Origin of the sequence: Acinetobacter sp. COS3 (assembly GCF_000475335.1) — a bacterium.
Classification (GTDB): domain Bacteria; phylum Pseudomonadota; class Gammaproteobacteria; order Pseudomonadales; family Moraxellaceae; genus Acinetobacter; species Acinetobacter venetianus.
The window spans coordinates 1-57671 of record NZ_AXCD01000006.1; the positions used below are offsets into that span (position 1 = coordinate 1).

The 57671-nt window shown below is 39.7% G+C and carries 52 protein-coding genes (1 of these 52 running past the window's edge); 27 read left to right on the top strand and 25 right to left on the bottom strand.

What is annotated here, in order from left to right; translation table 11 throughout:
• Positions 1 to 162: 162 nt before the first annotated feature.
• Positions 163 to 1395, bottom strand: a complete 1233-nt coding sequence (gene tyrS, locus IO68_RS20535) for a tyrosine--tRNA ligase (protein WP_007482103.1) — start codon at positions 1393 to 1395, stop codon at positions 163 to 165.
• 61 nt (positions 1396 to 1456) lie between these two features.
• Between tyrS and IO68_RS20540 the strand changes: the two genes are divergently transcribed.
• Entirely contained in the window at positions 1457 to 2590 is a 1134-nt protein-coding gene (locus tag IO68_RS20540) for an anhydro-N-acetylmuramic acid kinase (RefSeq protein WP_004882266.1), read from the top strand.
• 52 nt (positions 2591 to 2642) lie between these two features.
• Here IO68_RS20540 and erpA read toward each other — a convergent pair whose 3' ends face one another.
• The 6 genes from erpA to IO68_RS20570 form a co-directional block, all read right to left on the bottom strand.
• Complete coding sequence (erpA, locus tag IO68_RS20545; RefSeq protein ID WP_004882264.1) at positions 2643 to 2978, bottom strand: iron-sulfur cluster insertion protein ErpA; 336 nt, start codon at positions 2976 to 2978, stop codon at positions 2643 to 2645.
• Between the two features lie 120 nt (positions 2979 to 3098).
• Complete coding sequence (locus IO68_RS20550) at positions 3099 to 4103, bottom strand: putative solute-binding protein (protein ID WP_004882262.1); 1005 nt, start codon at positions 4101 to 4103, stop codon at positions 3099 to 3101.
• Positions 4104 to 4386: 283 nt separating this feature from the next.
• On the bottom strand, positions 4387 to 5394 hold the full coding sequence (locus IO68_RS20555) for a putative solute-binding protein (protein WP_004882261.1): 1008 nt from the start codon (positions 5392 to 5394) through the stop codon (positions 4387 to 4389).
• A gap of 217 nt (positions 5395 to 5611) precedes the next feature.
• Positions 5612 to 6613, bottom strand: a complete 1002-nt coding sequence (locus tag IO68_RS20560; RefSeq protein WP_023012761.1) for a putative solute-binding protein — start codon at positions 6611 to 6613, stop codon at positions 5612 to 5614.
• Between the two features lie 500 nt (positions 6614 to 7113).
• Positions 7114 to 8121, bottom strand: a complete 1008-nt coding sequence (locus tag IO68_RS20565; protein ID WP_023012762.1) for a putative solute-binding protein — start codon at positions 8119 to 8121, stop codon at positions 7114 to 7116.
• Positions 8122 to 8169: 48 nt separating this feature from the next.
• The gene (locus IO68_RS20570) at positions 8170 to 9174 is read right to left on the bottom strand and encodes a putative solute-binding protein (RefSeq protein WP_031234699.1); all 1005 of its coding nucleotides are present in this window, start codon (positions 9172 to 9174) and stop codon (positions 8170 to 8172) included.
• A 211-nt stretch (positions 9175 to 9385) separates the two neighbouring features.
• On the opposite strand from IO68_RS20570, the gene IO68_RS20575 reads away from it, so the two are divergent.
• The gene (locus tag IO68_RS20575; RefSeq protein ID WP_023012764.1) at positions 9386 to 11314 is read left to right on the top strand and encodes an ATP-binding cassette domain-containing protein; all 1929 of its coding nucleotides are present in this window, start codon (positions 9386 to 9388) and stop codon (positions 11312 to 11314) included.
• Between the two features lie 306 nt (positions 11315 to 11620).
• Positions 11621 to 12178 (top strand): VTT domain-containing protein, encoded by a 558-nt coding sequence (locus tag IO68_RS20580; RefSeq protein ID WP_004882253.1) that lies wholly within the window; start codon positions 11621 to 11623, stop codon positions 12176 to 12178.
• A gap of 116 nt (positions 12179 to 12294) precedes the next feature.
• On the opposite strand, the gene cybC is transcribed toward IO68_RS20580, so the two are convergent.
• From cybC to dnaA, 5 genes are all read right to left on the bottom strand, one after another.
• The gene (gene cybC / locus IO68_RS20585) at positions 12295 to 12684 is read right to left on the bottom strand and encodes a cytochrome b562 (protein ID WP_023012765.1); all 390 of its coding nucleotides are present in this window, start codon (positions 12682 to 12684) and stop codon (positions 12295 to 12297) included.
• Between the two features lie 29 nt (positions 12685 to 12713).
• On the bottom strand, positions 12714 to 15182 hold the full coding sequence (gene gyrB, locus IO68_RS20590) for a DNA topoisomerase (ATP-hydrolyzing) subunit B (RefSeq protein ID WP_023012766.1): 2469 nt from the start codon (positions 15180 to 15182) through the stop codon (positions 12714 to 12716).
• A gap of 49 nt (positions 15183 to 15231) precedes the next feature.
• Complete coding sequence (recF, locus tag IO68_RS20595; RefSeq protein ID WP_023012767.1) at positions 15232 to 16314, bottom strand: DNA replication/repair protein RecF; 1083 nt, start codon at positions 16312 to 16314, stop codon at positions 15232 to 15234.
• Between the two features lie 27 nt (positions 16315 to 16341).
• The gene (gene dnaN, locus IO68_RS20600) at positions 16342 to 17490 is read right to left on the bottom strand and encodes a DNA polymerase III subunit beta (RefSeq protein WP_023012768.1); all 1149 of its coding nucleotides are present in this window, start codon (positions 17488 to 17490) and stop codon (positions 16342 to 16344) included.
• A 90-nt stretch (positions 17491 to 17580) separates the two neighbouring features.
• Positions 17581 to 18981, bottom strand: a complete 1401-nt coding sequence (gene dnaA, locus IO68_RS20605; protein WP_004882244.1) for a chromosomal replication initiator protein DnaA — start codon at positions 18979 to 18981, stop codon at positions 17581 to 17583.
• Between the two features lie 671 nt (positions 18982 to 19652).
• On the opposite strand from dnaA, the gene rpmH reads away from it, so the two are divergent.
• The 13 genes from rpmH (at position 19653) to IO68_RS20665 (ending at position 31266) form a co-directional block, all read left to right on the top strand.
• The gene (gene rpmH / locus IO68_RS20610) at positions 19653 to 19787 is read left to right on the top strand and encodes a 50S ribosomal protein L34 (protein ID WP_000831329.1); all 135 of its coding nucleotides are present in this window, start codon (positions 19653 to 19655) and stop codon (positions 19785 to 19787) included.
• Positions 19788 to 19815: 28 nt separating this feature from the next.
• The gene (gene rnpA / locus IO68_RS20615; protein ID WP_019385918.1) at positions 19816 to 20211 is read left to right on the top strand and encodes a ribonuclease P protein component; all 396 of its coding nucleotides are present in this window, start codon (positions 19816 to 19818) and stop codon (positions 20209 to 20211) included.
• Between the two features lie 10 nt (positions 20212 to 20221).
• The gene (yidD, locus tag IO68_RS20620; protein WP_004882239.1) at positions 20222 to 20542 is read left to right on the top strand and encodes a membrane protein insertion efficiency factor YidD; all 321 of its coding nucleotides are present in this window, start codon (positions 20222 to 20224) and stop codon (positions 20540 to 20542) included.
• Between the two features lie 5 nt (positions 20543 to 20547).
• Positions 20548 to 22305 (top strand): membrane protein insertase YidC, encoded by a 1758-nt coding sequence (yidC, locus tag IO68_RS20625; RefSeq protein ID WP_004882236.1) that lies wholly within the window; start codon positions 20548 to 20550, stop codon positions 22303 to 22305.
• 115 nt (positions 22306 to 22420) lie between these two features.
• Positions 22421 to 23776 (top strand): tRNA uridine-5-carboxymethylaminomethyl(34) synthesis GTPase MnmE, encoded by a 1356-nt coding sequence (gene mnmE, locus IO68_RS20630; protein WP_023012769.1) that lies wholly within the window; start codon positions 22421 to 22423, stop codon positions 23774 to 23776.
• 206 nt (positions 23777 to 23982) lie between these two features.
• On the top strand, positions 23983 to 25239 hold the full coding sequence (locus IO68_RS20635; protein WP_023012770.1) for a tyrosine-type recombinase/integrase: 1257 nt from the start codon (positions 23983 to 23985) through the stop codon (positions 25237 to 25239).
• Between the two features lie 71 nt (positions 25240 to 25310).
• On the top strand, positions 25311 to 26165 hold the full coding sequence (locus tag IO68_RS20640; RefSeq protein ID WP_023012771.1) for a KilA-N domain-containing protein: 855 nt from the start codon (positions 25311 to 25313) through the stop codon (positions 26163 to 26165).
• A 929-nt stretch (positions 26166 to 27094) separates the two neighbouring features.
• Positions 27095 to 27331, top strand: a complete 237-nt coding sequence (locus tag IO68_RS20645; RefSeq protein WP_023012772.1) for a helix-turn-helix transcriptional regulator — start codon at positions 27095 to 27097, stop codon at positions 27329 to 27331.
• A gap of 2 nt (positions 27332 to 27333) precedes the next feature.
• Complete coding sequence (locus tag IO68_RS20650) at positions 27334 to 27546, top strand: helix-turn-helix domain-containing protein (protein ID WP_023012773.1); 213 nt, start codon at positions 27334 to 27336, stop codon at positions 27544 to 27546.
• Entirely contained in the window at positions 27543 to 28097 is a 555-nt protein-coding gene (locus IO68_RS20655) for a Bro-N domain-containing protein (RefSeq protein WP_023012774.1), read from the top strand. The genes IO68_RS20650 and IO68_RS20655 overlap by 4 nt, the downstream gene beginning before the upstream one ends.
• A 136-nt stretch (positions 28098 to 28233) precedes the next feature.
• Positions 28234 to 28512 (top strand): hypothetical protein, encoded by a 279-nt coding sequence (locus IO68_RS34105; RefSeq protein ID WP_075316548.1) that lies wholly within the window; start codon positions 28234 to 28236, stop codon positions 28510 to 28512.
• The gene (locus tag IO68_RS20660; protein WP_023012775.1) at positions 28505 to 28816 is read left to right on the top strand and encodes a hypothetical protein; all 312 of its coding nucleotides are present in this window, start codon (positions 28505 to 28507) and stop codon (positions 28814 to 28816) included. The genes IO68_RS34105 and IO68_RS20660 overlap by 8 nt, the downstream gene beginning before the upstream one ends.
• Positions 28813 to 31266 (top strand): DUF927 domain-containing protein, encoded by a 2454-nt coding sequence (locus IO68_RS20665; RefSeq protein ID WP_023012776.1) that lies wholly within the window; start codon positions 28813 to 28815, stop codon positions 31264 to 31266. Before IO68_RS20660 ends, IO68_RS20665 begins: the two co-directional genes overlap by 4 nt.
• A 1288-nt stretch (positions 31267 to 32554) precedes the next feature.
• On the opposite strand, the gene IO68_RS20670 is transcribed toward IO68_RS20665, so the two are convergent.
• Positions 32555 to 33733 carry a PilT/PilU family type 4a pilus ATPase gene (locus tag IO68_RS20670; RefSeq protein WP_004882232.1) on the bottom strand — a complete coding sequence of 393 codons (1179 nt, stop codon included), beginning with the start codon at positions 33731 to 33733 and terminating at the stop codon, positions 32555 to 32557.
• A gap of 439 nt (positions 33734 to 34172) precedes the next feature.
• Between IO68_RS20670 and IO68_RS20675 the strand changes: the two genes are divergently transcribed.
• Positions 34173 to 34871 carry a DsbC family protein gene (locus IO68_RS20675; protein ID WP_004882231.1) on the top strand — a complete coding sequence of 233 codons (699 nt, stop codon included), beginning with the start codon at positions 34173 to 34175 and terminating at the stop codon, positions 34869 to 34871.
• Between the two features lie 51 nt (positions 34872 to 34922).
• Here the strand turns inward: IO68_RS20675 and IO68_RS20680 are convergent, their stop codons facing one another.
• The 5 genes from IO68_RS20680 to IO68_RS20695 form a co-directional block, all read right to left on the bottom strand.
• The gene (locus tag IO68_RS20680) at positions 34923 to 35174 is read right to left on the bottom strand and encodes a GlsB/YeaQ/YmgE family stress response membrane protein (protein WP_023012777.1); all 252 of its coding nucleotides are present in this window, start codon (positions 35172 to 35174) and stop codon (positions 34923 to 34925) included.
• Between the two features lie 238 nt (positions 35175 to 35412).
• The gene (gene hpt, locus IO68_RS20685) at positions 35413 to 35943 is read right to left on the bottom strand and encodes a hypoxanthine phosphoribosyltransferase (RefSeq protein ID WP_023012778.1); all 531 of its coding nucleotides are present in this window, start codon (positions 35941 to 35943) and stop codon (positions 35413 to 35415) included.
• A 104-nt stretch (positions 35944 to 36047) separates the two neighbouring features.
• Complete coding sequence (locus tag IO68_RS34275) at positions 36048 to 36179, bottom strand: hypothetical protein (RefSeq protein WP_023012779.1); 132 nt, start codon at positions 36177 to 36179, stop codon at positions 36048 to 36050.
• Complete coding sequence (guaD, locus tag IO68_RS20690; protein ID WP_023012780.1) at positions 36169 to 37485, bottom strand: guanine deaminase; 1317 nt, start codon at positions 37483 to 37485, stop codon at positions 36169 to 36171. Before guaD ends, IO68_RS34275 begins: the two co-directional genes overlap by 11 nt.
• A gap of 205 nt (positions 37486 to 37690) precedes the next feature.
• Positions 37691 to 38644, bottom strand: a complete 954-nt coding sequence (locus tag IO68_RS20695) for a TerC family protein (protein WP_007482166.1) — start codon at positions 38642 to 38644, stop codon at positions 37691 to 37693.
• Between the two features lie 391 nt (positions 38645 to 39035).
• On the opposite strand from IO68_RS20695, the gene IO68_RS20700 reads away from it, so the two are divergent.
• Entirely contained in the window at positions 39036 to 40232 is a 1197-nt protein-coding gene (locus tag IO68_RS20700) for a low temperature requirement protein A (RefSeq protein ID WP_023012781.1), read from the top strand.
• Between the two features lie 38 nt (positions 40233 to 40270).
• Here IO68_RS20700 and IO68_RS20705 read toward each other — a convergent pair whose 3' ends face one another.
• Positions 40271 to 41206: a LysR family transcriptional regulator gene (locus IO68_RS20705; RefSeq protein WP_023012782.1), complete on the bottom strand. Its 936-nt coding sequence runs from the start codon at positions 41204 to 41206 to the stop codon at positions 40271 to 40273.
• A 105-nt stretch (positions 41207 to 41311) separates the two neighbouring features.
• Here IO68_RS20705 and IO68_RS20710 point away from each other — a divergent pair, with 105 nt between their 5' ends.
• From IO68_RS20710 to IO68_RS20725, 4 genes are read left to right on the top strand one after another with little or no spacing between them, the layout of a single operon-like run.
• A complete protein-coding gene (locus IO68_RS20710; RefSeq protein WP_031234701.1) occupies positions 41312 to 42544 on the top strand; it encodes an acyl-CoA dehydrogenase family protein in 1233 nt (410 codons plus the stop codon).
• A gap of 12 nt (positions 42545 to 42556) precedes the next feature.
• Complete coding sequence (locus IO68_RS20715) at positions 42557 to 43678, top strand: phosphotransferase family protein (RefSeq protein ID WP_023012784.1); 1122 nt, start codon at positions 42557 to 42559, stop codon at positions 43676 to 43678.
• Positions 43675 to 44373, top strand: a complete 699-nt coding sequence (locus tag IO68_RS20720; RefSeq protein ID WP_023012785.1) for a histidine phosphatase family protein — start codon at positions 43675 to 43677, stop codon at positions 44371 to 44373. The genes IO68_RS20715 and IO68_RS20720 overlap by 4 nt, the downstream gene beginning before the upstream one ends.
• Positions 44374 to 44392: 19 nt before the next feature.
• Positions 44393 to 45136, top strand: coding sequence for an SDR family oxidoreductase (locus IO68_RS20725; RefSeq protein WP_023012786.1), 744 nt, complete (start codon positions 44393 to 44395; stop codon positions 45134 to 45136).
• 246 nt (positions 45137 to 45382) lie between these two features.
• Here IO68_RS20725 and mpl read toward each other — a convergent pair whose 3' ends face one another.
• On the bottom strand, positions 45383 to 46744 hold the full coding sequence (gene mpl, locus IO68_RS20730) for a UDP-N-acetylmuramate:L-alanyl-gamma-D-glutamyl-meso-diaminopimelate ligase (protein WP_023012787.1): 1362 nt from the start codon (positions 46742 to 46744) through the stop codon (positions 45383 to 45385).
• Positions 46745 to 46980: 236 nt separating this feature from the next.
• Here mpl and IO68_RS20735 point away from each other — a divergent pair, with 236 nt between their 5' ends.
• From IO68_RS20735 to IO68_RS20750, 4 genes are all read left to right on the top strand, one after another.
• Positions 46981 to 47331 (top strand): DMT family protein, encoded by a 351-nt coding sequence (locus IO68_RS20735; RefSeq protein ID WP_031234702.1) that lies wholly within the window; start codon positions 46981 to 46983, stop codon positions 47329 to 47331.
• Between the two features lie 136 nt (positions 47332 to 47467).
• Positions 47468 to 47980: a 5-(carboxyamino)imidazole ribonucleotide mutase gene (purE, locus tag IO68_RS20740; protein WP_004882201.1), complete on the top strand. Its 513-nt coding sequence runs from the start codon at positions 47468 to 47470 to the stop codon at positions 47978 to 47980.
• An 11-nt stretch (positions 47981 to 47991) separates the two neighbouring features.
• Positions 47992 to 49113, top strand: a complete 1122-nt coding sequence (locus IO68_RS20745; protein ID WP_023012788.1) for a 5-(carboxyamino)imidazole ribonucleotide synthase — start codon at positions 47992 to 47994, stop codon at positions 49111 to 49113.
• Positions 49114 to 49737: 624 nt separating this feature from the next.
• Positions 49738 to 51033 (top strand): lytic murein transglycosylase, encoded by a 1296-nt coding sequence (locus tag IO68_RS20750; RefSeq protein ID WP_023012789.1) that lies wholly within the window; start codon positions 49738 to 49740, stop codon positions 51031 to 51033.
• Between the two features lie 45 nt (positions 51034 to 51078).
• On the opposite strand, the gene IO68_RS20755 is transcribed toward IO68_RS20750, so the two are convergent.
• The 4 genes from IO68_RS20755 to IO68_RS20770 form a co-directional block, all read right to left on the bottom strand.
• Complete coding sequence (locus IO68_RS20755; protein WP_165593500.1) at positions 51079 to 51462, bottom strand: hypothetical protein; 384 nt, start codon at positions 51460 to 51462, stop codon at positions 51079 to 51081.
• A gap of 120 nt (positions 51463 to 51582) precedes the next feature.
• Positions 51583 to 52488, bottom strand: a complete 906-nt coding sequence (locus IO68_RS20760) for a matrixin family metalloprotease (protein WP_031234703.1) — start codon at positions 52486 to 52488, stop codon at positions 51583 to 51585.
• Positions 52489 to 52840: 352 nt separating this feature from the next.
• Positions 52841 to 53752: a matrixin family metalloprotease gene (locus tag IO68_RS20765; RefSeq protein ID WP_023012792.1), complete on the bottom strand. Its 912-nt coding sequence runs from the start codon at positions 53750 to 53752 to the stop codon at positions 52841 to 52843.
• 341 nt (positions 53753 to 54093) lie between these two features.
• Positions 54094 to 55005, bottom strand: coding sequence for a matrixin family metalloprotease (locus IO68_RS20770; protein ID WP_023012793.1), 912 nt, complete (start codon positions 55003 to 55005; stop codon positions 54094 to 54096).
• A gap of 172 nt (positions 55006 to 55177) precedes the next feature.
• On the opposite strand from IO68_RS20770, the gene IO68_RS20775 reads away from it, so the two are divergent.
• On the top strand, positions 55178 to 56062 hold the full coding sequence (locus IO68_RS20775; protein WP_023012794.1) for an MBL fold metallo-hydrolase: 885 nt from the start codon (positions 55178 to 55180) through the stop codon (positions 56060 to 56062).
• A gap of 45 nt (positions 56063 to 56107) precedes the next feature.
• Here the strand turns inward: IO68_RS20775 and dnaK are convergent, their stop codons facing one another.
• A protein-coding gene (dnaK, locus tag IO68_RS20780) for a molecular chaperone DnaK (RefSeq protein ID WP_023012795.1) crosses the window boundary here: on the bottom strand, positions 56108 to 57671 show its 3' portion. 383 nt of this gene lie beyond the right edge of the window; only the last 1564 of its 1947 coding nucleotides appear in the window; the start codon falls outside the window, past its right edge; it ends in the stop codon at positions 56108 to 56110.

Below are 57671 nucleotides of genomic sequence, written 5' to 3' on the forward strand. Positions count from 1 at the left end.
ATGTGCATTCTACAGCATTCCTCAACGCTTGCAACCCTGTTTTTCATTATTTTCTTTTGCATGTTTCTTTTTTCTACAAAATCATTGTTTTCGTTGTTTTTATCATCTATTTACGTATAAAAAGCAGGCTCTAGGCCTGCTTTTTATTATTTTTATTTCGATTTAGTCGGTGAAAGTCACACGTGCAATCGCTTTTTTGCCTGACTGAATGATTAAAGTTACGTTTTCTTTTACAGAGTAGCTCATATCAACCACATTCCAGTCGACTTTAACAGCGCCACGACCCACAGCGTCTTTTGCAGCGGCAGCATTCGGGTTTAAACCTGCAACTCGAAGAATAGTTGCAATAAACAACTCGCCACCAAACTCAGCACGAGAAATCGTCACTTCTGGTGTATCTTCTGGTACTTCGCCTTCTGTCACACGATTGCCTGCACTCTTATGTGCATTTTCCGCTGCTTCTGCATCATGAAAACGTTCAACCAATTCAAGCGCCAAGATACGTTTGATTTCTTGTGGGTTACGACCCGCTGCCATTTCATCAAGCAAAACTTTGATTTCATCAAGTGACTTAAAGCTGAGTAAATCAAAGTAACGTTCAATCAAGCTATCTGGCATCGATAGAATTTTTTGGTACATCGCACCTGGGGTATCAAATACACCAATATAGTTACCTAAAGATTTAGACATTTTATTTACGCCATCTAAACCTTCAAGAATCGGCACAGTAATGCACACCTGTGATTCTTGACCGTAACGACCTTGTAGGGTTCGTCCCATCAATAAATTAAAAGTTTGGTCTGTTCCACCTAACTCAACATCAGCTTCAAGCGCAATCGAGTCATAACCCTGAACCAATGGATAAAGGAATTCGTGAATTGCGATTGGTTGATGGTTGCTATAACGCTTTGTAAAGTCATCACGCTCTAACATACGTGAAACAGTTTGTTGGCTTGCCAATTGAATGAGATCAGCAGCAGATTTTTGATTAAACCATTCTGAGTTAAAACGTACTTTGGTTTTATTTGGATCTAAGATTTTAAAAACTTGTTCCTGATACGTTTTTGCGTTGGCAATCACCTGCTCTTGTGATAACGGCGGACGCGTTGCACTTTTGCCCGTTGGGTCACCGATCATCGCAGTGTAGTCACCAATCAAGAAAGTTACTTCATGACCAAGGTCTTGGAAAGTTTTTAACTTATTAATAAGTACGGTATGTCCTAAGTGTAAATCTGGAGCCGTTGGATCAAAACCTGCTTTCACACGGAGTGGGCGATTCTCTTTTAATTTCTTCAGTAAATCTTCTTCAGAAATAATCTCATGCGTGCCTCGTTGAATGAGAGCAAGCTGTTCTTCGGCGGGCAAGAAATTTGACATCACAAAACCTAAACACATCAGTTATTCAATTTGTGCGATATACTAACATTTTTTCAGCATCTTGCAGGGGAAGTTGTACATGAGCGCAATCTATATTGGTGTAATGACAGGCACGAGCATGGATGGTGTTGATTTTGTTGCAGCTTCATTTGAACCTCTAATCATTCATGCGACTTTAACACTTCCATTCGAGCCAGAGTTACGTGATGAGTTAATGGCGTTAACATTACCTGATGACAATGAAATTGACCGCATGGGCAAGGCTGATGTGACCTTAGCGCAAATGATTGGTCATGGCATTAACCAACTTATTGAAAATAACAAGCTCGACCGAAAGCAAATTAAAGCCATTGGTTCACATGGGCAAACCATTCGCCATCGTCCTGAACATGGTTTCACGCTACAAATCGGCGACCCAAATATTATTACTGAGATTACTCAGATTCCTGTTGTATCAGATTTTCGTCGTCGTGACATGGCAGCAGGCGGTCAAGGTGCTCCATTGGTGCCTGCTTTCCATCAAGCCTTGTTCCAACATGACAGTATCCACCGTGTCATCCTCAATCTCGGTGGAATTGCAAATGTGAGTATGCTGCCTGCTAATAATCCTGAAGCCGTTTACGGCTTTGATACTGGTCCAGCTAATATTTTGATGGACGCGTGGTGCCAACGTCATACAGGTCATCCTTATGATGAAAACGGCGACTGGGCCGCGTATGGTCAACCAATTCGTTCATTGCTAGATCGTTTACAAACCCACGAATTCTTTGCAATCGAACCACCCAAAAGTACGGGGCGAGAAGACTTTAATCTTGAATGGCTTGATGATCAAATGATCGACTGGCGCAATGATCTTGATTATGACGAGATCGAAGATACACCCGAAAATGTACAAGCGACATTAATGAAACTCACCACACGTGCGATTAAAAAAGCGATTTATCGAAGTAAAGAATTGATGCCAACGGGTGAGGTTTATGTGTGTGGCGGTGGTGCTTATAACTCGCATTTGCTTGAGCAACTCCGCTGGCGTTTACGTAAACATAATTGGTCAGTACAAACCACAGATGTACTCGGTTTAGCGCCAACTTGGGTAGAAGCAACAGCGTTTGCTTGGTTGGCAATGCGTTTTGTAGATCAGTTAAGTGGTAATTTGCCAGCCGTAACTGGCGCTGCTGGTGGGCGTATTCTTGGAACGATTACGGCGATATAAAAGAAATAAAAAAGCTTCTCATTTTGAGAAGCTTTTTTATTGCAGTATCTTTTTAGATCGAGAAAGATGAACCACAACCACAAGTTGTTGTTGCATTTGGGTTTTGCACCACAAAACGAGAACCTTCCAAACCTTCTAAATAATCAACTACAGATCCAACTAAGTATTGATAACTTAGTGAATCAACTAGCATTTTCACGTCACCATTGATAAATTCTGCATCATCTTCGTTGACGCTTTCAGCAAAATTAAAACCATAAGAGAACCCAGAACAACCACCACCTGTTACATATACACGTAACATGAGATCGTTATTCCCTTCACTTTCGCGCAATTGGCGAACTTTTTTAGCCGCATTATCCGACAATTCAAGAGCTTGAGCGTTCATGATAGAGAGTCCTCAGAATTCAGTATGTCTTTAAAAAGAAAAGACCCGATATAAGTATAACATACTCATTATCGGGTCTGTATTTGAACTTTAAAGTGCGATTAAAGACTTTTTACATGATTATTTGTAATTCTCTTCTTGCATACCGCATTCAAAATTCTTCGGATTCTCTTTACAACGGAACTGCCATAATAGTTTCATCATGCGTTTATCATAAATTCCTTTTGCTGTCAGGCTGATACGCGCCTCACGCATAAGTTTTTGATAACCAGGTTTATCTGAATCAGGAATTTCCATCCAATATTTCTGTGGAATATCTGCTTTCATTTTACCCAAGATTGTAAATGCACGCGGCAATTGCGACTTCACCCACTCTCTTGATTTTTGTCCAAAACCTTCAGGAAACTTGTCATGACGAATAATTAAATTTCCTGTCACTTGTAGGATAGGATAATTTACAATCGCCCCTTTCGTGCCTAAACCTTTGTGTAGTTCAAGTGGCTTAAATGCTGCAGCTGGAGCACCAATAATATCAACCTGACCATTATTAAACTTAGCACCAAAATTCGTAATATCAGAGCTTACCGCTTGCGCACCCACTTGTGTAGCCATGATTTTTTGTGCTTCATCATAGTCTAGAACCGCAATTTTTTTACCTGCGGCTTTTGCAACAGTGTTGATATTACGATCATTCACTAGAAGATAAGCATCGCCAACTGGAATAACACCTACAACTTCATATTTACCATTGACCATGGCTTTGGCAAAAGTCGGACTCGCCAAACCCTGCATGATTTTCACAGCTAACTTAAGATCGGTAATCGCACCAATCGCATCTAAAGAGCCTGTGAACTGGTTAAATTGGCGACCACGCATCCCTGTAATACTGACACCATCACATTTACCCGCTTTGAAGTCCTCAGCGATTACAGCCTCATTTGTGCCAACACGAAGATCAATATCAGCCCCCCAGTTCTTTGCTGCAAGCTGATAGTCTTTCATTAGGGCATACACGTCACCGCTCTTACCCACGAGATCAAATACACAGATTGTTTGTTTCGCTTGAGTGCCTGCTGACACAGCAGCAATCCCTGTTGCGAGTAATAAAGTTTTAAACCATTGCATCTTATTTTTTCCTTTGCATCTATGCTGATTGTTGTGAATATTCTTAAATTCTGAATGCCACTCAATCCTAGATATGGGTCTCAAATGAATATATGTTCCTATTCAATCGTATTTAATCTTCCTGATTAAAAACATATTTTTAAATCTTCACGATTTCATTTGCTTTTTATGTCTTTATGATTGCTATATTTATTAATAAAGACAATGACTTAAATGACAACACAACAAAAACAAAAAGCCTAGAAAAATCTAGGCTTTAAGTATGCTTTTTTGCAATTCTGGATTATTCACCAGGTAATGCACATTCAAAGTTCGCTTTATCTACTGAACAACGTGCTTTTTTCAATACAGACATCATACCAGCATCATAAATACCACGCTTAGTTAAATCCATACGACCATCACGTAATAATTTTTGGTATTTTAAAGTGTCTTCAGCAGTTAATTTCATTTTGTATTTCGCTGGGATTTCAGCTTCATAACGTTTGATCATCGAGAAAGCTTTTGGAAGTTGCTTCACAAAGTAGTCACGAGATTTTTGACCAAAACCTGCTGGGAATTTTTCTGGACGAATGACAAGATCCGCAGTCACCTGAAGTACAGGGAAGTTGAACATCGCACCATTTGTACCCAAACCTTTGCTTAACTCTAATGGTTTGTACGCATAAGCTGGAGCACCAACCATATCTACTTGACCATTGTTGAATTTAGCAGCGAAGTTTGAAATATCAGAAAGAACAGCTTGAGCACCTACACGTTGCACCATGATTTTTTGTGCATCGTCATAACCTAATACTGCGAATTTTTTACCAGCTGCTTTTTCAATTGAGTTGATGTTTTTATCACGTACAAAAATATAAGCAGCACCTAATGGTGTGATACCCGCAACTTCGTATTTGTTACCACCAAGGTTGGTCGTCATTTTTGCAGCATTACGAGCATCTAGAACAAATGTGATTGCACGTTGTGCGATTTCATTGCTTGGTGCACCACCTAAAGAGTCGATAGAACCTGCAAATTTATTGTATGGACGAGCACGCATTGCTGTCATCGCTACAGCAGCACATTTACCCGCTTTAAAGTTATTGTCCGCAACCTGTTCATCTGTCAGTGCAACAAGGTTAACGTCTGCGCCCCAGCCTTTTGCCGCTAAAGCCCAGTCTTGCATCATTTTGTATGATTCACCTGACTTCCCTAATAAGTCGAATACACACACGTCTACAGCTGCTTGAGTTGAAGCAGATACACCTAAGATTGAAGTTGCTGCGATAGCAAGTGCCATTTTTTTCATATTTTTCATCCTTTCACAAACTTTATGTTTGTCTCCTTGTACGAAGCAAATATTAATCATGTTTTATGAAAAAAAATAGAGCTTGTACTCTATTTTTCTTTTAACTTTGTTTAATTTTTGTCCCACTTGATGAATTAAACTTCTTTTTATAAACATATTTGTTATAAAAATTTTTCTTTTAGTTATGTCCTTATATGCCATAACTAAAAGGTCACTTTTATTCTCCGCTTAGCGAACATTCAAAGTTAGTTCGCTCGACTGTACAACGAGCACGTTTAAGTACGTTCATCATCGTAGAGTCGTATACTCCTTGCTTGGTTAAATTCATACGACCATCACGCAACATCTTTTGGTAACGCTCACGATCTTCATTAGACAGGGTAATCCTCTTGGCATTCATCCCTGCTTCAAGGCGCTGTACCATCGAGAAATTACTTGGTAATTTTTTAATAAACCACTGTCGTGACTGTGCACCAAAATTAGCAGGGAATTTACTTGGACGAATAATCAGATCACCTGTGATATTCACCACAGGGAAATCAAACAATGCACCATTTGCTAAACCTTTGCTGATCTCTAAAGGTTTATATGCATATGCAGGCGCAGCAATCACATCTACTTTTCCGCTGTTAAACTTTTTCACAAAGTCAGAAATATCAGAAGGAACTGCAACCAAATCAATGCTTTCAACAATCGCTTTTTGCGCCTGATCATAATGTAAGTAGGCAAACTTTTTGCCTTTGGCTTTTTCGATCGTATCAATGTTTTTATCACGCACAAAGATATACGCTAAGCCGACCTGAATAATCCCTGCAACCTCAAATTTATCACCATTTACAGTTGCCGTAAGACGATGTCTATTTCGTTTATCAAGTACATAGCTAATCGCTTTTTGTGCAATCGCGTTACTGGTTACGGCACCTACAGCATCAACAGACCCTGCAAATTTATTATATTTACGAGCACGCATTGAGGTCATATAGACACCATCACATTTACCCGCATCAAAATCTTTTTCTGCCTTTTCCTCATCTTGATAAGGAATTAACTCAATATCACCCTGCCAAGTTTGTGCAGAGAGTTTCCATTCTTCAATAAGTTTATAAGACTCCCCAGCCTTACCCAATAAATCGAATACGCAAATTTCTTGTTTTGCCTGTACAGGAGTAGCCACGACAAATAGAGTTGCAGCACTCAATGCCCAAAGTCCTTTTTTCATCTTGTTTTCCCTTATTTGCTGTTTTTGCATATTTTTCCATCAGCTAGAGATCAATATAGTCAGCTTTTGATTAAAAGCCCAGCATTTTTCTCTACATACGTCGGGTTTTTTCAGTTTTTAATAATGCTCATCACATTTTTACAAATAGCGAAATGAGCTGACTTAATACGTAATCACTTTCAGTAAAATAATTAGGGTCTGTTGATATTTCCGCCATGCATTGCGTTATAGGCTAAAACGACTTAAACAAGGCGTGAAACGCAGGCAATGGCGCCCCCCTTGTCAAGTTTCATAACGCAGTTTAAGGAAGTTTTAGCCATAACCCTACGGGACAGGGGCATTTTTGCCGCTACTGCGTTATCTTTTGCTTACTTAGAATGACTAAGTTTCGCAAAACATGCCTTGTATCGTCTAAAAAATGTCCTCTGTCGCAATGAGAGCTGAAAGCTCGCAAGGTGAAATGTCAACAGACCCTACGTATTCTGCAAAAAATTATGGATTTACTCTCCGCCTAATGAGCATTCAAAACTGGTTCTTTCGACCGTACAACGAGCTCTTTTCAAAACACTCATCATAATCGGATCGTAGACCCCTTGTTTGGTGAGGCTGATTCGACCATCCCTTAGTATTTGCTGATAACGAACCTCATCCTCTTTAGGCAGCTTCAATTTATATTTTGCAGGGATTTCATTTTCTAAGCGCTTCACCATCGCAAAGCTTTTCGGAAGTTGCGTTACAAACCACTCCCTTGAACGTACCCCAAAGTTAGTTGGGAATTTTTCAGGGCGAATAATCAAATCTCCCGTAATATTCACAACAGGAAATGAAAACATTGCGCCACCTGAAGCAATCCCTCTTTCAATTTCTAAAGGTTTATAGGCATAAGCTGGTGCAGCAATGACATCGACTTGGTTACTATTAAATTTTTTCACAAAATCTGAAATTTCAGATGGAACGGAAACCATTTCGAGACTATCTACAATCACCTTTTGCGCCACGTCATAATGCAAATAGGCAAATTTTTTCCCTTTGGCTTTTTCAATGGTATTTAGATTTCTATCATGTACAAATACATAGGCCAAACCAAACTGCAAAATACCTGCCACTTCATATTTCTGATTATCCACAGTTGCTAATAAACGGCGCTTATTTCGCTTATCCAGCGCAAAACTAATCGCCTTTTGTGCAACATGATTACTGGTCACGCCACCAATTGCATCAATCGAACCTGCAAAGCGATTATATTTACGTGCCCGCATAGAGGTCATATAAACTGCATCACATCGGCCTGCATCAAAATCATTTTGAGCTTTGGCTTCATCCTGATATGGAATCAAACGAATATCAGCTTGCCAGCTTTTGGCCATCACAGCCCATTCTTCAGTGACCTTAAAGGTATCTCCTGCTTTGCCAAGTAAATCAAATACACATACTGTTTGCTTTGCCTGTACTTGATTCATCAACCCCATTGATGCCAAAACAGATAAAAAAAATAACCCCTTTTTCATTTCGTTACCCTATAAAAATAAAATGATCAAACGCACAAAAAATTAAAATTATTCGCCCCCAAGGCTGCACTCAAAATTAGTTCGCTCAACAGTACAACGTGCTCGCTTTAATACACTCATCATCGTTGCATCATAAATTCCACGCTTGGTAAGTCCCATGCGCGCTTCACGTAAAATTTGCTGATAACGGGTTTTATCTTCATTGCTGAGATTTATTTTGTATTTGGCAGGTAAGCCTGCTTCTATTCTTTGAATCACTGCGAAATTACTTTTGAGACGGCTCAAAAACCAAGCTCTTGAGTTTTCGCCAAAATTACTGGAGAACTTGTCTGGACGAATGATGAGATCCATCGTCATATTCACTGCGGGAAAGGTAATGATAGCACCGTCATTACCCAAACCTTTATCAAGCTCTAACGGTTTATAGGCATAAGCTGGCGCTGCCATGATATCAGCCTGACCATTGTTAAATTTTTTGGCGATGTCAGAAATATCAGATAGCACCGCCTGACCACCTAGGCTTTTTACAACGATCTTCTGTGCTTCGTCATAACCTAAAACCGCAAACTTTTTACCTTTAATTTGCTCGATGGTGTTTAACTTTTTATCTTTTACATAAATATAAGCTAAACCTATTTGTGAAATACCTGCGACTTCAAAACTTTGATTGCCAATTTTGCTCGATAAGCGATGACGATTTCGTTTATCCAAAGCAAAACTAATGGCTTTCTGTGCAATCGCATAACTAGGAACAGCACCGATGGCATCTACAGACCCTGCAAATTTATTGTAACTTCGCGCGCGCATTGAGGTCATATACACGCCATCGCATTTGCCTTGTTCAAAATCCTTTTCAGCTTGTGCTTCGTTCTGATAACTCACCAAATCAATATCAGTACGCCAAGTTTTAGCCATTAGCGCCCACTCTTCCATGACTTGATAAGCTTCACCTGATTTACCCAAAAGATCAAAAACACAAACCCTTGCAGCATTTGTCTGTGTACTCATTCCCAAAAAGCACACTGCCCCCAGTGCAAAAAATCCCTTGTTCATCCTTAAACCCTGTTGCTCTACTTGTAGTCTTGTTACTTATTTTTTCATATAAACTAAATAATAATCTGATTTACACGACAAAAATAGAGTTTTTACTCTATTTTAATTCTTTCCATAAAACTTAGTTTTAGAATTGCCACACTCGATAAAAAGTTGCATTCACAGCTGATCATCTTAAAATGCGGCTATCTATTCGCTATTTTGCACACTCATGATCCAATTAGACCAAGTCTCATTACGCCGTGGCGGCCGTGTTCTTTTTCAAAAAGCATCTATGCAGCTTCATCCAGGCTGGAAAATTGGTTTAACGGGTGTAAATGGGGCAGGAAAATCGACGTTATTTGCAGCCCTGCTCGGCGATCTTGTTGCAGATGAGGGAAATCTCACTCGCCCATCGGTGTGGACGGTGGCACATATGGCGCAAGAAATTAAAGCGTTAGAAATGCCTGCATTGGACTTTGTGCTTTCTGGTGACGAGGAATACTGGAGCATTCAAGAACAACTTGCCAATCCAGATCAGTTGAGTAACGATGATTTAGCAAAATTACATGGTCGTTTTGATGAAATTCATGGTTATGCTGCGCCAGCCAAAGCGGCACAGCTAATGGCAGGTTTAGGCTTTTTGGATCATCAATTACGGTTAAATGTTGCGAGTTTTTCTGGTGGTTGGCGTATGCGTTTGAACTTGGCGCGTACATTGATGAGTCGTTCAGATTTATTACTTCTCGATGAACCGACCAACCACTTGGATTTGGATGCGATCCTGTGGTTAGAAGATTGGTTAAAAGCCTATGAAGGCACATTGGTTTTAATTTCACATGATCGTGATTTCTTAGATGCAATTACCGATCATATCTTACATATCGAAAATCAAGAATTGACGCTGTACACAGGCAATTATTCAACTTTTGAAACGACACGAAGTGAACGTTTAGCACAACAACAACAGGCTTTTGAAAAGCAGCAAGAGACGCGTGCTCATCTACAAAAATTTATTGATCGTTTTAAAGCAAAGGCAACTAAAGCTCGTCAAGCACAAAGTCGTATCAAACAACTTGAACGTATGCAGCAACTCGCACCTGCACATATTGATACACCCTTTACCTTTAGTTTCCGTGAACCAACAAAAATGAGTTCGCCATTGCTCAGTCTTGATGGAGCAACAATTGGTTACGGCGATAAAATAATTGCTGAGAAAATCCGCCTGCAAATTACGCCTAACTCACGTATTGGTTTGCTTGGGATGAATGGTGCAGGTAAGTCAACACTCATTAAAACCTTGGTTGGTGATTTACCACTGCTATCAGGTGAACGAAAAGCATCTGAATTGCTCAATATTGGTTACTTTGCTCAGCATCAAATGGATGCCTTAGATGCTAATGCAAGTCCAATGTTACAGCTTGCTCGCATTGCGGACAAACAGATCAGTGAAGCATCACTGCGCGCTTTTCTAGGTGGTTTTGGTTTTAGTGGCGAGCGTATGGATACGCCATGTGAAAGTTTCTCTGGTGGCGAACGTGCTCGTCTAGCATTAGCACTGATCGTATGGCAACGTCCAAACGTGCTGATTCTGGATGAACCAACCAACCATTTAGACTTAGATATGCGCCACGCACTCAGCATGGCCTTACAAGATTTTGAAGGTGCTGTGGTCCTTGTTTCACATGAACGCCAGTTAATCGCCAGTGTTTGTGACGATTTACTGTTAGTCCATGCAGGAAAATGTGCTGAGTTTGAAGGTGATCTTCAAGACTATGCGAAGTGGTTACGTGAAGCGCGACAGCAACAGATCAACGCTCAAAACGCTTTGCAACAACAAGCTTCGACTACGCAAGCACCAGTTGTCAAAATCGATAAAGAAGCTCAGCGTAAAGAAGCTGCACGTCGTAGAGAAATGACGCGACCTATTCGAAAAAACATCGAAAAAGTTGAAGCTCAAATAGAAAAAGTACAACCTCGTTTAGCGGATATTGAACACACATTAGCCGATACAGCACTTTATGAAGCAAATCGTAAAGATGACCTCATTAAGCTCATGAATGAGCAAACTGAGCTTAAAGCGAAATTAGAGCAGCATGAAGAACAACTATTAGAGCTAATGATGGAACTAGAAGAATTAGAAAGCTCTTTCGAAGCTTAATATGATCTGACCTCATCATGTCATGCGAACATGATGGGGTTTTTCATCATCTATGAAACAGCTGATGTTTAAGATACTAAAAAGTACATTGAATACTTATAAAGTTGTCATGAATTTAGCGACAAACTCAGTTAAGGTAAAAACGATAATTTTCTCGGAAAATTGAGCTTTGGTTTCAGGCTCGATATACTCAGCTCCCATTATTGTAAAGTTATAACTTTCGAGCAAATCCTGAGGGTTAAATTTATTTAATATTTTGGTACTTCAATTTGGTGAGTACTCTATTTTTGGAATCATACAAACTGAATGAATTCTTTAGATTTTATTTTTAATTTTGAACATATCCTCCCTGTCTTGGTTCAAGAATATGGTTTATGGATCTATGCAATTCTTTTTCTGATTATTTTCTCTGAAACAGCTTTTGTATTTATGTTCTTTTTACCTGGTGATAGTCTTTTACTCACCGTTGGCGCATTGTGCGCTGTAATTGAAATTATGCATCTTGGCTATATGATTAGCTTACTATTTGTAGCCGCGGCTTTAGGCTATATGGTGAACTATCATATTGGTCGTCATTTTGGTGATCGCATCTTCAATATGGATTCACGGTTTATCAAACAAAAGTATCTTCAAAAAACCAATAAATTCTTTTTAACACATGGCGGTAAAACAATCCTTCTTGCGCGCTTTATTCCTTTTGCCCGTTCCTTTGCACCTTTGGCAGCAGGTTCTAGCAATATGAATTACACCCGATTCGTCCTTTACAATATTTTAGGTGCTTTTCTGTGGATTAGCGTTTTAGTCGGTGCAGGTTATTTATTTGGACATGCTCTGATTCAAGTCAGTGATTTTGTTGATCCATAAGTTCCACGTGAAACATCTACATTCGATAAAAAAGAGCTTAAAATCATTTAGATCTTAAGCTCTTTTTTTATCGATCAAATTCAGCAACGTGTTTTCTGCTTCAATGCATACGCAAATTACTTGAACTTTTGATGATATTCATTGCGAAGCTTGACCAACTTCAAAGCTTCAACTTTAGCATCCTCTAACTGCCCTTTTGCGACCAGTGCAGTCACTGCATCAATTTCAGCAATTAGTTGATCTAAACCACCTTGATAGCTTTTAACCTGATCATTTTCAGGCGCTAAACCTTCCAATTGATGCGGTAAAGATGCTTTGGAAGAGACTGCTGCTTTACGCATTAAAGCAAGCTGCTTATTCGCCTCAGCCAAGTCATCTGTTTGAGCAAAGGCAGTCATGGTTTTGGCTAAAACATGCATATCCTTTTCAAGTTGATGTGCAGAAACAGCTTGGCTCAGAAATAACAAACCTGAGACCACAGCACACATCAATATACGTTTGTTCATGCATTCATCCTTAAACTAAAACAAATCGATTAAGCATCAATATCAGCATTGAGCGCATTTTCTTCAATGAACGCACGACGCGGTTCTACATCATCACCCATTAAGCATGAGAACATACGATCTGCTTCAATCGCATCATCAATGGTCACTTGAAGCATATTACGGTTCTCTGGGTCCATTGTGGTTTCCCAAAGCTGCTCCGCGTTCATCTCACCCAAACCTTTATAGCGTTGGATCATCATGCCACGACGTGAGTCTTGCAAAATATGCTGCCAAACTTGATGGAAGTTACCGACTTGAATACGGCGCTCACCTTTCTGTAAATAAGCACCTTCTTCAATTAACTTGAACCAGCTCTTCGAGTTTTTCAACAACCGTGCATATTCAGCAGAATTTAACAGACCAGCATCCAATAAATATGAATGCGGTAAGTTATGCACATACACAGTAACGCGTGGCCAGTAATGCGCTGATTTCTCACCTTGCGCATTTTCACGTTCAAACGCTTCTAAAGTGATTTCAGGACGTAAACTTGGTTGTAATTTTTCAATCGCAGCACGCAATTGCTCAGCCCAAGTTTCAACATATTCACGGTCATCATTGTGATCTGCTTTAAATGCTTCTAACTCAAGTAAGCCATCAAGCAAGCTTGCAGGATAACGTTGGGTTAAGCGCTGTAAGCTCTTTTGCGAAACCTGATAGTCTGCAATCACACTCGCAAGTGCTTCACCCGTAATCGCAGGTGCATCAGCACTAATGTGCAATGAAAGTTCATCAATCGCGTTTGAAATCAGAAATGTTTCCAACGCCTCATTATCTTTGATGTACTGCTCATGCTTGCCTTTCTTCAACTTGTACAAAGGTGGTTGCGCGATATAAATATAACCACGTTCAACCAGCTCAGGCATTTGACGGAAGAAGAAGGTCAATAGCAAGGTACGAATATGTGAACCATCGACGTCAGCATCGGTCATGATAATGATTTTGTGATAACGTAATTTGTCTGGGTTGTATTCTTCACGTCCGATACCACAGCCCAAAGCAGTAATCAAAGTACCCACTTCTTGACTGGAAATCATCTTGTCAAAGCGCGCACGCTCAACGTTCAAAATCTTACCTTTCAACGGTAAAATGGCCTGCATTTTACGGTTACGACCTTGTTTCGCACTACCACCAGCAGAGTCACCCTCGACCAGATATAGTTCAGACAATGCTGGATCTTTTTCCTGACAATCAGCCAATTTACCTGGTAAACCTGCAATGTCTAATGCACTCTTACGACGAGTCATTTCACGCGCTTTACGAGCAGCATCACGAGCGCGCGCTGCATCAATAATTTTGCCTGCAATCGATTTTGCAGCTTGAGGGTTTTCAAGCAAATAAGCTGAAAACTCTTTGTTCATTGCCTGTTCAACAGCAGGTTTCACTTCACTCGACACCAATTTTTCTTTGGTTTGCGAAGAGAATTTTGGATCTGGCACTTTGACTGAAATAATTGCAGTTAAACCTTCACGCGCATCATCACCCGTGACTGCCACTTTTTCTTTTTTCAGTAAGCTTTCATTTTCCATGTAGCTGTTTAAGCCACGGGTCAATGCAGCACGGAAACCTGCAAGGTGTGTACCACCATCTTTTTGTGGAATGTTATTGGTAAAGCAACGGACATTCTCTTGATAGCTATCATTCCACTGTAATGCGACTTCGACACCAATTCCATTATCCGCATCTGTAGTGAAGTGGAAGATGTCATTCAGATGAGTTTTACCTTCGTTAATGTATTTAACGAACTCAGATAAACCACCTTCATAATCATAGATATGTTCAAGGTTCACGCGTTCATCACGCAGTACGATACGTACACCAGCATTCAGGAAAGAAAGTTCTCTTAAACGACGAGCCAAGATATCAACACTGAAAATCGTTTGGCTAAAGGTCAATTCACTCGGCCAGAAACGAACGGTTGTTCCCGATGTATCTGTTTGCCCCACAACTTTTAAAGGATATTGCGGATCACCATGCGCGTATTCTTGCTCATGGATTTGTCCAGCACGATGAATCGTCAAATGCAATTTTTTAGAGAGCGCATTTACAACCGAAACACCTACCCCGTGTAAACCACCCGATACTTTATAGCTGTTGTCATCGAACTTACCACCCGCATGCAGAATGGTCAAAATCACCTCTGCTGCAGATACCCCCTCTTCAGGGTGAATGTCAGTTGGAATCCCACGGCCATTATCTGACACACTGACAGATTCATCTTCATGAATCGTCACAAGGATCTCATCACAGTGTCCAGCTAAAGCTTCATCGATGGCATTGTCTACCACCTCAAACACCATATGGTGCAAACCCGTTCCGTCATCGGTGTCACCGATATACATCCCAGGGCGTTTACGAACCGCGTCTAATCCACGTAATACTTTAATACTAGAGGAATCATAAGCCTTTTCATTTGTTTGTTCTGTTTGAGAGACTGATTGAGACTCTGAACTCATGGTTACTCCCTAGTAAATATCTAATCTATCCAAAGATGAGGAAATAAAATTATGGCGCAGCAAGACTGACTTGACCGTGAACAACATGGAACAATTGAAAAGAAATCGACAAATCATGTAAGTGTTTTAATACCGACGCATGGTCTAAGGTTGTCATAAAAACCTGACTTCCTAACTGACTCAGTCGCTCAATTAAACGTTGCTGTGCAGCTAAATCTAACTCTGCTGTCAGATCATCTAATAATACCACAGTTTCCTTATTACTCGCATGCAGCATTGCAATTTGTGACAGTTTTAATGCCATGATTAACAACTTTTTTTGCCCCCGAGATAACACATCATCAGCGTTACCAAAAGGGGTTTTTAAACGCAGATCTGCCCGATGTGGACCATACTCGGTATAACGTCGATCTAGATCTTTTTGATGCTGTTGAATGAGGTCTTGGAGTAATCCTTGCTCAGTGTGAAATCCAGCACTGTACTCCAACTCAATTTCAAGATTTGGCAATAACTGTTGTAAATCCTCTTGGAAAAACTGATTCCATTGCTCCACAATTCCAACACGCTGTGAGTGCAAAATTTCGCCATAGTCACTGAGCATTTTATTCCACGGCTCTAAATCAGCCAGAGTTAAATTACGCCGTGTTTTGAGTAAACTATTTCGTTGCTTTAATGCACGTGAATAATATTGCCATGCAAAATAAAAATCAGGTTCCACGTGGAACATCAACCAGTCTAATAACTGCCGCCGTGGTTTCGCACCATGATCGATAATATCGGTACTTTGCGGATCAATATGCTGAAGAGGCAGTAACTTTGCGAGCTGCCCTTGTGTCGCAATCGTATCGCCATTGACTTTGATGAGCTGCTCACCAGACGCAAGCTTCTGCATTCCGATTCGTTCATTCGCTGATTGCGCAAAAACAATGGCATCTGCGGCATCGTATTGGATGTAATGTTTGGGAATATGGGTGCGAAACGAGCGACCTGTCGCCAATAAATGAATTGACTCTAAAATAGAGGTCTTTCCAGAACCATTTGCACCACAAAAAATATTAAACGGTTGCAACTCATTGAGTGCAACCGCTTTTAGATTCCGTACACGTTCGATATTTAAACGCGTGATTTGCATGATTTAGACTCGAATCATCAATACAAATTAAACTCGCATTGGCATCACAACATAAGTTTGATCTGGATGTGCTGGATCCTGAACCAACACAGATTGATTGGCTTCAGTCATGCTCATTTTCACATCATCACCATCTAAAACACTTAAAACATCAAGGATATATTGTGCATTAAATGACATTTCTAATGGTGCATCTTGATATTGGATCGCTAAATCTTCAACCGCTTCGTCTTGCTCAGGGTTATTTGCGCGGAGTTGTAATGAATCTTGATTAAAGTTTAAGAAAACACCACGTAATTTTTCATTACTTAGAATCGCAACACGTTGCAATGATTGCTTAAAGAGATCATGCGCGATAAATACATGCTTATCCCCGCCTTTAGGAATGACACGGCGATAATCTGGGAATTTACCATCGATCAATTTCGTCGTGAAACGAACAACAATATCACCCTGCTCTTTATCACGGCTCGGGGTATTAATCGTGACATTCAACAACTCACGACCAATTAATAAAGTGAGTTGTTCATCTTCAATACTAAGTAAACGTTGTAATTCACCCACCGCTTTACGGGGAACAATCGCTTGAATCGGAGCTGATGCAGTTGATGAAGCCAATACTTCACACAAAGCTAAACGATGACCATCTGTCGTTACTGTACGCAATTGATTTTGATCAATTTCCAACAATGTACCCGTCAAATAAAAACGTACATCCTGAACCGCCATTGCAAACGCTGTTTTTTCAAACAAACGTTTTAATTCACGTTGAGTAACTTGAACTTGCGTGCCCTGACTGTTTTCAGTGGTGAGTAATGGATAATCTTCTGCAGGCAATGTACCTAAAACAAAACGGCTATTCCCCGATTTTAAAATACAACGCTGATCTTCTGTAATCTGCAAATCAATCAAGGCCGCAGTAGGAAGAGATTTACAAATTTCAACCAACTTACGTGCAGGTACGGTCGTTTCACCCGCTTCTACGCAAGCACCTTCTGCTAGAGTTGTACTTGCAACCAATTCAACTTCCAAGTCAGAACCAGTAATGGTCAAAGCTTGTTGCGTAGTTTGAATTTTTACGTTTGAAAGAATGTTCAAAGTATGACGGCGTTCAACAGCCCCCACCACATGTGATAGAACATTGAGTAAACTTTCTTTAGCGATTTTCAAACGCACGATTTTTTCCTCTTACAACGGAAGCTGAATATGAATGTTAGCAGTGTACTATGCTGCACTTAAAAGCAGTTTGCAACTCTGAAAAATAGATTAACTTTGTAACAAGCGAAGTAAATTTTTATAGTCTTCATTAAAAATAGGATCTTCTTCCCGCAAGCTCACTACTTTTTCACAGGCATGCATCACCGTACTGTGATCGCGTCCACCAAATGCCATACCAATTTCAGGGAAACTATCCCCTGTTAATTCTCGAGCCAAACCCATCGCCAACTGACGTGGACGCGCATAAATACGAGTTCGTTTAGGCCCTGTTAACTCTTTCAGCGGAATACGGAAATATTCGCTGACCACACGCTGAATATTTTCAACACTAATCGTTCGTGCACGAATCGCCAGAACATCTTTTAAAGATTCACGCACCACATCTAGATCAATCGCAGTACCTTTAAAACGTGAAATCGCAACCACTTTATTTAAAGCACCTTCAAGTTCACGAACGTTCGCAACCACTTGTTGAGCAATAAACAAAGCACAATTTCGAGGTAAATCTACACCACTATTTTCTGCTTTTTTTAATAAAATTTCGATACGAGTTTCAATATCTGGTGGCTCAACACCAACTGATAACCCCCAAGAGAATCGAGAAACCAGACGCGGATCAAGTTCGGTGAGTTCTTTTGGATAACGGTCTGATGTTAAGATGATTTGCTTAGATTCATCAAGTAAAGCATTGAAAGTATAGAAAAACTCAACAAGACTCGCTTCTTTTCCTGCGAGTAAATGAATATCATCCACCAATAATAAATCTAATGAACGGCAATTTTTCTTAAATTCTTCAACCTTTCCTTTTTGCAATGAACTCACAAAATCTTGAACAAAACTTTCTGAAGTCATGTACATCACACGCGCATTTGGTTTTGCTTGTAATAAAGCATTACCAACGGCTTGCATTAAGTGCGTTTTACCAAGACCTGTAGGACCGTATAAAAATAAAGGGTTATGCTGAGATGCTCCCAGTTGCGTCAACACCTTGCGACAAGTTTCCGCAGCCATTTGGTTGGAACGACCTTCGACAAACAAAGAAAAAGTAAACAATGGGTTTAACTGTCTTTTCTTTGGAATTTTGCTGACGTTTTGACTTGGTTGGACTAAATCAGGTTCTTTTTTGGCTTTAGTTTGTATTGATGGTGGCGGTGTTGAACTTAGAGCGGCAGTTGTAGTCGCAGGTTGCTCATTAGACGACAAAATCGTTCCTGGGCGAGAATCCACCAAAATTTCGACTTGACGAACGCGACCTTCAGAAAGTTGTTCAGCAAGAATAGAAATTAACTCTAAATGATTGTCTTGAATATAGCGGGTCCAATAAGGGTTAGGTGCATATAAACGCATCACACCATCAACCTCTTCAGCAACCAAAGGACGAATCCACATTGCAAAGACGTTATCAGAGAGCTCTTGTCGCAAGCGAGTTAAGCAGTCTGTCCAAAGCATGTGCATCCCCTATCTATCCATTTTTTAAATTCAAAAAATAAAAACCACGCACCCTCATCTTTCAAAGGGGTCGCCATTCTAACCAAGTTATCCACATCTGTCAGGCAAATTTATAGAACTTTCGCTGAAAAATAAAACATTCGTTAATAAATTTAAATTTAAAAGCACATGTGCATAACTTTTTGCAGAAGCTGTGGATAGTTTTGCACTTCAAGTTATCCACAATCCATAAAGACAATAAAAACACCATTATCCACAAGCTAAACGCATGTTTATTTTTTAAAAAAGTTAACTTTCCACAGAATAAATCCACACTAATAAGAATAAATTTAAATTTTAAAATTTGAATTTACTTATAAGGATGATTCGAATTGTGGATAACTGAGCATATCGAAATTTAAATTCAAAATCCAAGAAATAAATTTAAACTGAGAGGTGTGTTGTTGATAACAATGTTTATAGGCTGTGAATATAAATGAATTGCGATATAATTTAAATAGATAGCTTGTGTATATTTTTTGTTGCTACTTAAATTATAGAAAATGAGAGAGTTGTAGTTGGTTCAAAACAGCACAAACAAAATGTAAAGTTTTTGATTTTTCATTGACAGCGTAAACATTGCACAATAAAATCGCGGACCTTTATAGAAAGATCATTTTGGGAGTTTCGATATGAAACGTACTTTCCAACCATCTGAATTAAAGCGTAAACGCGTTCATGGTTTCCGTGCTCGTATGGCAACTAAAGCTGGTCGTCAAGTTTTAGCTCGTCGTCGTGCGAAAGGTCGTCATAGCTTAACTGTTTAATTACTGTTAAGTAGACCAGACTTGGGTGATGACACTTTACAGTTTTGGCACTGAATCTCGTATTCGTTGTGCTGCAGATTATAAAAGCGTATTTGATGGTGCGCTTTTTAAAGTGCATCAACCCCATTTCCTATTTTTAGCAAAATTAACCGAACAGCCTAAAAGCCGTTTGGGTATTGTCGTTGCTAAAAAAAAGGTGCGTCGTGCACATGAGCGAAATCGAATAAAACGTCTTGCTCGAGAGAGCTTTCGTTTACATCAAGCGCAATTTAATGCTGATATCGATATTGTAGTGATGCCTAAAGTTGGTATAGAAGCAATCGCAAATAAAGAATTACATCAACAATTAGATTTTGCTTGGCAAAAATTACAACGTTTAGCAAAGAAGCATTCTAAAGTCGTTGTGGCACCCCTCCAAAATTAGAGAATCTCTAATGGTACGTTTACTGCATTGGTTGATCAGATGTTACCAAATCGCAATTAGTCCATTATTGGGTCCTCGTTGTCGCTATATTCCCACTTGCTCACAATATGCAATTGAAGCATTGCAAACACATGGTGCAGTAAAAGGTGTATGGCTATCAACGAAACGCGTCTGTCGTTGTCATCCTTGGGGCGGTTCTGGATATGATCCTGTGCCACCAAAAGCACTTCGTTTTATTTCGTTTCATCAAATAGATTCTCAAAAGCATCACGTTGCTGTACCCTTTCGTGATCGTTTATTCAAGCAAAATCTCTTTAATCATTTGGGATAATAGATATGCAACAATGGGCCAGATTTGCAATTCTTGGAGCCATGTTTGTTACCGCATATTTGCTAATTTTGGCTTGGCAAAAAGATTATGGTCATGCGCAAACAACACCGCAACAACCTGCGGCAGTTGTGACTGCACATGATGTATCTGCAGATTTGCCAAATACACAAAATGCAACAGCGGCTTCAGACTTGCCACAAGCAAATGTGACTACATCGCAAGCCACAGAAACACCTTCTGTGACTCAGCAATTGATTTCGGTAAAAACCGATCTTTACCATCTTTGGATCAATCCGAAAGGTGGTGATATTGTCCGTATTGAATTGTTAAGCCATGACGAAAGTAAAGACAGCGAAAAACCATTCGTTATGCTTGAAAGTGATGCGAAACGTACTTACGTTGCTCAATCAGGTTTAATTGGCTTAAATGGACCAGATAGCAGCCGTAATGGTCGTCCAATGTATGATGTGGAAAAAACATCTTATACCTTGGCTGATGCAAAAAGTGTTGCTGCTCAAGATGGGAAAACCAGTCAAGTTTTAACCGTTCCATTGGTTTTTAAAACACCTGAAGGCGTTGAAGTCATCAAGACGTTTACGTTCACGCAAGGTGATTATCCAATTACGGTCAAACATCAGGTGATTAACCGTAGCCAGCAAAACTGGCAAGGTCAAATGTTTGGTCAGTTGAAACGTGATAATTCGGATGACCCTGGCAAGTCTTCGCAAGGTATTTTCACTTTAGGTACTTACCTAGGTGGGGCATGGGGGACACCTGAAGAACATTATAACAAGTTGAAATTTGCGAATTTTAACGATGAAAAGTTGAATGTTGAAGCCAAAGGTGGCTGGGTTGCGATGGTTCAGCACTATTTCGTCAGTGCGTGGATTCCTGGTGATTTAAAACTTACTCAAGCGAATGGTCAGCCTTATACTGCGAAACTAGAGTCACGTCAGTCTGCTGATGGCATGAATATCATGGGCTTTACTTCTCCAGTGATTAACGTACCTGCTGGTACATCAATGGAAGTGGATGCGAAACTTTATTCTGGTCCAAAAATTCAATCTGAACTTAAAGATTTAGCTGCTGGTTTAAACCAAACTGTGGATTATGGTTGGTTATGGCCAATTGCAAAACTCTTATTCTTGGGCTTGCAATTCTTCCATAACATCATTGGTAACTGGGGTTGGTCAATTATCTTCTTGACGATCTTGGTGAAAGCGATCTTATGGCCACTTTCTTCGAAAAGTTATCGTTCGATGGCAAAAATGCGTGTGATTGCACCTGAAATGCAGCGCATGAAAGAAGAATTTGGTGAAGACCGCATGCGCTTCTCTCAAGAAATGATGGCGTTATATAAGCGTGAGCAAGTTAATCCATTGTCTGGTTGCTTGCCATTGCTGTTACAAATGCCAATCTTCTTAGCGTTGTACTGGGTATTGATGGAATCTGTAGAACTCCGTCATGCACCTTGGTTAGGCTGGATTCAAGATTTATCTGCGATGGATCCATGGTTTATCTTGCCGTTGATCATGGGTGTGACCATGTTTGTGCAGCAAATGTTAAACCCGCAACCGACTGATCCAATGCAGGCAAAAGTATTCCGTATCATGCCAATCATGTTTACGGTATTTATGTTGTTCTTCCCTGCTGGTTTAGTGCTTTACTGGATCGTCAACAACAGTATTACCATTTTGCAACAATGGTTTATTAACAAAGGTGTCGAAAAAGACCGTCTCAACAAGGTTGAGTCAGCGTCTTAATCTCGAACTTTTACTGAATAAATCCGCTTAAGATGGTAATCTTAGGCGGATTTTTCTTTGTCTGTATTAAGGGTGATTGATTACATCATCCTTGCTTTTTCTAGGTGAATTTAACATGCAACATCAAACCACAATTGCTGCGATTGCTACCCCTTTAGGTCGTGGTGGTGTGGGCGTGATTCGTCTGTCTGGGCCAAAAGCCTATGCGATTGCAGCGCAACTGGCGCAAAAAAGTCTTCCTGCCGCACGTATGGCTGGTTTTCGTCAGTTCTATGATGCCGATGGTTCCGTCATGGACGAAGGGATTGTGCTCTGTTTTCCAAATCCTCATTCGTTCACAGGTGAAGATGTAGTGGAGTTGCAAGGGCACGGTGGTCCAGTCATCCAGAATGCTTTGTTGGCACGTTTACTCGATTTGGGCGCGACTGCTGCAAAAGCGGGTGAGTTTTCCATGCGCGCTTTTGAAAATTGCAAGATGGATTTGGTGCAAGCCGAAGCGATCGCCGATTTGATTGATGCCACCTCACAGGCCGCAGCACGTTCTGCGGTTCGTTCATTACAAGGTGCATTTTCAACCAGAATTAATACAGTTTTAGAAAAGCTGATTCACTTGCGTTTGCATGTTGAAGCCGCAATTGATTTTCCAGAAGAAGAAATTGATTTCCTTGCGGATGGTAAGATTTTAGCGCTATTGGATGATGTACAAGAGTCGGTTAAAGCGGTACAGCAATCTGCACGTCAAGGACAGCTGTTACGTGAGGGTTTACAGGTCGTGATTGCGGGTAAGCCAAATGCGGGTAAATCGAGTCTGTTAAACGCACTTGCAGGGCATGAGCGTGCGATTGTGACGGATATTGCGGGAACGACTCGAGATGTGTTGCATGAAAAAATCAGTTTGAATGGTTTGCCAATTACTTTAACGGATACCGCTGGTTTACGTGAAACAGGTGATATTGTCGAACAAGAAGGGATTCGTCGTGCAATTAAGGAAATTGAACAGGCGGATTTATTACTACTGGTTTATGATTTAAATCAAGGCGATGAGCCGTTACAGCTAGCACGTGAATATTTTGCCGATCATCTTGAGCCGAAGCGTTTACTGTTAATTGGCAATAAATGCGATTTAACGGGTCAGGATGCGACTTTAAGTGATTATCAGGGCTTCCGTCATATCAGCGTGTCTGCCAAACAGGATATGGGTGTTCAGGCGCTTATAGATGCGATTACAGCGCATGCAGGCTTTCAGCCTGAGGAAGACACCTTTATTGCGAGAACTCGTCATTTAGACGCAATGAAGCGTACTCAGCGCTATCTCTCAGAAGCACGTGAGCAACTTGTGGTCTTTAATGCGGGTGAGTTGGTCGCTGAATCATTGCGTTTGGCACAAAATGCCTTGGGCGAAATTACGGGTGATTTTAGTGCTGATGATCTATTAGGTAAGATTTTTGGTTCTTTTTGTATTGGAAAGTAATCTAATTTTTTAATATTGTTCAATAAGTTCTAATAGATTCTAAATATAATATATAAAGCATTAAGTTATAATAGCTTAGTGCTTTTTTAATGCCTGTGAGTTATTCAATAGTGTTCAATATATTCATACAGTGCTATGCTTTTTTTAGTCTCAATTTAGTATTTTTTGATTGAGATTACGATTAAAAGAATTTTGAGACTAAAAATATGCCCACTGAGAACGGTTATACCTTTGGTACAGATCGAGAAGTTCTAAACCTGAAACCACTGGAAAAAGTCTACACAGCAAAGGACAAGACGAATAATGGATTATTCCTAGAGATTAGACCAACTGGGCGGAAAACATGGGCATATCGCTATACTTTTAACGGTAAGCAAGAAAAGCTCACACTGGGACGCTATCCCGATTTATCGTTAAAAGATGCAAGACAGGTAAGAGATGAAGCAGCAAGCCAAGCTGCTAAAGGTATTTCCCTACAGCAACAAAAAATCAAAGAACAACAAGGACAGCTTGAAACAATACTATTCCAAGACTACGGCGAACGGTACATCAAAGAAGTGATACTAAAAGACCGTGCAAATCCTGAATCAATGCTGATGTATCTCAATAATGATATTTATCCCATGCTTGGGCATATCGCCATGAAAGACATTGGTATAGAGGAGATACGGCGCACAATATGGCGTAAAAAAGAACAGGGCTATGATGCAGCAGCCAATCAAGTAAGGGGACTACTTAAACGAATGTTTGACTATGCTGTAACACTTGGATTAGTTCCACATAATCCAGTAATGGCAATTCCAACACGTCATGTATTCAAAGCAAAACCTAGAGACCGCTATCTGTCTACTGGAGAAATCCGAACCTACTACACTACTCTACTCGATTCACGTATCTATAAGTCACGTAAATTGGGCTTGTTGCTGTCATTGCTAACCTTGTTGCGTAAATCTGAATTACTTGCAGCGAAATGGGAGCATATTAACTTTGATCAAAAAATATGGTTGATTCCTGAGACTAAAGCGGACAGTAAAACAGGTCATAGCCGTGAAATGCTTGTATATATGTCTAATCAAGTTGTCGAAATACTCAAAGAGTTAAAGACAATTGCAGGCGATGAGCCTTATGTCTTTGTTGGGCGTAAACGTGGCACACACATTAGCCATAATGCTTTTAATACGGCGCAAAAGAACGCCCTAGCCTTAACAGATATTCCAAACTTCACCATTCACGATCTACGCCGTACAGCAAGCACCCATTTAAACGAGCAAGGCTTTAACCGTGATGCCATTGAGAAATGCTTAAACCATACGGCAACTGGCGTGCGTGGCGTATATAACAAAGCAGAGTATGCCAATGAGCGAATCAAGATGATGCAGAAATGGAGCGACTTTGTTTTTAGTCTAATCTATGAGCCGAATCTCATATTTTTTAATGAAGTAAAACAGCGTAAAAGCAGTTAAAAATTTGATCAAAATTCAACTATTCGGAATTTTCGAATAGTTCAACAGTATATAGAACTGGAGTCATAAAAGTGGCACAAAGTAAGAATAGAACAATTTCAGTGAATGAAATTAGTATTGCGGTATCCACAGTAAATGATGAAGACTATATAAGCCTTACGGATATGGTAAAGGCTAAAGATGGAGATTTTTTTATTTCTGATTGGGTAAGAAATAGAAATACTCTTGAATTTATTGGAGTTTGGGAAGAAATAAACAATCCAAATTTTAATTATGGCGAATTCGCCATAATTAAAAGTAATGCTGGCTTAAATGGCTTTAAAGTTAGTGTTAAAGAACTGATAGAACGAGCAAATATTGTTAGCTTAATTGCTAAGGCTGGGCGTTATGGTGGTACATACGCCCATAAAGACATAGCTTTCGAGTTTGGTTTATGGATTAGCCCACAATTCAAATTATACCTGATTAAGGAGTTCCAACGCCTTAAAGAACAAGAGTCACAGCAAAACTCAATTGAATGGCAAGTTAAAAGAGAATTGGCAAAGGTCAATTATCATGTTCATACCGATGCCGTGCAGATGAACCTATTAACCAATGTGCCAGCATCACAGCATGGTTTTATTTATGCGAGTGAAGCTGATTTATTTAATGTGGTGATGTTTGGGAAAACGCATAAGGAATGGCAGCAACAGAACCCCAGTCTAAAAGGAAATCAGAGAGACCATGCCACAGTATTGGATAACGCCATTATTGCCAACTTGGAGCTACAGAACTCTTTGTTGATCAATCAAGGCTACCCACAGAGTGAACGCCTGACCATGTTAAAAGAATTGGAGAAAACTTTAAGAGCAAGTATGAGTAAATCCCCAGCCATGAAGCGTTTAGAGCAACAATCACAGTCGCCACAGATTGAGAAAAAGCCCTAAAAACTGGATATATTTGTAACGAGTTGTAATCGTTTGAACATGAATTTTGACTAATTATAATTAACTAAAATTAATAAAATGTTCATTAAAGTGAACAACTTATATAAGTTTACTTATATTTTTATTATAGCTTATTTAATGAAGTCAAAGAGATACTAGGTAGTGGATATGGGTGGGAATATGGGTGGGAATATGGGTGTATTAATTGTATGAAATAGTGAATTGATGATTATGGACGACAACTTTTAACGCTCTTAGCAGACTGAGAAGTAGACATTTTTATCTAATTCTTGCATAGTTGTCTCATTCATTGAGTTGTAACAAATTCAAGTGGTGGCAATAAATGAATATAGATAGTGAAGTTTGAAAGTACAGCCTAAAAGATTGGGGCAAAGTTAAATTGATAGATCAAACTGATGAGTGAAATATTGAATACTGACCTACTCCCTAATTAATGCACCTACAACCTTAACTATTTAAACAATCGTTGAGTCTAAGCCTTTGCTATGCAGAAAGCGGACAATAAAAAAGAGTTAAGAATTGGCGTTCTTAACTCTTTGGATGACACAAGGAATTGGCGTTCTAAGTGTCGTGTCTTAAAACTGTGATGCAAATGTTGAAGCTCTTAAATTAAATTTCGTCCTGACAAGACACAGAATTTTAGGAACTTTTAGAAATGCGAAACGGTTAAAAGACAAGTTTTATCGGAACTCCGATATGGGCAAGCGAGCTTACCCTATAGGTAGAACTATAGTGAACCTTTGGTTTAAAGTAAACATTTTGTGTTAGGAAAAGCTAACAGGTTGTTTACCACTGAACCTATTGAATAGCTTTATCTGTCTGATAATAATTAGCTTTAACTAGTTTACATTTTTAAACTTTCCTTTCCCATTTTGTGTCTAGGCGAATCTCTAAAGAGGTACGTTTAGATGACTACATCTAAAAATCAACAAATCGAAAACCAACGCTTAATTCGCCGTAAAGAGGTGCAAACTAAAACAGGATTGGGCGCATCATCTATTTACGCCATGATGAAAAATGGCGAATTTCCCGAGTGTTTAAATCTATCTGAACGCCGTGTCGCTTGGATTGAATCAGAGGTTGATCAGTGGATTGCCAATCGTATTGCACAGCATAAAGCTACTAATGCAGTGATGGAGGCATAACCATGAACCATCAAACTGTCATCCTAGATTATCTCAAACAAGGCAAAACCTTGAGCCAAGCCGAAGCCATTGAGCTATGCGACTGCTACCGCCTTTCGGCTGTAATTGACCGATTAAGAAAGCAAGGTTTTGAAATCGTGACCCATAACGAAAAGAACCTGAACAGCAAAGGAACACACGCACGATATGAATTAATTGGGGAGTTTAAAGCATGAACGCCGTAACCCATTTCGATTTTAAATCCAGTTCCGTTCGTATTGTTTTAGATGACAACGGCGAGCCTTTATTTTGTTTGGCTGATGTATGTAAGATTTTAAATATTTCTAGGTCGTCCGATTTACTACAGATTCAAAGGGGGTACGTTAAAAACGAAACCCCTAAACGACATGGCGCATTAGACCCTATTGGTGTACAGAAAATAAGTGTTTCAACCAATGGCGGTAAACAAGAACTGATCTTTATCAATGAACCGAATCTCTACCGTGTCATTTTCAGATCAAACAAACCCGAAGCCCTCAATTTCCAAAACTGGGTATTTTCAGAGGTGTTACCGTCACTGAGAAAGACAGGCACTTATTCAGCACGGCAAACCGCTTTTGATGAATTAAACCGCTTATGTATGCAAGAAAAAGTATCAAAGGAAAAAGGCACATTTCATAGTCATGGGATGCACCGCCGTAAACATGAAAAACGTTTAAATGCTTTGAGAATTAATACCTGTAAGGCAAATATTCAGATGACTTTTGAGGGGGTACACCATGAATAAAACTGTACACCCTGAGTTATTCAAAGGCACAGATTTAAAATCTGACCCTATACAGATTCCAATAAAACCTTGTTGCAATCTTGTTGTGGTGTCATGTTTAGTCACGTTTTCGCTACCTCCCCTTGCACTCACCGCTATACGCCGTTATAGTTTCTTTGCTTTGAGCAAAATCTCAAGGTTAGCTTTGGTCGGCTACGAATATTCAGCGCATACAGTCCGCTCAATGGGCTTTTTTTGTATGTGTAATTTCTCTATGCGTTCGCATGTTATGGCGAAGCTGTGGAGGGACACGTTTACGTGTGCCAGTTACCTGAATTACTGGTCGACCAACCCTTTTCAGCTTTGCCACCTAAATTACTTGGTCGTAATTGGCAAAGCTCCTTTAATTAATTCAGGAGCGCATACTCATGCCTAAATCAAACACGCCTTTAGAAAATCAAAATACACCTAAAACCTATGATGCAGGTGATATGTATGACATTCAATCATTAGCTGAATATGATATGAATTGGATGCATACCGCTATTGAGCGTATTCGCCGTGACTTCCTAAACCTAAGCAAAAACCTACAAGAAAACGGTGTACATTCAATCTATCTTGATGAATTGCAAACTGTTTTAGGTATGTACTCATACCTTGCCGAAGAACGTCTTGCCTATCATGTAGAAACAGCAAAACAATACGAAAAAGAATGGAAAGCTCAAGGGGGCGACAAATGAATATAAAACCCTCATGGGACACCACACCCGATATGTTTGAGGGTGGCATTTCAAATGCTACCCCTCAAAAACAACAAAGCCCACTTGAGCGAGTGGGCGATGATGCAAGTCATTCAATTGTTGAAGCACTTGAAGAATATACAGCCCCATTATTTAACAATAATCAGCTATATGGTGCAATGGTTAGAATAATGGGCGGTTGTCCTGTAGAAATCCGCCGTTCAGTCATTGATAACGCCACCCAGTACGGTGAATCAAATGATGATGCTCTATATGGCTTGGCAGTTTTTGATCTTTTTGACGAAAACCTACAACCAACTGGAGCAGTATTTACCAATCCAACGATTGAGGGATTCAAGGATATTGTGTTCGGTCATGGTTGCTTGTATTTCAATCGCTCAAAATTGAATGAATTACCTTTGATTGTGACTGATGACCCTAATCTTGCCATGAAAACGGCGTATCCAGTCTATGCACCGTATCAATCAGACAAGATCAATGCTTATACCCTCAAGGCATTGATGCAGGCACATTCTGATCTATGTGTGATAGCTCCTGTACATCAAAAGGATGATATTCAACGCCGTTACACTGACCTTGATGTCAAAATGGCATTTATTCCCGAACCGCCTGATTTGATGATGCCACAGGATGAACTGGACGGCATGATTAAAACAGCGATTGATCAAACCAAAACACCGCCGAAAGGACATATAGCCAAACCGTTTAAAATGGATGATGGCTCATGGCTGCATATCCTTGAAAGTGGCTTATATCAGATCAAAGAAAAACAGGACGAGAACGGCGAAACCAAGCAAAGTAAAATCCTGATTTCAAATGCTTTGATTATTTTGGGAGAAGCCCGAAGCCTAAAAAATGACAACTGGAAAAGAGTCATTCAATTTCACGACAAAGACCGTACATTACACACTTTAATCATCCCCTATGAGCATTTCATGGGTGAAGCTCAAGACGCTTTAAAGCTGATTGCCAGTCATGGATTAATGCCACCACGTCAGACCCATAAAAAGAATGTTTTTATCAACTATCTACAGGATTACCCCATAGAGAAGCGATTTCGTTGTGTAGATCGGACTGGATGGTATGGCAATAGTTTTGTCACTACCAACCGCACCTATGGCAACCAAGACGATGAACAACTGCTATTCAATAGCGAGATGAAAGACCCCTACGGCACTATGGGAACGCTTGAGGGATGGCAAGAATTAAGCCGATTGATCGAACCTCATGCCCTTGCCGTTCTGTCCTTTGCATGTGCATTTTCAGGGCAATTGATAACACCATTAGATATAGAAAGCGGTGGATTTCATATCTACGGCACATCCACTGATGGTAAAAGTACCATTACAAAGGCAGCTTGTAGCGTATGGGGCAAGCCTAAAGACGTATCAAAATCATGGCGAACCACTGACAACGCTTTGGAAAATGATGCTGAACTCCGCAATGATAACTATCTCAATCTCGATGAACTACGGCAGGCAGTTCCAAAAGCCGTGTCGGATATTGTGTATATGCTGACAGGCGCACAAGGTAAAGCAAGGGGCAGCAAATCAGGCAGAAATAGAGAAAATAAGCAATTCAATTTAATGTACACCTCTACAGGTGAAATTGCCTTAGAAGATCATTTAAGACGTGACGGTATCGAAATGGATGCAGGGCTATTATTGCGCTTCGCCCACCTCCCGAGTGATGCAGGCAAAGGCTACGGCGTATTTGAATGTATTAATTATGGCAATAGTTCCAGTGATGTCGGCAATCGTATCAATGAGCTATCAACTAAACACTACGGACATGCAGGCATCAAATGGCTTGAGTATCTAACCGCCAATAAAGATGAATTGATCTTGCAAGCTCAAACCATGCTCGATGACTTCACAGCCAAACATGCCACCAAAAACAGCCAAGCGGTGCGAGTATTACGCCGTTTTGCATTGGTGGCGGTTGCAGGTGAATTAGCAACACAGGCAGGCATCACAGGATGGCAGCAAGGACGCTGTTTTGAAGCTGTAGGGCAATGTTTTAATACATGGCTAGGCACACTAGGCAACGGCGAAAATATCGAAGAAACTAAAATACTGGAGCATTTCAAAGCATTCTTTGAAGCACATGGGACAAGTCGTTTTGAAAATCTGACTGTTATCCGACATCCTGACGGCGAAGTAATTAGACCACGTATTCATAACCGTGTTGGTTACTATGACCCTGACGAGCGTATTTACCTTGTATCAAGCACCATGTTTAAACAAGAGATGTGCATCGGTATCAGTGAAGCCAACGCCAAAAAGGTGCTTAAAGCAAATGGATGGCTTGTACTGGGTGAAGATGACCGAGTGGTAAAGCGCATGGGCGGAAAATTACCCGATGGCAGTCGTCCTAGAATGATGCATTTTAAGGCAGACGCAATCCACAGCTTTGATGATGAATCCTGAAATAGTCTTTTTATGATGGGACGTGTGGGACGTTATTAATATTTTTAAATGTAATGCACTGTTATATATAGATATTACAACGTCCCATTAATTAAATTATATAGTTTTTATATGTGGGACATAGATGGGACGTGTGGGACGTTGTCTGGTATGCGTCCCATTGTGTCCCAAGTGATAATTCAATAAATGGGGCAACTTTCTTATAGAGTGGGACGTATATTTTTTATATACAATCAACACTTTATCTATGCATGTCCCAAAAGTCCCACACGTCCCACTCAAAAAGACACAGATATATTACTAGATGCGTCCCATAGGGATTAAATGGTGTTTACTTAATTGGAGGAGGATTAACATCCCTTTAACTTTTTTAACATCAAATTTTAACTTTTAACTTATCCCTAGCTGCTTATAAGTCCTTAAACATAAGGCTTTATAAGGTTTTGGTGCTTTAACTTTATTTTAACTTTGTGCTTTAACTTTTTCTGAAATGGGAATTTTTTTATAAGTGAGATAGAGGGCGGTGTCCGTTTTTAAAATTTCTAAAAACTTTGAAATACCCCCCTTATGTTGTGAGAGGAGAGGCTTTGTTCGGGCATCATGGAATTGGTGGTAGCTCAAATGAGGGATAATCCCTTATTTAGTGATACTGGATAATCTTGTATCAGTACGTATCACTAAATCACCTTAAATATTCTATACAAGTGAATGGCGAAAACACATATAAATACCCATTCAAAACTATGCCCTATAAGGGATACATGGATTTTAATAAACCCTGCCTTTGTAAAGCTACGTAAAGCAAAACTTGCTTGATTACCGATACAAGCCACCATAATTTTTGTTGTACACAGCAGATATATTTAGGTTGACGGATTACAGCAGTAAAAGAGTATAAAAACACATGCCAACCTATGCACAGCAAGGCTTTAGACCATTTTAATAATTTCCTATTCCGTCTACCTACATCAACCCATTTAATTTTTAATTTCGCGCACGTAAAAAAGTTCTTAGAGGGGCGGTCATTTTCAGAAAAAGGCTTTAACTTTTTGACTCCCCCTTATAGTCTTTTTAGGGTGTAAGTATTCAAGTCATGTTTCATCAAAAAGCACTTTAATTGCCCTAGTATCAGCAAAATTAGTCTCATATTAGTCTCAGTTGGTAAATTAAAAATATAAGTTGTTGTTATTAAAATATTTTATTAATTAAATTACATTCTGTATTGGTAAATAAATTTTAAAATTATGAAAAAAGCGTAGATTTTATTCAAACCTACGCTTTTTTATATTTAAGCTTCCTCTTGTTCTTCAGCTTTTTCTTCTTCCTTTACCATGTTGAGTGCAGTTGCAGCGACAGGTACACCCTCTTGGCGGTTACTTTTCAATTTGATTTGTAAGCGTAATTCATTGACTGAATCTGCATTTCGCAACGCCTCGTCATAGCTAATCGCACCTTCGTTATAGAGATCAAACAAGGCCTGATCAAACGTTTGCATACCCAATTCACGTGATTTGCTCATAATTTCTTTAAGCACATGGAATTGTCCTTTTAGAATATTATCTGCAATCAATGGGGTATTGAGTAGAATTTCAATTGCTGCACGACGACCTTTGCCATCCTCAGTACGAACTAAGCGCTGTGAAATAATGGCTTTCATATTGGATGATAAATCCATCAGCAATTGATTACGGCGCTCTTCTGGGAAGAAGTTAATAATACGGTCTAAGGCTTGGTTGGCATTATTTGCGTGTAAAGTCCCTAAACAGAGATGTCCTGTTTCCGCAAAAGCAATCGCATGTTCCATGGTTTCAGTATCGCGGATCTCTCCAATCAGAATGACATCAGGCGCTTGGCGTAAGGTATTTTTCAAAGCGTGATGCCATGAGTGGCAATCAACGCCAACCTCACGATGCGTAATCATCGATTTTTTGTGTTTGTGTACATATTCCACAGGGTCTTCAACGGTGATGATATGACCTGCTGAATTCTCATTGCGATGATCAATCATGGCTGCTAAAGAAGTTGACTTACCTGAGCCAGTACCGCCAACGACCAACACTAAACCACGCTTTTCCATGATCACATTTTTAAGTGATTCTGGTAGTTTTAGTTTTTGAAAGGTTGGAATTTCAGAGGTAATGGTACGAATGACCATCCCGATTTGAAGTTGTTGTTTGAATACATTGACGCGAAAACGTGAAACATTGGGAACATTAATGGCGAAATTACATTCCCATTCATTTTCAAATTCTTGTCTCTGTTTTTCATTCATTAAACTATAAGCAAATAATTTGGTTTTATCAGCTGTTAGAGCCTGCTGTCCCAAAGGTCGCATTAGACCTTGTAATTTAATACTCGGTGGAAAATCAGCGGTTATAAATAAATCAGAGCCACCATATTCCACAACTTTAGTGAGCATATGGAACATAAAGGTTTTGGCTTCTTCTAATAATTCAGCATTGTACATTGATATACCTAGATTTTTTAAAGCATTTAGAATTGCAATCAAGTCGGATGAAACTAAAAACACAGATTTAAGAGAACATATCCTTGTTTCTTAAAAATGAAGCAGCGCAATATGACAAAATTGGCGATTACGCTGCTATGAATCTTTGGTTTAGAGAGATGATTTAATTTCGATGAGATTATTCCAAAGATCAACTCTACGATCTACTTGGTTTTAAATTTATATTAATAATTTCAATGTGATGTGATAAAAATTTTCAGCTTTTTACTTAAAATATGCTTTAACTTGAGAACTCCATCAAATTGATTGAAATGAATAGAACGTTCCACGTGAAACATGGGGCGATTGGTTTGATTTTGGTTGTGACTCCGTAAGCTTTGCAGTCTCAATAAATCAGAGTGATTACAATAGCCGCTGATTTTAAAATTGAGTTTGCGTCATGTTAAAGAAAATTGGGATTTTTTCACTGTTAGGCTGCGTCTCTGCTTTCAGCTTTGCAAATGTGGAAACATTAAAAAGCAATTTGAGTAAACAATATCCCAATATTCAAGTTACCAATATTCAGCCTACTGAAATGTCTGGTTTATATAGTGCCAATCTCGATAATCAGATCATTTATTTAGATGAAAATGCCGAGCATATGTTCATCGGATCAATGGTTCGTCTTAAAGATCAAAAGAATCTGACTAAAGATTTAGTGTTAAAGCAGAATTCAATTGATTGGAAGCAACTTCCTCTCAAAGATGCCATTAAAACAGTGAAAGGCAATGGCAAAAGACAATTGGCAATTTTCTCTGACCCTAATTGCCCGTATTGTAAAAAACTAGAGGCAGAGCTAGATAAGCTAAATGATGTCACTATTTACACCTTCATTTATCCATTAAAAACACAGTCAATTGCCGTGTCTAAACAAGTTTGGTGTGAAGCAAATCCTGCATATGCATGGAAGAATCTATTGCAAAAAAATGTTCAGCCCAAAGCCAAAACTTGTGCAAATCCAATTGATCGTAACTTAGAGTTAGGTCGTAAATTGGGGGTACAAGGCACACCAACCTTAATTTTTGGCAATGGCTTAAAAATGGTCGGTGGTCGTAGTGCCGAAGAAATCCAAATGATTTGGAAAGAATTAGAATTATAGAAATTCTCCCAATTCATTGATTAACGATGAATTGGGAGTTTTAACCTGAGATTAACTTTTCTTGGTCACAAGATTGTAGATAAATAGAATAATAACGGCACCGATGACTGACGCAATAAAACCAGCCGCTGAATTCTCTGCATATAAACCGAGTAATCGACCGCCGTAGGTGGCAAGTAAGGAACCTGCTATCCCTAATAAGGTTGTAACGATGAAGCCTGCTTTATCATCTCCAGGATGTAAAGCACGTGCAATTAAGCCCGCAAAAAAACCAACTACAATTGCCACAATTAGAGACCACATTGTCTTTTCTCCTTGTTTTCACAATGGTATTTATTGTTATCCTGCTTGATAGAGCTTACTTTTGTCTGTAGTGGATTTTCCACTTATGTCGTATTTTTGTGCAACTTGAGTCAAGTTAAATAACTTTTCCAACAAAAAAAGGTGCTTTGCAGCACCTTGATTACAACTGACATCTTAGCAAAATATAAACCCCAAAAATTTATTTAAAGATTCAATTTGCGAGAGATGTCAAAAGCCCTCAAAGACCAATCTCACCAATAAATGGTAGATGACGATATTTTTGATCAAAGTCGAGGCCATAACCAACGATAAAGCGGTCTTCAACTTCAAAACCAAGAAATTTTACATCTAAATTAATTTCACGGCGTGATGGTTTGCTGACCAAGGTACATAATTCAATTGAATTTGGATTACGGGTTTGCAGAATTTCCATCACTTTACTTAATGTCCGTCCTGAATCGATAATATCTTCAACGACGAGAACATCTTTACCTCGAATTTGACCATCAAGATCTTTTAAAATTTTAACATCACGTGAAGAAACAGTTGTACCGTTTACATAGCTAGATACAGTCATAAAATCGAGTTCATGTGGTTTTTCAATGGCACGACACAAATCTGCCATGAAAATGACTGAACCACGCAATAAGCCAATCAATACCAGTTCTTTATCACTTTGAGCATAGTGTGCGTTGATTTTATCGCCGAGTTCTTTCACTTTGGCTTGGATCTCTTCACTGGAAATCATTACGCGCATTGCAACAGTCATCGATAGAGTCCTAAAACTTAAAAACAGGAAAAATAAAAAAGGTGTTGACCAGCAACACCTCGAAATCTTGAGTTAATGTGAGAATTCTAAAACAAAATCACACTTCATGCACCTTTTGATGGTGCAGAAAATGTATCATTTTTCGGCTGACGGCTGTCACGTTTCAAAAGAACAGCACAGCCTAAAACCAACAACACCCACTCAAGTCTTTGTTTGGACGTTTGTTTAGTTGGCACTATATGCTTTTTGTCCATAAATATAAGTTGCCTCAATATTACGGTCATCACCCATGGTAAATAGTGCAAATAAGCTATCATCAATCGACTTTGAGCGTGACTGACGCAGTTGTTGCAAAGCTGTTGCTTTGAGGTTGAGCACTACAAAATCAGCTTCTTTACCGATATTAAAGTTCCCTAACTTATCATCTAAGTCTAAGGCTTTCGCGCCACCTAAAGTGGCATGATATAAGGATTCAAAAGCAGAGAGTTTGTCCCCTTGCAGTTGCTGGACTTTATAAGCCTCATTTACCGTTTGTAGGAGACTGAAAGACGTCCCTGCCCCAATATCTGTACCCAAGCCAACTTTAACTTTTTGCTCCCAAGTCTTTTTCAATGGAAATAAGCCACTGCCTAAGAACAAGTTTGAGGTCGGACAGAATGCGATTGCTGAGTCCGTATCATGCATGCACTGCCATTCAGCATCTTCCAAATGAACGCAATGTGCGAAGACCGAACGTTGTCCAGTTAAGCCATAATGGTGATAGACATCAAGATAGCCTTTTTGTTCGGGGAATAAATCTTTCACCCAAGCGATTTCATCTTTATTTTCACTTAAATGGGTGTGCACATAGACATCTGGGAATTGTGCTTTGAGCTGCCCTGCTTTTTCGAGTTGTTCTGGGGTTGAGGTCGGTGCAAAACGAGGTGTAATTGCATACAAGGCACGACCTTGACCATGCCACTTCTCAATCAGCGCTTTAGAGTCGTCGTAAGCGCTTGCTGCGGTGTCACACAGCGCTTCAGGTGCATGACGATCCATCATTACTTTACCTGCGATTAAACGCATTTGGTGCTGTTGTGCAGCTTCAAACAGGGCATCGACTGATTCTGGATGAACCGTACAGAATACCAGTGCGGTTGTTGTTCCATTTTTGAGTAATTCATTCACAAAGAATTTAGCGATTTCTTGCGCATAAGCTTTGTCTTGAAATTGGATTTCTGTTGGAAAGGTATATGTATTTAACCAACTGAGCAGCTGTTCGCCGTATGCACCGACCATTTCAGTTTGTGGAAAATGGATATGCGTATCAATCATGCCAGGAATGATCAATTGATCTGGATAATGCTGAATTTCAACGTTTGTAGGTAGTTCAGACTGAGCATCTTCCCAAGCGCCAAACCAACGAATCTTACCTTGTTCAGTGATCATGATACCATCTTCGAGATAGCGAACTTGATCGGTAATTTCTGCGGCTTGAGAAACAGTGTTTTGAATATCTAAGAAGCGACCACGAATCACCGTGATAGGAGTAGCCAAAGTCATAACAACCTACAATGTTTTTCGAATGATTGTACCTGATTTTGCCAAAGTTACTGGATTATTCGCCTATTTTAAGTGCTTAAAACGTGTATAAATGTGAGTCATTATTTGAGTCAATTCATTTTCATTGAATATTGGAATGGATGATTTATCAACACATAAGCAAAAAAGGGCCTTCCATAAAGACCCTTTTTTAAATGCTTTGTGATTATTGCGCTTGACGTTTGTTATGACGTATAGAGAGATAAGCCGTAATACTGAGCACAAGGACAATAAAACCGAGTGAAATCCAAATCGGCATGTGGAACACATCAAGCAATAACATTTTCGCACCGATGAACAATAAGATAATCCCCAAACCATACGGTAAATAATGCATCTTGGTTGCTGCACCTGCGAGCAAGAAGAACATTGCACGTAGACCCAAGATTGCCATTAAGTTTGCGGTTAAAACAATGAACGGATCACTGGTAACAGCAAAAATCGCGGGAATAGAGTCAACAGCAAAAATTACATCTGAAGCTTCAACAAGGATTAACACCAAGAATAAAGGCGTTGCCCAAAGCACACCATTTTGGCGAATGAAGAATTTATTGCCTTCTAGTTTTGGCGTAATACGCATATGTTTGCGTAGCCATTTCAGCAATTTAATATCTTCGATATTGGTTTCTTCATCTTGTCCTTTGAGGAACTTAAAGCCTGTATAGACCAAGAACGCGCCGAAGATATACAGCACCCATGAAAACTCTTGAACAAACCAAGCGCCGATAAAGATAAAGATAGTTCTTAGAATGATTGCCCCAAGTACGCCGTAAAGTAAAATTTTACGTTGTAGCGCGGGTGGAATCGCAAATGCAGCGAAAATCATCAGCCACACGAAGACGTTATCAATCGCAAGTGATTTTTCAAGTAGATAGCCTGCGAAGTATTCCATGGTTTTTTGGTTCGCTATGGTTGCACCCAGCGTTTGCTGAAGATAGAACCACAAACCACCGCCAAAGAGCATGGCAACCGTGACCCAAGCAATACTCCAATACGCCGCCTGCTTAATTGGAACATCTTGGTTTTGCTTTTGTTTAAAGCCTAAAAAGTCGATCAATAGCATGACAATGACAATGCCAAAGAACGCAACATACAGCCATAAATTGCCGATAGTTTCCATCACAACTCCCTATCTGGCAAATGGACATAAAAAAACCTTGACCAGTTGCCAGATGAATTAATACATCTGTTTCAACATGATCAAGGTCTTGCCTACATCACAAATGATTGTGATGCTCAGAGTCCGACTTTTTGCAAAGTGTAATGACGAAGCTCTGACACCTAAGTATTTGATCTCTTAGGTTTGGAGGAGGCTACTCCCCTTGTCAACAAATTCTGTATGGATGGTGACATCCAAATATGTGCGTAGAATTACACAAATAATCTATTTAAGCAAATGCTCAACGCATAAATTTTAAACTTGATTTTTGTATGATCGAAGCAATAGGTAAAACAGCCCAGATCGATTAAGTTATACCTGAAGAGCTTTATTTTGTTTTGAGAAATAAGAAATGAGTGTTGAAAAAATACTAAATAAACCCCTGAAATTGTTTGCCCCTCGTGACCCTGAAGAAGCACATCGTGCTGCTACCCCGTTAGAGCTTTTATTTGACCTTATTTTTGTTGTTGCCATTGCGACTGCTGGGCAGCAACTACATCATGCCATGATTGAGGGGCACTTATGGCATGCTCTGCCGACCTATTGTATGGTGTTTTTTGCTCTGTGGTGGGCATGGATGAATTTTACGTGGTTTGCTTCCGCGTATGACAATGATGACACGCTTTATCGTTGTCTTACTTTTGTGCAAATCGCGGGGTCATTAGTGATGGCAGCTGGGATTCCAGCCGTTTTTCAACAACACAATTTCGATGTGATTATCATTGGTTATGTGATTATGCGATTGGCTTTAGTCACTCAATGGATACGTGTGGCAAAGCATGATCCCGAGCGCAAAGTGACTGCTTATCGTTATGCAATTGGTATTGTATTGGTTCAGTTAGGCTGGCTGATTGGTAATTTTAGCTCTATTCACATGACTACGTGGTTATTTCTCATTCTGGTCTTTTTTGAATTAGCCGTTCCTTTTTATGCGGAAAAGCATGCTGCCACGCCATGGCATCCACATCATATTGTCGAACGTTATGGGCTACTGACCATTATTGTATTAGGCGAATCCATCATTGGCAGTTTTGCTGCTACACAGGAAGCCTTTTCGAATCGTGTGATCAATTACCAAGAAGTATTTTTAATTATTGGCGGTTTATTGATGATGTTTGCGATGTGGTGGGTCTATTTTGATCGTAGTCATCATCACCATCAACGCCGTGGTGTGCAGCCATTTTTATGGGGCTATGGCCACTTTTTTATCTTTATCAGTATTGCTGTATTAGGTGCTGCTTTAGCTGCCGCAGTTGATGTTTCAACACAACATGCACATATTTCAAGCCAAATGATGGGATTAATTATTGCGACCAGTTTGGCGGTATACAGCACTTATATTTGGCTGTTTTATGAGGCGTTTTATTTATCAGGATGGAGGCGTTGGGTTTATCCAATTACTGTATTGATCCTGTTTTCGATTCCTTTTTTATTTGCTGATATTGGCTATATCGTTTTTGCAATGGCAGTTATTTATATTCTTCGCCTGATGATTTCTAAAGTGTATTTGATGAATTGTGATGATGAGCTAAGCATTACAACGCATTAAAGCTCTTCTTCATTCGCACTAAAACCAAGTTTAGCGTTTTAATGCGCTAAATTGGTTGGCTCAAAAATTTTCAAAATTTCGTTTCGAAGAAACTGATGGCGAGGATTGTGCCGAACTGTGTCATGCCAATACATGCCCATCTTAATTTTAGGTAATTCGATGGGCAACGGATGAATATTTAAATTTTCTGCATAATGCAGATGTTTAAGGATACTTTGTGGAATGGTCAGAATTGCATCGGGGTATTGAGCAAGCACTTGTAGCGCAGTGGAATAATGCTGACAACGCAAGAAAATTTGCCGCGACAGTTGCTGACGATTGAGATAAATATCTTCAAGCAATAAGCCTGTGCGCCTTGATGATACACCGATATGTGGTGCGGAGAGATAGTGTGATAAATCCATCTGCATTTGCTGTGTACACACCACAAAATGATCATCAATTAAGTTTTCAAACTGTAAATTGGCTTGATACGGTTGCACCAGATCAATCACAAAATCAATTTGTTGAGCTGATAAATCAGCCAGCATATTTTTACGATCCAACTTAGAACTCAGAAACTGAATATCAAGATTGAGTTGGGTGAAATGATGAACCAATTGCGGAAAAATAATCGGTTCAATTTCATCATGTATGGCAATTTTAATGCTTTGCAGCATGCTTGGTACAAAGTCTTGCTGTGGAATTGCAATATTCTGAATCGTGAGCAGCGCATTTTGAATCGGTTGATAAATTTGCTCAGCATACGGCGTTGGCAGCATTTTTTGTCCGCTACGAACAAACAGTTCATCTTGTAGTTGTGTACGTAATCGCTGTAATGCATGGCTAACCGCAGATTGGCTGATACAGAGTAGTTGCGCCGCTTTGGAAATGCTTTTTTGTTCAAAAATCGCGATGAAAAGCGGGTATAAATTAATATCAATACGATGAAAATGCCCCACTTCCAATGGGTTTGTATTATGAATCTGATTCATAGTTTTGAATAAAATAAAATCATTTCATTCATAATAAATATTCGCTTATGGTGATGTAAAGCAGCGAATCAATATTCGCCACATTTTACATTGAGGGAAATGATGATGTTTGCATTATCTGAACGTGCACAGGATTTTATTGCTCGCGCACAGGCATTTATCCAACAAGAAATAGAACCAATAGAAAAAGCATTTTGGGATGAAACACATCGTTTAAATGTCGATGGTGATTGGACCAAATGGCAATGGCCAGCTCAACTTGAACAACTCAAAGCGAAAGCCAAAGCAGCTGGCTTATGGAATATGTTTTTGCCTGATGCAGAACTCGGCGTAGGTTTATCTGTGCAGGAATACGCACATATTGCCGAACTCACAGGACGTAGTTTACTTGCGCCGACCGTTTTTAACTGTAATGCACCCGATAGCGGCAATATGGAAGTGTTATGGCGCTATGGTAGTGAAGCGCAGAAACAACAATGGTTGCATCCGCTATTGAATGCTGAAATTCGTTCAGTGTTCTGTATGACTGAACCTGCGGTTGCATCGAGTGATGCCACCAATATGCAAGCAACGGCTGTGATTGAGGGTGATGAAATCGTCCTGAATGGTCGTAAATGGTGGTCGTCAGGTTTAGGTGATCCAAATGCCAAAGTGATTATTTTCATGGCCTATACGCCAGATCCAAGCAAAGATCGTCATCATCAACATTCAATGGTACTGGTACCCATTGATACACAAGGTGTCAGCATTGAGCGAATGCTTCCAGTTTTTGGGGATTACGATGCGCCACATGGACATGGGCAAGTCAATTTTGACAATGTACGTGTGCCTGTCAGTAACTTTATCGGCGGTGCAGGACAAGGTTTTGAGATTGCCCAAGGGCGTTTAGGACCTGGACGGATTCATCACTGTATGCGTTGTATAGGCGCAGCAGAAAAAGCGCTAGAGTTGATGATTGATCGAGGCATGTCACGTAAAGCATTTGGGAAAGAAATTCTTAAACTCGGGGGTAACTTGGAACGTGTCGCTGAAGCGCGCGTGCAAATCGACCAAGCTCGGTTATTGACCCTGTATGCAGCTTACAAGATGGATACTTTGGGCAATATGGCGGCGTTAACCGAGATTTCAGCCATCAAAGTGGTTGCACCAACCGTATTGCAAAATGTCGTTGATATGGCGATTCAAATTCATGGTGGCGAAGGTGTGTCTCGTGATACGCCATTAACCGCATTCTTTAATCAAGCGCGTAGTTTACGTTTAGCCGATGGACCTGACGAAGTGCATAAAGGCATGATTGCTAAATTAGAGTTAAAAAAACGTGGTTATGGTCGCGGATAAGGATATAAGCAAATGACAGTAATTGATGTGGGTGGGCAAGTTCGTCACGGTGAAGAACTGGATATTTCTGCGGTTGAAACATGGTTAAAGGATCAAGGTGTTGAATTGCAAGGTCAAGCACAAGTAACCCAATATTCAGGTGGTGCATCGAATTGGACCTATCGTCTTGAATATGACAATGTCGATTTGATTTTGCGTCGTCCTCCTAAGGGAACTAAGGCCAAATCAGCACATGACATGGCACGTGAATACAATGTGCAGAAACATCTTGCACCGCACTACCCTGTCCTGCCTGAAATGCTTGCATTGTGCCAAGACGAACAAGTTATTGGTTGTGATTTCTATGTGATGAAGCGAATTGCAGGCATTATCCCGCGTGCCAATTTGCCTAAAGAATTACAACTTGATGAGCAACACGTTCATCATCTATGTCTGAATGTATTGGATAAATTGATTGAATTGCATCAAGTGCCTTATCAAGGTACAGAACTGGAAAAACTTGGCAAAGGTGAAGGTTATTGCCGCCGTCAGGTTGAAGGCTGGGATACACGTTATCAAAAAGCATTAACGCCGAATGTGCCTGATTTTGCTTTTGTACGTCAGTGGTTACAGCAGTACATCCCTGCCGACTCTAAAACTTGTGTGATTCATAATGATTGGCGCTTTGATAATGTTATTTTAGATCCACAACATCCAACAAAAGTGATTGGTGTATTGGATTGGGAAATGGCAACGTTGGGTGATCCCTTAATGGATTTGGGCAGTGCCCTCGCCTACTGGATTCAAGATGATGATGACGCACTGATGAAATCCAGCCGTCGTCAGCCGACTAACTTAAAAGGCATGCTGACACGTCGGCAAGTGGTCGATTACTATCTGGAAAAAACAGGCTTACAGCCGACGAACTGGGCATTTTATGAAGTGTTTGGTTTATTCCGTTTAGCTGTGATTGCTCAGCAAATATATTATCGTTATTACCATCAACAAACTGATAATCCAGCTTTTAAAGACTTTTGGATTATGATCCACGCTTTACATATTCGAGCATTAAAGCTCATTGCAGAAAATAATGTAGAAGCACAGCAGTTGATCCCTGAATATGCAGCAAAATTACAGGATATTTTAAAACGATGAGCACGATTTATTTAGTGCGACATGGGCAAGCCTCGTTTGGAGCTGCAAGCTATGATCAACTATCTGCCAAAGGTGAGCAGCAAGCACAGGTGGTGGGTGATTTCTTTCAATCAACACTAAAACATACTCCGCTTGTGATTGCTGGGTCAATGCAGCGTCATCAACAAACCGCGCAGTTGGCTCTGGCTCAGAGTTTTCAAGACATTGTGGTGCAAACAGAGTCTGCTTGGAATGAGTTTGATCATCAGCATGTGTTTGCTCAGTATGAACCGCGTTTTAATCAACCTGAATTATTGAAGCAAGATGTTGCTCAAGTTGCCAATCCACGTGTGTATCTGGCTAAAATTTTTGATGGTGCGATTGACCGCTGGATCAGCGAGCAATATGACGATGAATATCATGAAACATGGTTAGCCTTTCAGACCCGTGTAGAAATGGCTTTGCAAAACCTTTGTGCCACCATTGATGTAACAGGACGCAAGCAAGCCGTAGTATTCAGCTCAGGTGGTGTCATTTCAGTGGCTGTAGGTAAGGTCTTGGGATTGAATGCGAAACAGATTTTTGCGTTGAATTGGTCGATTGCTAACGCCAGCGTCACAACACTGCGTTGGGTAGATGGTCGTTTGCAATTACTCAGCTTTAATGAGCATCATTATTTAAAAGCACGTGATGCTGAACTTTTAACATGGATTTAAATAAAAATAGGTGGCAGGCATGGCAAAGACAATTTTAATTACGGGTGCAAGCTCAGGTTTAGGTGCAGGTATGGCAAGAGAGTTTGCTGCCAAAGGCTACAATCTGGCGTTGTGTGCACGACGGTTGGAACGTTTAGAAGCATTACAACAAGAGCTGCAAAGTCAGTTTTCTATTCAGGTCAAGATTAAGACGCTTGATGTGACTCATTACGATGATGTTTTTACGGTTTTTAAAGCTTTTCAGCAAGAATTTGGCAGTATTGATCGCATTGTTGTCAATGCTGGTATAGGTGATGGTCGCCGTATTGGTAAAGGTCATTTTGACGTAAATCGTGCCACAGCGGAAACCAACTTTATTTCGGCGTTGGCGCAGTGTGAAGCGGCAGTTGAAATTTTTCGAGCACAAAACAAAGGGCACTTGGTAGTCATTTCTTCGATGAGTGCGATGCGTGGCTTGCCAAAGCATTTATCGACTTATGCTGCGAGTAAAGCAGCTGTCGCGCATTTGGCAGAAGGGATTCGTGCCGAGTTGTTGCATACACCAATCAAAGTCTCGACGATTTTCCCAGGTTATATTCGTACTGAGTTAAATGAAGGTGCGAAGAAGTTACCGTTTGAGGTGGATGAGAAAACAGGGTCTAAGGCCTTGGTGAAAGCGATTGAGAAAGAACCTGTGAAAGCTTATGTGCCGCAGTGGCCGTGGTTGCCAATGGGCATAGCAATGAAGATTTTGCCTTTGAAACTTGTGAATAAATTGAGTTGATTGCAATTTAAAATGGATTGGAGATATCTCTAATTAGCAAGATTTCACAGCCTCATATAGGTTGAATCATTAACATGTTTGTGTAGAGGCGTTTCCTTACTTTTCAAAGATGAAAAGTAACAAAAATCTTTTGTTGGACTGATGGTATATCCCTATACCACAGTCCAACGGGCGGCATCCATGCCGCCTGTGACGATAGTGAATACCGCGACAGGATTAGATTAGAAAAGTGAACTATGGGCTAGATTACGATAACGCTGTAATCAACTTTTGGTGCAATCCACCAAAACCACCATTGGACATGATCACCACAGCGTCACCCTCACCTGCTTCATTGACTACACGAGCAATAATGTCATCCAGTGAGCGACTGACTTCGGCTTTGTTAGATGATGCAGAGATGATAGGTTGTAAATCCCAATCCAAGCCCTCTGGTTGATACCAAATCACTTCATCGGCTAAACGCGCAGAATGAGCCAAACCATCTTTATGGCTGCCCATACGCATGGTGTTTGAACGAGGCTCGATAATCGCCCATAGCTTACGTTCACCTAGACGTTTACGTGCACCGTCTAAAGTTGTTTCAATGGCAGTTGGGTGATGAGCAAAATCATCATAGACTTCGATACCACGAACCGTTCCCAAAAGCTCCATGCGACGCTTCACACCACCAAAGTTAGATAAGGCTTCGCAAGCTTGCTCAAGGCTAACACCGACATGCTGAGCCGCTGCTATAGTGGCTAATGCATTAGCAACGCTATGCTGTCCTGTCATATTCCATTGTACTTCGCCAACCACGTTGCCCTGTTCTAATACTTTAAAGTGGCTACCATCGGCACTGATCAGTTCAGCAGATAAAGCCGCTTGATCATTTGGCTCAAGGCTAGTACGAACTACAGGCGTCCAACAGCCCTGCTCCAGTACTTCATCAATATTAGTTTCAGTGATTGGCGCAATAATACGGCCTTCACTTGGAATGGTACGCACGAGGTGATGGAATTGTTTTTGAATTGCAGCAAGATCATCAAAAATGTCAGCGTGGTCAAATTCAAGGTTATTTAAAATCGCAGTTTTAGGATGATAGTGAACGAATTTAGAGCGTTTATCAAAGAACGCAGAATCATATTCATCTGCTTCTACACAGAAGTATTTGCCACCACCTAAACGTGCGCTTTCGCTAAAACCAAGCGGTACGCCACCAATCAAAAATCCAGGATTTAAACCTGCTTGATCGAGTACCCAAGCTAACATCGTGGTCGTTGTGGTTTTACCATGAGTACCAGCAACACCGAGTACATGTTTGCCTTGTAAAACATGGTCAGCCAAGAACTGCGGGCCTGAAATATAAGGTAGACCTTCATTAAGCATGTATTCAACGGCATCAATGCCGCGTTTCATGGCATTACCGACAATCACGAGATCAGGATGAGGTTGTAAATGGCTACGATCGTAGCCCTGCATCAGTTCAATGCCTGCATTTTCGAGTTGGGTAGACATTGGCGGATAAACATTGGCATCTGAACCTGTGACTTTATGTCCTAAATCTCGTGCTAATAGAGCCAGAGACCCCATAAATGTGCCACAAATACCCAAAATATGCAGATGCATAACTCGCCTACTCCACTGCTTTTGATACAGCACAACTTGGTGTCTGTATTTGTCATTATCAATAAAAATCAATCGCAACGATAGCAAGGCTTGCAGTGAAAAGATAGTCAAAATTCGTTGTTGTTGTTTAGGAATCAGATTGCGAATAAATGATAAAATATAAGGTCTGTTGGATGATCTTCCCATACCCTGCAAGGCAAATTTTAAAGCCTGAATTTTTCTAAAAGGATAAGACTTTGAGCCCGACTCTTATAGCGCTATGTTTCCTTATCATTTCCAATTGTTTTATGACTTTAGCGTGGTACGGGCATTTAAAATTTTTGCATCATGCACCCCTTTGGCAAGCCATTTTATTTGGATGGTGTATTGCCCTACTTGAATATAGTTTTATGATTCCAGCAACCAAACTGCTCAATGCAAATGGCTGGAGTTTGGGTGAGATGAAAATCACCCAAGAAGTGGTAACGCTGATCGTCTTCGTCCCCTTTATGATTTTTCTATTCAAACAACCATTCAAGCTAGATTACGTCTGGGCGATGTTATGTCTATTGGGCTGTGTCTATTTTGTTTTCCGCAATCAAAGCTAATTTGATGCGAAATCATTCGCAGCGTTCTTTTGTTGGGGATGATTGAAAAAAACGCTATAATATTTGCCAATTTCTTCCTTCGTGCTTGGCGCAAGTCGAGATACTTCTCTATTTTTATCATGTTTTGGAAAAGCCAATGAATGCGGTCGCAACAGATAGCCAACCTTTAGTCGGGATTATCATGGGTTCTCAATCGGATTGGGCAACACTCGAACATACTGCAAATATGCTCAAACAATTGGGTGTACCTTTCGAAGCTGAAGTGGTTTCTGCGCACCGTACACCAGATCGTTTGTTTGAATATGCTGAAACAGCACGTGACCGTGGTATTCAAGTGATTATTGCGGGTGCTGGCGGTGCAGCGCATTTACCGGGTATGTGTGCAGCTAAAACTGACTTACCTGTACTTGGTGTTCCTGTTAAATCTTCGATTTTAAATGGCGTTGATTCATTGCTTTCAATCGTACAGATGCCTGCTGGTATTGCAGTAGGAACATTAGCGATTGGCCAAGCAGGTGCGACCAATGCTGCGATTATGGCAGCGCAAATCTTAGGTTTAACGCGTCCTGAAATTGCTAAAAATGTTGCTGACTTCCGTACTGCTCAAACCGAAAAAGTGTCAGGCAATAACATTCCTGGTCAAGTTTAACGGAGCTGATCATGAATAAAACTATTGGCATTTTTGGTGGCGGTCAGCTTGGACGCATGATGGCGCAAGCGGCGTTACCACTTAATATTCAATGCAGCTTTTTTGAAGCAGAAACAGACTGTCCAGCAGCGATCCTAGGCTCAGTTTTTTCAAGCAAAACTGAGCAAGGTTTACAGAGTTTTATTGCGAGTGCGGATGTTTTCAGCCTTGAGTTTGAAAATACCCCTGTGGCTGATGTAGATGTTTTGACACAAACCAAGACACTGCACCCTCCTCGTCTTGCTTTGGCAACTGCTCAGAATCGTTTGGCTGAGAAATCTTTATTTGATGAATTGAATATTCCTGTTGCGCCGTATCGTGCTGTGGATAGTTTAGATAGCTTAAAACAAGCGGTGGCTGATCTAGGTTTACCAATCGTGTTGAAAACGGTGACAGGTGGTTACGATGGCAAGGGTCAATTTGTGCTTCGTTCAGAAGATCAGATTGATACAGCGTGGGCTGAACTGGGTCCAGCGAAAAGCTTGATCGCTGAAAGTTTTGTGAAATTCAGTCGTGAAGTTTCGATTATTGCAGTTCGTGGTCAAGATGGCGATGTCAAAACTTGGGCTCTCGCTGAAAACCACCACCATAATGGCATCTTGTCACACTCGATTGTACCTGCGCCAAATAGCACAGATCTGCAACCTGTTGCGCAAGATTATATTACCCGTTTGTTGAACCACTTAAATTATGTCGGTGTTCTTACACTCGAATTATTTGTGACTGAGCAAGGTTTATACGCCAATGAAATGGCATGTCGTGTACACAACTCAGGTCATTGGTCGATCGAAGGTGCGATTTGTTCGCAATTTGAAAATCATATCCGTGCTGTGGCTGGTTTACCTTTGGGTTCAACCGATGTGGTTCGCCCAACAGTGATGATCAATATTATTGGTCAACATCCAAAATCTGAAGATGTATTAGCGCTACAAGGTGCACATTTACATCTCTATAATAAGTCAGAGCGTACTGGCCGTAAGTTAGGCCATATTACCTTGATGCCTAATGATTCGAATAATTTAACAGACCTATGTCGTCAATTAGCACAGATTTTACCTGTACCTTTAGCATTGACGGCTGATATGAGTCTCTAAACTTATCCACAATGCCGTAAAAAAAGCGATCTTCGGATCGCTTTTTTATTGCAGATTGATTTTTAAATTTAAAAAGTATGGAGAATTGAGCTTGTGGATAACTTTTATTTGCAATTTTGAATTTAAAGTATGATCCTGAATTTGAATTCAAATAAGTTAGTGTTCTAAGCCTGCGGTTTTAAATTCAAAAATAGAGGGTGTTTTTAAATTTAAAAGCATAGTTAAATCTGTGTTTTGAATTTAAACTTTCATCTGTGGGTAACTCCTTAACTAATCTTAGTATTTTGAAATATAAGGAATTAAAAAACAATCTATTGTTTTTCATGTTTTGGCTAAATTGAAATGAATTTAAAAGAGGTTGATTTTTTGAATTCAAAAGCATGAGTGTTGTGAGCTTGGTCTTTGAATTTAAAGTGTGAGTAGTGGTTGAGTGTTGTTTTGAATTTAAAAAAGTGATGTGTTTTATTTTGAATTTAAAAATTAGATCGAATTATGAATTTAAAAGTTGTGTTTTAAATTTAAAAGACAAGAAATGAATTCAAATTTACGTTTCCAAACTATACATCTGGGAGTGGCATGTTATGGTGAGGGAGAAATTTAAATTTAAAAATTCTGGTTTTAGACATGAAACAACATTTTTCTTTTTTTATAGGCACTGCCTTATTTGCTTTTTTCAACCAAGCTCATGCAGAGCTTGTTATTAATGGTGCAACGGTGTCAGCACCGACAACAACAGCACTATCTAACAGTACTTATTCACCAAACTCAAATTTCCAAGCATGTATTGCCAATTTGCGTTCCCAAGCCATTTCATCTGGCGTATCGGGTGCGACTTATGATCGTTACACGCAAAATTTAACGCCTGATTATTCTGTCATTGATAAATTAAATTATCAGCCTGAGTTTTCTACGGCAATCTGGGACTATTTATCGGGTCTGGTTGATAACGAGCGTGTTCAAGCTGGACAGCAAAAACTTGCACAACATCGTGATGTGCTTCGACGGGTAGAACAGACCTATGGTGTACCTGCTGAAACGGTTGTGGCCGTTTGGGGTGTGGAAAGTAACTATGGTGATATTTCTGGTAAATATCCCTTATTACAAGCATTGGGTACTTTGAGTTGTGAAGGCCGCCGTCAAAGTTATTTCCGTGGTGAATTTTTTGCAACGATGCGTATTTTACAACGTGGCGATTTAACACAAGATCAATTATATGGTTCGTGGGCGGGTGCATTTGGGCATACCCAATTTATGCCATCAACTTATGAGCGTTTAGCGGTTGATTTTGATGGTGACGGTCGCCGTGATTTGGTTTCAAGTACCACAGATGCATTGGCATCGACAGCGAATTTTTTAAAACGAGCAGGGTGGCAAACGGGAATGCCTTGGGGCTTCGAGGTAAAAATTCCACAAGGGATGTCGATTTCAGGCGAAAGTCGTCGTAATAAAAAATCATTAAATCATTGGATTGCACAAGGGGTAACGCGTGCAGATGGCACTGCTTTAATTCAAGGAAATTTATCTGGCAGTACACCAGCGGGATTGATTGCGCCAGCAGGAGCAAGCGGGCCAGTTTTCTTGGTATTTAAAAACTTTGACGCGATTTACAGCTATAATGCAGCAGAAAGTTATGGTTTAGCGATTGCACATTTATCAGATCGTTTGAAAGGTGGGACACCATTTTTAACGGCTTGGCCAACCGATGATGCAGGGACTTCTCGTGCGGAACGTCGTGAAATTCAACAGTTTTTAATTAAACGCGGCTACGATATTGGTGCTGTAGATGGATTGATTGGTGATAAAAGTCGTCAAGCGATTCGCCAAGAACAAACTCGTTTAGGATTAAATCCAACAGGCCGTGCAGGACAACAAATTTTGCAAGCTTTCCGCCAAGAACAGGCAAAAGAAATGATGCAATAAATCTAAGAGATGATAAAAAGGTCTGCAGAAGCAGACCTTTTTATTTTAAGGTGCAGCGTCGAGTTTAACTGCTTCTAAAATATCAAAAATGACGGCAGTCACATCTTGACTTAGATCGCGATCATTAAAGATTTCATAAGCTGAAATAGTGACATCAGTATCGCTTGGGAGTTGTTTTTGTTCTTCTTCAATTAAATGTTCAATCGGTAATAAAGTTTGTTTTACTTCTAAATGTAGAATTTCATCATAACCAACATTTTCATCCTCGAGCTCAACCTCTTGCTCGTTGAAATAAGGAATTAAAATAGAATGGAGATATGGACTAATGTCTTGAATGTCCATGATTTCAACATCACGAGTTTGCTCAATCGTACTGATATGGTCGCTCACTTCGATGAGAATATGATAGTAACTCATGTTGTTCTCCATTAAGACTAAGATGATGTTTTATCAACACAATAACATGAAAAAAACAAAATAAGCGACCCATTCTTGTTACCTAAGTTTAAAAACATCATCTCTATAATTTAGTTGATTTATCTACTAAATTTAGTCAGCAAAGCCTAACAGTTTTAAATCGGCATTAGTCAGCTGAAAGTCTTTAGCATCCTGTTCTTTAATTCTTGGATACATTAAAGATTTTGGGTCTTGAGTATGTTTCAGACCTAAAGCATGACCAAACTCGTGAGCTAAAGTGAGGCGTAGATCATCCAGTGATGAAAACTCATAAATAAAAATCTGCTTACCATCAAACTGTCCTTTATGGAGTACTTGTGGCTTAAATGTCTGATTAAATTTATCGACTGACTGAATGAGTTGCTGACGTAATTGATTAGATTTTTCGGATTTTTTTTGGAGTTGCTGCACTTTTAGATTGTGATCTTGGATACGTGCTTGTAAAAGTTGGCTTTGGCTTTTAAGTATGCGTTGTTGCTTTTGCAATTTTTTTGCAGATGTCTTTTTAGAATGGGCGGCATTTAGTTGTTCTATAGCGTTTTGATAGGACTTCGCTTGTGCTTGATATTGGTTTTTTTGTAATTCTAATTGTGTATCAGCGTAGCGCAGTTGCTGTTTAAGTATCTGTAATTGTTGGTTCTGATCGAGCCAAATTTGTTGCTGTTTTTCTAATTGATGTAAATTCTCAGCGCGTTTTATACTGCGTATCTGACGTTGATCAAATACTAAATTTATGACAAATGTTGCTGAAGGATCATAAACAAAATAGTTTTGTCCTGTGTCTTTTGACCAGATTTCGGCAGCTTGTTGGCTTAGCTCGATTACCTGTTGCTTGTTGAGATTTAAGCGCGGGTCTAGCTCTGCGATTCGATAGCGTAAAGGATTCTCTGTACTGTAGTGAATCTGAGGAGATGTTGAACTAGAAGAAACTTTAGCTAAAGCTGAAGGAGAGAGCAGCATGAGAAAACATGTAGCCAACATAAAAATAAAGGGGTACATACAGAGAGATAAAATTGAAAAAGGACGTATTTTAATCAGGTATGTTTAGTAGTCAAACTTATAAAAAAGAGAGTAATTCATCAATTTATACAATATTTATATGAAATAAAGATAAATGGATATATAGAAATATTGAACATAAATTCTAGTATTGATTATGAATTAGACGAAATTTACATGAAACACAGTCATTTATTTTGAATTATACATATCGAATTTTTTAGTATTTTATGTGAATTTGAAAATTTATTAATATTTTATTTTTCACGTAAAATAAATGTTTATTTGTTCAATAAATATACCGTTTGGTGAAAAATTCCGTTTAACGAACAGTCGTGCGATGATTTATTATTTAATTCATTGCACGTACCAGTTCTTGATCCGCTTTTGTGAGTTCAAACTTTTGTAAGTTTTGTTTTTGAATGACTGGATACATGATAGACGTTGGATCATCTGTGTGTTCTAAACCGAGCGCATGTCCGAGTTCATGAGCCAGTGTTAAGCGTAAATCTTCTTTAGACGTAAATTCATAAATATAGATTTGTTTACCGTTGAAATGGCCTTTATGAAATAAACGAGGTTGAAAGTTTTTGTTAAATTGATTTGCTGATAACACTAATTGTTTATTATTTTGATTTAGGCTTTGAATTGCTTGGTTTAATTGTTGAGTTTTTTGTTTATGTTGAGCTATTTCTTGCTTTAAAGAATTGGATTGAAGTTGTAGTTCTTGTTGACGTTGTGCGAGCTGATCAGCCATTTGCTTAGATGAAGAACGAAGTTGATTAAATCGTTGTACATTAGCGTTATATTGTTGAAACTGAGAGGTCAGTTGGGTTTGCTTACTTGCTATGAGCGCCGTCATTTTCTGGATCTCATCTTTCACTTGTTGTAGTTGTAGCCTTTGGTTTTCCCATTGTTGTTGTTGTTGATTGAGCTGATCTAAGTTCTCTACACGATTTTTACTATGTTGTTGGCGTTCATCGTAAACAAAGTTAATCGTAAATTCAGCTTGTGGATCATAAATAAAGTTTTTTTGTCCTGTTTCTTGTTCCCAAATTTTCGCCGCTTGCTGTGTAAGCTCCAAAACTTGTTGGCTATCTAAATTAAAGCGTGGGTCAATGTCTGCAATTCGGTAATGCAATGGCATTTGCATAGATTCATGTGTATGTGAACCCGCTGTATGTGATGCATTTTGGGCATAGCTTAGATTGGGTAGACCCATGCATAAGCATGCAACTAAAACGGCTAAACCTTGTTTGCGCATGAGCCAAACTCCCCCAAATAAGGTTTATTTTTGAGCAATATTATTTTGCCGTCAAAACGCTATCTACTTAATAAACAAGGTTTAAAAGTGTGACTTTTTTCCATAAAATAAAAAAATGAATGCTGTGAATAACACAACAAAATAAAACTGAGATGGAATATATTATGTCTTTTTATTACAAATAAAATGATATAAATCATAATCTTGTGATTTATCGATTGGCTTAAAGTGTAGAGAAGTGGAAGAAAATCAATAAAAATCACTTTTGTTGTTTTTTTGTAAATAAAAGAAAGAGTGAGAAATAATTCACTTTTTGGTTAAAACTTTCACTTTTATCCATGCTATCTGTTGATTAAAAGCTCACGATCAGCTTGGGTCAGGCGAAAATTTTCAGCATTTTGATCTTTCATTAATGGGTACATGAGCGCGGCTGGATCATTTGCATGTTGTAGCCCAAGAGCATGACCTAACTCGTGCGCGAGCGTTAAGCGTAGATCATCTTCGGATTCAAATTCATAGATTAGAATCTCTCTACCATTAAATAACCCTTTGTGAAATAAATGTGGTTGAAAGCGTTGTTTATATTGATGAACAGACTGATCAAGCTGTTGGTTTAATTGATTTAACTCATCAACTTGTTGATTCAAAGTGCTAATTTTCTGATTGTATTGGGTGATTTCTTGTTGTACTTGTTGAATATTGTCCTGTAAGGCTTGTTGTCTTCGTTGAAAATAGTCCCGATCAACTATGGATGCAGGGCGTTGTTGAGCGATCAGTTGCTCTTGATTATATTGCTGAATTTGTTGATTGAGTTGTTGCTGTTTTAAATCGAGAAACTGTTTATTATTCAGAATTTCCTGTTCAGTTTGATCAAGTCGTTGCTTCTTATCCAGCCATTGTCGTTGACCTGTTTCGAGCTGGCTCAAATGTTCTCGGCGTTGTTCACTTTCAATTTGACGCTCATCGTATATAAAATGGATAGCTAATTGTGCATTTGGATCATAGACGAAGTAATCTTGACCAGTTCCATCTTTCCAAATTTGTGTGGCTTGCACGCTCAGTTGTTTCACTTGTTCAGTTGTGAGTTTAAAACGAGGATCAACATCAACGATTCTATAACGCAAACGTGTATCAAAAGGATGAGTAATACGATCTAAAAGTGAATTGAACTTGAGTTGCGGATGTTGATGCGTCTGATAGCCTGACCATAACAGAAAAAATACCAGTCCAAGAATAGTAAAAAAACGAATCATTTTATTTTGTTTTTCTCGACATAGAATAAAGATTATTCTAAAGGTGAAGATATGTTCAAATATAAGCAATCTAAATCAATATAGCAAAATAGGGTGATACTGAAAAATACAGATGCATTTTGGATATTAAAAAGCAATAACGAAGGATATAAAAGAAATTCAAGGGATAGAGATGCTGAAATATTTACTGAAAGCGCCTGATACTGCATGGACAGCAGATTCTCCTGCAGAGGCAAACGTTAAAAATTTAAAAATCAAATATTTGGGAACTGCTGGATTTATCCTTTCAGATCAGTATCGTACTTTGGTTTTAGATCCATTTATCAGTCGTCCGAATTTAAGACAGACCTTTACGCAGCCTTTATTGAGTGATCCTTCTTTAGTCCGCAAATATATCCCCCATGCCGATGATGTGCTAATTGGTCATGCACATTATGATCATATTCTTGATGCACCTGAGGTTTGTAAACAAACAGGGGCACGCTTAATTGGTTCTCAGGCTACCATGATGTATGCACGCTCAGCAGGGTTATCTGAGCAGAAAATGCTTCAAACAAAAGGGAGAGAAATTATTAATTGTGGTCAATGGCACGTTGTTGGTTTGCCATCCATTCATGGCAAAGCCTTGTTTGGTCGTGTTCCATTACCGGGAGATATGACCACACCACCACCATACCCACCTAAGTTTCACCATCTGAAGCATGGTCAGGTATTTAATTGGTGGATTCATACCGGACATTTAAGCATTGTACATATTGATTCGGCGGATTTTATTGAGCAGGAACTACAAGCGAAGCAAGCTGATATTGTGTGTTTATGTGCGATTGGGCGGAAATATCGCCCTAACTATGTCAAAGACGTTGTGAGGCTATTGAAGCCGAAATATATCATTCCATGTCATTGGGATACGATGGTCACACCGATTGATGCACCACCTCAGTTATTGCCAGGGGTGAATATTCCTGAGTTTATTGAAGAAATTAAAGCCTGTGGTGTAATCCCTTTGTTTATGCCGATTTTGGGTGAACTATATTTCGATCAACCTAATGAATCTTAAAACAAAAAAACCGCGCTTACGCGCGGTCTTTTTTAAAGAGACAAATTATTTTTTGTCATCTTTTACTTCAGTAAACTCAGCATCTACGACACCGTCGTCCGCTTTTTGTTGTTGACCTGCATCACCACCTTGGAATGCATTTGGATCAAAACCTTCAGCGCCACCACCTGCTTGTTGAGCTTGCTCATAAGCACGTTGTGTAATCGGCATCAAGATGTTTTGTAACGCTTCAGTTTTCGCTTTGATTGCATCAACATCATTGTCTTTTGTTGCTGCTTCAAGTTCAGAAACCGCAGTTTCAACCGCAGTTTTTTCTTCAGCAGTAACTTGTTCACCAAGATCTTTAACCGCTTTTTGTGAGCTTGAAATTAATGCATCAGCTTCGTTACGTGCTTTAGCAAGTTCTTCAAACTTACGATCTTCTTCAGCATTTGCTTCAGCATCTTTGATCATTGCTTCGATTTCAGCATCAGACAAACCTGAGTTTGCTTTGATCTGGATTGATTGCTCTTTACCAGTGCTCTTATCTTTTGCAGATACTTTTAAGATACCATCAGCGTTAATGTCGAATGATACTTCAATTTGTGGTACGCCACGTGGAGCAGGTGGGATATCGCCTAATTGGAAGTTACCCAACAATTTGTTTTGTTGAGCCATTTTACGTTCACCTTGGTAAACCGAAATGTCTACAGCTGGTTGGTTGTCAGCAGCAGTAGAGAACACTTGAGATTTCTTCGCAGGAATCGTGGTGTTTTTCTCAATGATCGGAGTTAATACGCCGCCCATTGTTTCGATACCTAAAGTTAAAGGTGTTACGTCTAATAAAAGAACGTCATTTTTGTCACCAGACAATACCGCACCTTGAATCGCAGCACCAATCGCTACAGCTTCGTCAGGGTTCACATCTTTACGTGGCTCTTTACCGAAGAATTCTTGAACTTTCTGTTGAACCATTGGCATACGAGACTGACCGCCGACCAAGATTACGTCAGAGATTTCAGAAGTCGAAAGACCAGCATCTTTAAGCGCGATACGGCAAGGCTCAATCGTACGAGCAACTAAGTCAGCAACTAAACCTTCAAGTTTTGCACGAGTTACGTTGATCACTAAGTGTTTAGGACCAGTCGCATCAGCAGTGATGTATGGAAGGTTGATTTCAGTTGCGTTAGAAGAAGAAAGCTCAATTTTTGCTTTTTCAGCAGCTTCTTTCAAACGTTGCAACGCAAGTGGATCATTCTTCAAGTTTACGCTTTGCTCTTTTTTGAACTCTTCAACCAAGAATTCGATCAATGCGTTGTCAAAGTCTTCACCACCAAGGAATGTATCACCGTTAGTCGACAATACTTCGATTTGTTGGTCGCCATCTAAGTCTGCGATTTCAATGATTGATACGTCAAAAGTACCACCACCTAAGTCGTAAACAGCAACTTTACGATCGCCTTCTTTTTTGTCCATACCAAACGCAAGTGCAGCAGCAGTTGGTTCGTTGATGATACGTTTAACATCAAGACCTGCAATTTTACCTGCATCTTTAGTTGCTTGACGTTGTGCATCGTTGAAGTAAGCAGGAACAGTGATGACTGCTTCAGTTACTGTTTCGCCTAAATAG

Bases quoted from the DNA above. Each gene is read 5' to 3' on its own strand.
- IO68_RS20715 (WP_023012784.1), top strand. From the start codon at position 42,557: ATGACAGTAATTGATGTGGGTGGGCAAGTTCGTCACGGTGAAGAACTG.
- IO68_RS20770 (WP_023012793.1), bottom strand. From the start codon at position 55,005: ATGATTCGTTTTTTTACTATTCTTGGACTGGTATTTTTTCTGTTATGG.
- rnpA (WP_019385918.1), top strand. From the start codon at position 19,816: ATGACACTTTACAGTTTTGGCACTGAATCTCGTATTCGTTGTGCTGCA.
- IO68_RS20755 (WP_165593500.1), bottom strand. From the start codon at position 51,462: ATGGAGAACAACATGAGTTACTATCATATTCTCATCGAAGTGAGCGAC.
- IO68_RS20725 (WP_023012786.1), top strand. From the start codon at position 44,393: ATGGCAAAGACAATTTTAATTACGGGTGCAAGCTCAGGTTTAGGTGCA.
- IO68_RS20570 (WP_031234699.1), bottom strand. From the start codon at position 9,174: ATGAACAAGGGATTTTTTGCACTGGGGGCAGTGTGCTTTTTGGGAATG.
- IO68_RS20540 (WP_004882266.1), top strand. From the start codon at position 1,457: ATGAGCGCAATCTATATTGGTGTAATGACAGGCACGAGCATGGATGGT.
- IO68_RS20675 (WP_004882231.1), top strand. From the start codon at position 34,173: ATGTTAAAGAAAATTGGGATTTTTTCACTGTTAGGCTGCGTCTCTGCT.
- hpt (WP_023012778.1), bottom strand. From the start codon at position 35,943: ATGACTGTTGCAATGCGCGTAATGATTTCCAGTGAAGAGATCCAAGCC.
- purE (WP_004882201.1), top strand. From the start codon at position 47,468: ATGAATGCGGTCGCAACAGATAGCCAACCTTTAGTCGGGATTATCATG.
- IO68_RS20575 (WP_023012764.1), top strand. From the start codon at position 9,386: ATGATCCAATTAGACCAAGTCTCATTACGCCGTGGCGGCCGTGTTCTT.
- IO68_RS20670 (WP_004882232.1), bottom strand. From the start codon at position 33,733: ATGTACAATGCTGAATTATTAGAAGAAGCCAAAACCTTTATGTTCCAT.
- IO68_RS20645 (WP_023012772.1), top strand. From the start codon at position 27,095: ATGACTACATCTAAAAATCAACAAATCGAAAACCAACGCTTAATTCGC.
- IO68_RS20660 (WP_023012775.1), top strand. From the start codon at position 28,505: ATGCCTAAATCAAACACGCCTTTAGAAAATCAAAATACACCTAAAACC.
- IO68_RS20655 (WP_023012774.1), top strand. From the start codon at position 27,543: ATGAACGCCGTAACCCATTTCGATTTTAAATCCAGTTCCGTTCGTATT.
- IO68_RS20720 (WP_023012785.1), top strand. From the start codon at position 43,675: ATGAGCACGATTTATTTAGTGCGACATGGGCAAGCCTCGTTTGGAGCT.
- IO68_RS20635 (WP_023012770.1), top strand. From the start codon at position 23,983: ATGCCCACTGAGAACGGTTATACCTTTGGTACAGATCGAGAAGTTCTA.
- gyrB (WP_023012766.1), bottom strand. From the start codon at position 15,182: ATGAGTTCAGAGTCTCAATCAGTCTCTCAAACAGAACAAACAAATGAA.
- IO68_RS20680 (WP_023012777.1), bottom strand. From the start codon at position 35,174: ATGTGGTCTCTAATTGTGGCAATTGTAGTTGGTTTTTTTGCGGGCTTA.
- yidD (WP_004882239.1), top strand. From the start codon at position 20,222: ATGGTACGTTTACTGCATTGGTTGATCAGATGTTACCAAATCGCAATT.
- IO68_RS20705 (WP_023012782.1), bottom strand. From the start codon at position 41,206: ATGAATCAGATTCATAATACAAACCCATTGGAAGTGGGGCATTTTCAT.
- IO68_RS20665 (WP_023012776.1), top strand. From the start codon at position 28,813: ATGAATATAAAACCCTCATGGGACACCACACCCGATATGTTTGAGGGT.
- recF (WP_023012767.1), bottom strand. From the start codon at position 16,314: ATGCAAATCACGCGTTTAAATATCGAACGTGTACGGAATCTAAAAGCG.
- dnaA (WP_004882244.1), bottom strand. From the start codon at position 18,981: ATGCTTTGGACAGACTGCTTAACTCGCTTGCGACAAGAGCTCTCTGAT.
- IO68_RS20555 (WP_004882261.1), bottom strand. From the start codon at position 5,394: ATGAAAAAAATGGCACTTGCTATCGCAGCAACTTCAATCTTAGGTGTA.
- guaD (WP_023012780.1), bottom strand. From the start codon at position 37,485: ATGACTTTGGCTACTCCTATCACGGTGATTCGTGGTCGCTTCTTAGAT.
- yidC (WP_004882236.1), top strand. From the start codon at position 20,548: ATGCAACAATGGGCCAGATTTGCAATTCTTGGAGCCATGTTTGTTACC.
- IO68_RS20745 (WP_023012788.1), top strand. From the start codon at position 47,992: ATGAATAAAACTATTGGCATTTTTGGTGGCGGTCAGCTTGGACGCATG.
- IO68_RS20700 (WP_023012781.1), top strand. From the start codon at position 39,036: ATGAGTGTTGAAAAAATACTAAATAAACCCCTGAAATTGTTTGCCCCT.
- IO68_RS20765 (WP_023012792.1), bottom strand. From the start codon at position 53,752: ATGCGCAAACAAGGTTTAGCCGTTTTAGTTGCATGCTTATGCATGGGT.
- IO68_RS20580 (WP_004882253.1), top strand. From the start codon at position 11,621: ATGAATTCTTTAGATTTTATTTTTAATTTTGAACATATCCTCCCTGTC.
- mnmE (WP_023012769.1), top strand. From the start codon at position 22,421: ATGCAACATCAAACCACAATTGCTGCGATTGCTACCCCTTTAGGTCGT.
- IO68_RS20775 (WP_023012794.1), top strand. From the start codon at position 55,178: ATGCTGAAATATTTACTGAAAGCGCCTGATACTGCATGGACAGCAGAT.
- IO68_RS20650 (WP_023012773.1), top strand. From the start codon at position 27,334: ATGAACCATCAAACTGTCATCCTAGATTATCTCAAACAAGGCAAAACC.
- IO68_RS20565 (WP_023012762.1), bottom strand. From the start codon at position 8,121: ATGAAAAAGGGGTTATTTTTTTTATCTGTTTTGGCATCAATGGGGTTG.
- IO68_RS20550 (WP_004882262.1), bottom strand. From the start codon at position 4,103: ATGCAATGGTTTAAAACTTTATTACTCGCAACAGGGATTGCTGCTGTG.
- tyrS (WP_007482103.1), bottom strand. From the start codon at position 1,395: ATGTGTTTAGGTTTTGTGATGTCAAATTTCTTGCCCGCCGAAGAACAG.
- IO68_RS20750 (WP_023012789.1), top strand. From the start codon at position 49,738: ATGAAACAACATTTTTCTTTTTTTATAGGCACTGCCTTATTTGCTTTT.
- cybC (WP_023012765.1), bottom strand. From the start codon at position 12,684: ATGAACAAACGTATATTGATGTGTGCTGTGGTCTCAGGTTTGTTATTT.
- mpl (WP_023012787.1), bottom strand. From the start codon at position 46,744: ATGCATCTGCATATTTTGGGTATTTGTGGCACATTTATGGGGTCTCTG.
- IO68_RS20695 (WP_007482166.1), bottom strand. From the start codon at position 38,644: ATGGAAACTATCGGCAATTTATGGCTGTATGTTGCGTTCTTTGGCATT.
- IO68_RS20560 (WP_023012761.1), bottom strand. From the start codon at position 6,613: ATGAAAAAAGGACTTTGGGCATTGAGTGCTGCAACTCTATTTGTCGTG.
- IO68_RS20710 (WP_031234701.1), top strand. From the start codon at position 41,312: ATGTTTGCATTATCTGAACGTGCACAGGATTTTATTGCTCGCGCACAG.
- IO68_RS20760 (WP_031234703.1), bottom strand. From the start codon at position 52,488: ATGTACCCCTTTATTTTTATGTTGGCTACATGTTTTCTCATGCTGCTC.
- rpmH (WP_000831329.1), top strand. From the start codon at position 19,653: ATGAAACGTACTTTCCAACCATCTGAATTAAAGCGTAAACGCGTTCAT.
- erpA (WP_004882264.1), bottom strand. From the start codon at position 2,978: ATGAACGCTCAAGCTCTTGAATTGTCGGATAATGCGGCTAAAAAAGTT.